54 protein-coding genes and 9 tRNA genes (2 of these 63 cut by a window edge) are annotated in these 55,987 nt (G+C 42.6%); 42 read left to right on the top strand and 21 right to left on the bottom strand.

Annotated features, from left to right (window positions below; genetic code table 11):
- Positions 1-1,180, top strand: partial view of an ABC transporter permease gene (locus ACZ5NL_RS03945; protein WP_464843307.1) — the 3' portion only. It extends 446 nt beyond the left edge of the window; only the last 1,180 of its 1,626 coding nucleotides appear in the window; its start codon lies beyond the left edge, outside the window; its stop codon occupies positions 1,178-1,180.
- A complete protein-coding gene (locus ACZ5NL_RS03940) occupies positions 1,174-2,187 on the top strand; it encodes an ABC transporter ATP-binding protein (RefSeq protein ID WP_464843032.1) in 1,014 nt (337 codons plus the stop codon). The genes ACZ5NL_RS03945 and ACZ5NL_RS03940 overlap by 7 nt, the downstream gene beginning before the upstream one ends.
- Here ACZ5NL_RS03940 and ACZ5NL_RS03935 read toward each other — a convergent pair.
- Positions 2,176-3,243: a thiamine ABC transporter substrate-binding protein gene (locus tag ACZ5NL_RS03935; protein ID WP_464843030.1), complete on the bottom strand. Its 1,068-nt coding sequence runs from the start codon at positions 3,241-3,243 to the stop codon at positions 2,176-2,178. The genes ACZ5NL_RS03940 and ACZ5NL_RS03935 overlap by 12 nt on opposite strands.
- Before the next feature lie 128 nt (positions 3,244-3,371).
- On the opposite strand from ACZ5NL_RS03935, the gene ACZ5NL_RS03930 reads away from it, so the two are divergent.
- Together ACZ5NL_RS03930 and ACZ5NL_RS03925 are read left to right on the top strand one after the other, a co-directional pair.
- Positions 3,372-3,449, top strand: a tRNA-Gly gene (locus ACZ5NL_RS03930).
- Between the two features lie 66 nt (positions 3,450-3,515).
- Positions 3,516-3,671: a hypothetical protein gene (locus ACZ5NL_RS03925; protein ID WP_464843029.1), complete on the top strand. Its 156-nt coding sequence runs from the start codon at positions 3,516-3,518 to the stop codon at positions 3,669-3,671.
- Here ACZ5NL_RS03925 and ACZ5NL_RS03920 read toward each other — a convergent pair.
- On the bottom strand, positions 3,668-5,857 hold the full coding sequence (locus tag ACZ5NL_RS03920) for a hypothetical protein (RefSeq protein ID WP_464843027.1): 2,190 nt from the start codon (positions 5,855-5,857) through the stop codon (positions 3,668-3,670). The genes ACZ5NL_RS03925 and ACZ5NL_RS03920 overlap by 4 nt on opposite strands.
- A gap of 239 nt (positions 5,858-6,096) precedes the next feature.
- Positions 6,097-6,879, bottom strand: a complete 783-nt coding sequence (locus tag ACZ5NL_RS03915; RefSeq protein ID WP_464843026.1) for a BtpA/SgcQ family protein — start codon at positions 6,877-6,879, stop codon at positions 6,097-6,099.
- A 322-nt stretch (positions 6,880-7,201) separates the two neighbouring features.
- Between ACZ5NL_RS03915 and ACZ5NL_RS03910 the strand changes: the two genes are divergently transcribed.
- The 3 genes from ACZ5NL_RS03910 to ACZ5NL_RS03900 all read left to right on the top strand — a co-directional run bounded on the left by ACZ5NL_RS03910 (position 7,202) and on the right by ACZ5NL_RS03900 (position 14,224).
- A complete protein-coding gene (locus ACZ5NL_RS03910) occupies positions 7,202-10,129 on the top strand; it encodes a PKD domain-containing protein (RefSeq protein ID WP_464843025.1) in 2,928 nt (975 codons plus the stop codon).
- A 346-nt stretch (positions 10,130-10,475) separates the two neighbouring features.
- The gene (locus ACZ5NL_RS03905; RefSeq protein ID WP_464843023.1) at positions 10,476-13,571 is read left to right on the top strand and encodes a PKD domain-containing protein; all 3,096 of its coding nucleotides are present in this window, start codon (positions 10,476-10,478) and stop codon (positions 13,569-13,571) included.
- Positions 13,572-13,651: 80 nt separating this feature from the next.
- A complete protein-coding gene (locus tag ACZ5NL_RS03900; protein WP_464843022.1) occupies positions 13,652-14,224 on the top strand; it encodes a PH domain-containing protein in 573 nt (190 codons plus the stop codon).
- A gap of 11 nt (positions 14,225-14,235) precedes the next feature.
- Here the strand turns inward: ACZ5NL_RS03900 and ACZ5NL_RS03895 are convergent, their stop codons facing one another.
- Positions 14,236-14,688: an N-acetyltransferase family protein gene (locus ACZ5NL_RS03895; protein ID WP_464843021.1), complete on the bottom strand. Its 453-nt coding sequence runs from the start codon at positions 14,686-14,688 to the stop codon at positions 14,236-14,238.
- A gap of 72 nt (positions 14,689-14,760) precedes the next feature.
- On the opposite strand from ACZ5NL_RS03895, the gene ACZ5NL_RS03890 reads away from it, so the two are divergent.
- Positions 14,761-14,940 (top strand): hypothetical protein, encoded by a 180-nt coding sequence (locus tag ACZ5NL_RS03890; RefSeq protein WP_464843020.1) that lies wholly within the window; start codon positions 14,761-14,763, stop codon positions 14,938-14,940.
- Here the strand turns inward: ACZ5NL_RS03890 and ACZ5NL_RS03885 are convergent.
- Positions 14,937-15,524, bottom strand: a complete 588-nt coding sequence (locus tag ACZ5NL_RS03885) for an RNA ligase partner protein (RefSeq protein WP_464843306.1) — start codon at positions 15,522-15,524, stop codon at positions 14,937-14,939. The genes ACZ5NL_RS03890 and ACZ5NL_RS03885 overlap by 4 nt on opposite strands.
- An 85-nt stretch (positions 15,525-15,609) precedes the next feature.
- Here ACZ5NL_RS03885 and ACZ5NL_RS03880 point away from each other — a divergent pair, with 85 nt between their 5' ends.
- The 3 genes from ACZ5NL_RS03880 (at position 15,610) to ACZ5NL_RS03870 (ending at position 17,206) form a co-directional block, all read left to right on the top strand.
- Complete coding sequence (locus ACZ5NL_RS03880) at positions 15,610-16,806, top strand: hypothetical protein (protein WP_464843019.1); 1,197 nt, start codon at positions 15,610-15,612, stop codon at positions 16,804-16,806.
- A gap of 63 nt (positions 16,807-16,869) precedes the next feature.
- Positions 16,870-17,019: a hypothetical protein gene (locus tag ACZ5NL_RS03875; protein WP_464843018.1), complete on the top strand. Its 150-nt coding sequence runs from the start codon at positions 16,870-16,872 to the stop codon at positions 17,017-17,019.
- Between the two features lie 4 nt (positions 17,020-17,023).
- Entirely contained in the window at positions 17,024-17,206 is a 183-nt protein-coding gene (locus tag ACZ5NL_RS03870; protein ID WP_464843017.1) for a hypothetical protein, read from the top strand.
- Here the strand turns inward: ACZ5NL_RS03870 and ACZ5NL_RS03865 are convergent.
- The 3 genes from ACZ5NL_RS03865 to ACZ5NL_RS03855 are packed head-to-tail and all read right to left on the bottom strand — an operon-like array spanning position 17,196 to position 20,936.
- Positions 17,196-19,496 carry a TRAP transporter permease gene (locus ACZ5NL_RS03865; RefSeq protein ID WP_464843016.1) on the bottom strand — a complete coding sequence of 767 codons (2,301 nt, stop codon included), beginning with the start codon at positions 19,494-19,496 and terminating at the stop codon, positions 17,196-17,198. The two genes, ACZ5NL_RS03870 and ACZ5NL_RS03865, sit on opposite strands and share 11 nt — an antisense overlap.
- Position 19,497: 1 nt before the next feature.
- Complete coding sequence (locus ACZ5NL_RS03860) at positions 19,498-19,947, bottom strand: DUF1850 domain-containing protein (RefSeq protein WP_464843014.1); 450 nt, start codon at positions 19,945-19,947, stop codon at positions 19,498-19,500.
- Positions 19,944-20,936, bottom strand: coding sequence for a TAXI family TRAP transporter solute-binding subunit (locus tag ACZ5NL_RS03855; protein ID WP_464843013.1), 993 nt, complete (start codon positions 20,934-20,936; stop codon positions 19,944-19,946). Before ACZ5NL_RS03855 ends, ACZ5NL_RS03860 begins: the two co-directional genes overlap by 4 nt.
- 313 nt (positions 20,937-21,249) lie before the next feature.
- Here ACZ5NL_RS03855 and ACZ5NL_RS03850 point away from each other — a divergent pair, with 313 nt between their 5' ends.
- The 8 genes from ACZ5NL_RS03850 (at position 21,250) to rpl12p (ending at position 26,736) form a co-directional block, all read left to right on the top strand.
- A complete protein-coding gene (locus ACZ5NL_RS03850) occupies positions 21,250-22,068 on the top strand; it encodes a D-aminoacyl-tRNA deacylase (RefSeq protein ID WP_464843012.1) in 819 nt (272 codons plus the stop codon).
- A 132-nt stretch (positions 22,069-22,200) separates the two neighbouring features.
- Entirely contained in the window at positions 22,201-23,322 is a 1,122-nt protein-coding gene (gene ftsZ, locus ACZ5NL_RS03845) for a cell division protein FtsZ (RefSeq protein ID WP_464843011.1), read from the top strand.
- A 124-nt stretch (positions 23,323-23,446) separates the two neighbouring features.
- Complete coding sequence (locus ACZ5NL_RS03840; protein ID WP_464843010.1) at positions 23,447-23,638, top strand: protein translocase SEC61 complex subunit gamma; 192 nt, start codon at positions 23,447-23,449, stop codon at positions 23,636-23,638.
- Positions 23,639-23,655: 17 nt separating this feature from the next.
- The gene (locus ACZ5NL_RS03835) at positions 23,656-24,111 is read left to right on the top strand and encodes a transcription elongation factor Spt5 (RefSeq protein ID WP_004066285.1); all 456 of its coding nucleotides are present in this window, start codon (positions 23,656-23,658) and stop codon (positions 24,109-24,111) included.
- A 13-nt stretch (positions 24,112-24,124) separates the two neighbouring features.
- Positions 24,125-24,616: a 50S ribosomal protein L11 gene (locus tag ACZ5NL_RS03830; RefSeq protein WP_464843008.1), complete on the top strand. Its 492-nt coding sequence runs from the start codon at positions 24,125-24,127 to the stop codon at positions 24,614-24,616.
- 82 nt (positions 24,617-24,698) lie between these two features.
- The gene (locus ACZ5NL_RS03825; protein WP_464843006.1) at positions 24,699-25,349 is read left to right on the top strand and encodes a 50S ribosomal protein L1; all 651 of its coding nucleotides are present in this window, start codon (positions 24,699-24,701) and stop codon (positions 25,347-25,349) included.
- 5 nt (positions 25,350-25,354) lie between these two features.
- On the top strand, positions 25,355-26,374 hold the full coding sequence (locus ACZ5NL_RS03820) for a 50S ribosomal protein L10 (protein ID WP_464843004.1): 1,020 nt from the start codon (positions 25,355-25,357) through the stop codon (positions 26,372-26,374).
- 47 nt (positions 26,375-26,421) lie between these two features.
- A complete protein-coding gene (gene rpl12p, locus ACZ5NL_RS03815; protein WP_004066279.1) occupies positions 26,422-26,736 on the top strand; it encodes a 50S ribosomal protein P1 in 315 nt (104 codons plus the stop codon).
- An 81-nt stretch (positions 26,737-26,817) separates the two neighbouring features.
- Here rpl12p and dcd read toward each other — a convergent pair whose 3' ends face one another.
- On the bottom strand, positions 26,818-27,291 hold the full coding sequence (gene dcd, locus ACZ5NL_RS03810; RefSeq protein WP_464843003.1) for a dCTP deaminase: 474 nt from the start codon (positions 27,289-27,291) through the stop codon (positions 26,818-26,820).
- 46 nt (positions 27,292-27,337) lie between these two features.
- Between dcd and ACZ5NL_RS03805 the strand changes: the two genes are divergently transcribed.
- Together ACZ5NL_RS03805 and ACZ5NL_RS03800 are read left to right on the top strand one after the other, a co-directional pair.
- Positions 27,338-27,413: transfer RNA gene (locus ACZ5NL_RS03805), tRNA-Arg, on the top strand.
- A 24-nt stretch (positions 27,414-27,437) separates the two neighbouring features.
- A complete protein-coding gene (locus ACZ5NL_RS03800) occupies positions 27,438-28,058 on the top strand; it encodes an HXXEE domain-containing protein (protein WP_464843001.1) in 621 nt (206 codons plus the stop codon).
- Positions 28,059-28,165: 107 nt separating this feature from the next.
- On the opposite strand, the gene ACZ5NL_RS03795 is transcribed toward ACZ5NL_RS03800, so the two are convergent.
- Both ACZ5NL_RS03795 and ACZ5NL_RS03790 read right to left on the bottom strand, forming a co-directional pair.
- Positions 28,166-28,243, bottom strand: a tRNA-Ile gene (locus tag ACZ5NL_RS03795).
- Positions 28,244-28,251: 8 nt separating this feature from the next.
- Positions 28,252-28,327: transfer RNA gene (locus tag ACZ5NL_RS03790), tRNA-Asn, on the bottom strand.
- 97 nt (positions 28,328-28,424) lie between these two features.
- On the opposite strand from ACZ5NL_RS03790, the gene ACZ5NL_RS03785 reads away from it, so the two are divergent.
- From ACZ5NL_RS03785 to ACZ5NL_RS03740, 10 genes are all read left to right on the top strand, one after another.
- A tRNA-Thr gene (locus ACZ5NL_RS03785) sits at positions 28,425-28,501 on the top strand.
- A 7-nt stretch (positions 28,502-28,508) separates the two neighbouring features.
- Positions 28,509-28,586: transfer RNA gene (locus tag ACZ5NL_RS03780), tRNA-Pro, on the top strand.
- Positions 28,587-28,768: 182 nt separating this feature from the next.
- The gene (locus tag ACZ5NL_RS03775) at positions 28,769-29,017 is read left to right on the top strand and encodes a DNA-directed RNA polymerase subunit H (protein WP_004068069.1); all 249 of its coding nucleotides are present in this window, start codon (positions 28,769-28,771) and stop codon (positions 29,015-29,017) included.
- An 18-nt stretch (positions 29,018-29,035) separates the two neighbouring features.
- A complete protein-coding gene (locus tag ACZ5NL_RS03770) occupies positions 29,036-32,392 on the top strand; it encodes a DNA-directed RNA polymerase subunit B (protein WP_464842999.1) in 3,357 nt (1,118 codons plus the stop codon).
- Between the two features lie 4 nt (positions 32,393-32,396).
- The gene (locus ACZ5NL_RS03765; RefSeq protein WP_464842998.1) at positions 32,397-35,114 is read left to right on the top strand and encodes a DNA-directed RNA polymerase subunit A'; all 2,718 of its coding nucleotides are present in this window, start codon (positions 32,397-32,399) and stop codon (positions 35,112-35,114) included.
- Positions 35,115-35,120: 6 nt separating this feature from the next.
- The gene (gene rpoA2, locus ACZ5NL_RS03760; RefSeq protein WP_087036732.1) at positions 35,121-36,305 is read left to right on the top strand and encodes a DNA-directed RNA polymerase subunit A''; all 1,185 of its coding nucleotides are present in this window, start codon (positions 35,121-35,123) and stop codon (positions 36,303-36,305) included.
- 13 nt (positions 36,306-36,318) lie between these two features.
- Positions 36,319-36,621: a 50S ribosomal protein L30e gene (locus ACZ5NL_RS03755; RefSeq protein ID WP_004068065.1), complete on the top strand. Its 303-nt coding sequence runs from the start codon at positions 36,319-36,321 to the stop codon at positions 36,619-36,621.
- A gap of 2 nt (positions 36,622-36,623) precedes the next feature.
- Positions 36,624-37,061 carry a NusA-like transcription termination signal-binding factor gene (locus ACZ5NL_RS03750; RefSeq protein WP_087036730.1) on the top strand — a complete coding sequence of 146 codons (438 nt, stop codon included), beginning with the start codon at positions 36,624-36,626 and terminating at the stop codon, positions 37,059-37,061.
- Positions 37,062-37,071: 10 nt separating this feature from the next.
- A complete protein-coding gene (locus ACZ5NL_RS03745; protein ID WP_004068063.1) occupies positions 37,072-37,515 on the top strand; it encodes a 30S ribosomal protein S12 in 444 nt (147 codons plus the stop codon).
- 5 nt (positions 37,516-37,520) lie between these two features.
- Positions 37,521-38,168, top strand: a complete 648-nt coding sequence (locus ACZ5NL_RS03740) for a 30S ribosomal protein S7 (RefSeq protein WP_464842997.1) — start codon at positions 37,521-37,523, stop codon at positions 38,166-38,168.
- Positions 38,169-38,174: 6 nt separating this feature from the next.
- On the opposite strand, the gene ACZ5NL_RS03735 is transcribed toward ACZ5NL_RS03740, so the two are convergent.
- The 5 genes from ACZ5NL_RS03735 to ACZ5NL_RS03715 form a co-directional block, all read right to left on the bottom strand.
- On the bottom strand, positions 38,175-38,720 hold the full coding sequence (locus ACZ5NL_RS03735) for a hypothetical protein (RefSeq protein WP_464842996.1): 546 nt from the start codon (positions 38,718-38,720) through the stop codon (positions 38,175-38,177).
- A gap of 67 nt (positions 38,721-38,787) precedes the next feature.
- On the bottom strand, positions 38,788-40,065 hold the full coding sequence (locus tag ACZ5NL_RS03730; protein ID WP_464842995.1) for an FAD-dependent oxidoreductase: 1,278 nt from the start codon (positions 40,063-40,065) through the stop codon (positions 38,788-38,790).
- Positions 40,066-40,215: 150 nt separating this feature from the next.
- A complete protein-coding gene (locus ACZ5NL_RS03725; protein WP_464842994.1) occupies positions 40,216-41,337 on the bottom strand; it encodes an alkaline phosphatase family protein in 1,122 nt (373 codons plus the stop codon).
- Positions 41,338-41,406: 69 nt separating this feature from the next.
- Positions 41,407-42,261, bottom strand: coding sequence for a DUF835 domain-containing protein (locus ACZ5NL_RS03720; RefSeq protein ID WP_464842993.1), 855 nt, complete (start codon positions 42,259-42,261; stop codon positions 41,407-41,409).
- Between the two features lie 64 nt (positions 42,262-42,325).
- The gene (locus ACZ5NL_RS03715) at positions 42,326-43,555 is read right to left on the bottom strand and encodes an Nre family DNA repair protein (protein WP_464842992.1); all 1,230 of its coding nucleotides are present in this window, start codon (positions 43,553-43,555) and stop codon (positions 42,326-42,328) included.
- A gap of 89 nt (positions 43,556-43,644) precedes the next feature.
- On the opposite strand from ACZ5NL_RS03715, the gene ACZ5NL_RS03710 reads away from it, so the two are divergent.
- The 6 genes from ACZ5NL_RS03710 to ACZ5NL_RS03685 all read left to right on the top strand — a co-directional run bounded on the left by ACZ5NL_RS03710 (position 43,645) and on the right by ACZ5NL_RS03685 (position 49,000).
- Positions 43,645-44,121 (top strand): DUF6884 domain-containing protein, encoded by a 477-nt coding sequence (locus ACZ5NL_RS03710; protein ID WP_464842991.1) that lies wholly within the window; start codon positions 43,645-43,647, stop codon positions 44,119-44,121.
- On the top strand, positions 44,051-45,841 hold the full coding sequence (locus ACZ5NL_RS03705; RefSeq protein ID WP_464842990.1) for a DNA double-strand break repair nuclease NurA: 1,791 nt from the start codon (positions 44,051-44,053) through the stop codon (positions 45,839-45,841). Before ACZ5NL_RS03710 ends, ACZ5NL_RS03705 begins: the two co-directional genes overlap by 71 nt.
- 6 nt (positions 45,842-45,847) lie before the next feature.
- Positions 45,848-47,725, top strand: coding sequence for an ATP-binding protein (locus ACZ5NL_RS03700; protein ID WP_464842989.1), 1,878 nt, complete (start codon positions 45,848-45,850; stop codon positions 47,723-47,725).
- A 110-nt stretch (positions 47,726-47,835) separates the two neighbouring features.
- Positions 47,836-48,729 carry a hypothetical protein gene (locus ACZ5NL_RS03695; protein WP_464842988.1) on the top strand — a complete coding sequence of 298 codons (894 nt, stop codon included), beginning with the start codon at positions 47,836-47,838 and terminating at the stop codon, positions 48,727-48,729.
- A gap of 87 nt (positions 48,730-48,816) precedes the next feature.
- Positions 48,817-48,903 (top strand) — tRNA-Ser (locus ACZ5NL_RS03690).
- A 22-nt stretch (positions 48,904-48,925) separates the two neighbouring features.
- Positions 48,926-49,000, top strand: a tRNA-Cys gene (locus tag ACZ5NL_RS03685).
- Here ACZ5NL_RS03685 and ACZ5NL_RS03680 read toward each other — a convergent pair.
- Positions 49,001-50,047, bottom strand: a complete 1,047-nt coding sequence (locus tag ACZ5NL_RS03680) for a pyridoxal-phosphate dependent enzyme (RefSeq protein ID WP_464842987.1) — start codon at positions 50,045-50,047, stop codon at positions 49,001-49,003.
- A 69-nt stretch (positions 50,048-50,116) separates the two neighbouring features.
- Between ACZ5NL_RS03680 and udp the strand changes: the two genes are divergently transcribed.
- Positions 50,117-50,950: a uridine phosphorylase gene (gene udp, locus ACZ5NL_RS03675; RefSeq protein ID WP_464842986.1), complete on the top strand. Its 834-nt coding sequence runs from the start codon at positions 50,117-50,119 to the stop codon at positions 50,948-50,950.
- On the opposite strand, the gene ACZ5NL_RS03670 is transcribed toward udp, so the two are convergent.
- Positions 50,947-51,648, bottom strand: a complete 702-nt coding sequence (locus ACZ5NL_RS03670) for a DUF257 family protein (RefSeq protein ID WP_464842985.1) — start codon at positions 51,646-51,648, stop codon at positions 50,947-50,949. The two genes, udp and ACZ5NL_RS03670, sit on opposite strands and share 4 nt — an antisense overlap.
- A gap of 313 nt (positions 51,649-51,961) precedes the next feature.
- On the opposite strand from ACZ5NL_RS03670, the gene ACZ5NL_RS03665 reads away from it, so the two are divergent.
- Positions 51,962-52,648, top strand: a complete 687-nt coding sequence (locus ACZ5NL_RS03665; RefSeq protein WP_464842984.1) for a DUF257 family protein — start codon at positions 51,962-51,964, stop codon at positions 52,646-52,648.
- Between the two features lie 82 nt (positions 52,649-52,730).
- On the opposite strand, the gene ACZ5NL_RS03660 is transcribed toward ACZ5NL_RS03665, so the two are convergent.
- Positions 52,731-52,818: transfer RNA gene (locus ACZ5NL_RS03660), tRNA-Leu, on the bottom strand.
- Between the two features lie 112 nt (positions 52,819-52,930).
- Here ACZ5NL_RS03660 and ACZ5NL_RS03655 point away from each other — a divergent pair.
- Positions 52,931-53,089: a 50S ribosomal protein L40e gene (locus ACZ5NL_RS03655; protein WP_004068056.1), complete on the top strand. Its 159-nt coding sequence runs from the start codon at positions 52,931-52,933 to the stop codon at positions 53,087-53,089.
- Between the two features lie 2 nt (positions 53,090-53,091).
- Here the strand turns inward: ACZ5NL_RS03655 and ACZ5NL_RS03650 are convergent, their stop codons facing one another.
- Positions 53,092-53,415: a PadR family transcriptional regulator gene (locus tag ACZ5NL_RS03650; protein ID WP_464842983.1), complete on the bottom strand. Its 324-nt coding sequence runs from the start codon at positions 53,413-53,415 to the stop codon at positions 53,092-53,094.
- A 246-nt stretch (positions 53,416-53,661) separates the two neighbouring features.
- Here ACZ5NL_RS03650 and ACZ5NL_RS03645 point away from each other — a divergent pair, with 246 nt between their 5' ends.
- Positions 53,662-53,961: an FUN14 domain-containing protein gene (locus ACZ5NL_RS03645; RefSeq protein ID WP_252742579.1), complete on the top strand. Its 300-nt coding sequence runs from the start codon at positions 53,662-53,664 to the stop codon at positions 53,959-53,961.
- 25 nt (positions 53,962-53,986) lie between these two features.
- Positions 53,987-55,309 (top strand): lipopolysaccharide biosynthesis protein, encoded by a 1,323-nt coding sequence (locus tag ACZ5NL_RS03640; protein WP_464842982.1) that lies wholly within the window; start codon positions 53,987-53,989, stop codon positions 55,307-55,309.
- Here the strand turns inward: ACZ5NL_RS03640 and ACZ5NL_RS03635 are convergent.
- Positions 55,281-55,987 carry the 3' portion of a metallophosphoesterase family protein gene (locus ACZ5NL_RS03635; protein ID WP_464842981.1) on the bottom strand. The gene runs 49 nt beyond the window's last position, so only the last 707 of its 756 coding nucleotides appear in the window; the start codon falls outside the window, past its right edge; it ends in the stop codon at positions 55,281-55,283. The two genes, ACZ5NL_RS03640 and ACZ5NL_RS03635, sit on opposite strands and share 29 nt — an antisense overlap.

Genomic DNA, 55,987 nt, shown 5'->3' with positions numbered 1-55,987 from the left:
GAGAATGGTATCTTCGCTATGGCAACGCATAAACCCCCATTACGAAGAAGCAGCTTTGAGTTTAGGAGCAAAGGGATTCACGCTCTTTAGGAAAGTCACCTTACCGATGCTCATGCCGGCTATATTTGCCTCCTCAATGCTCACTTTTGTCTTCTGCTTTCTGAGCTTTTCAATTCCATTAATTCTAGGTGGGTATCAGTATGCAACTATAGAAGTCGATATTTTCACGGCAATAATGACCCTCTTAGACTTCAAGACTGGAGCAGCTTTAGCTATAATCCAAATCTCTTTGAGCTTTGTTTTCATGTACTTCTACATAAAAAGCCTCGACCTTTATGTAAAAGCGGAGGAGCAGAGAATATTTAGAAAACCAGTCCCATTAACGCCAAGAGAGCTTTTAAGTGTGAATGGAGTCCTTATATCCATCTATTCTGGCGTAGTCTTCATCTTTATTTTATCCCCGTTGATAGCGGTTGTTTACCACTCTTTTACCTATGGGGGCAAGTTTACCATTGAATGGTACAGAAGGGTTTTCTCTCCAGAATACAACCCCATATTTGGTGCAAACAGCATAACGGCGGTTAGAAATTCCCTTTTCTTTGGGTTTTCTACAGTGCTTATTTCGACTCTTCTAGCTTTGAGCATAGCTTACATAATGTACAGATGGGAATTCAAGGGTAAAAACGTCTTTGATGCACTTGTGATGCTACCCTTGGCGTCTTCTGCAATAACCCTTGGCTTAGGATACATAAGAGCTTTTCATAAACCTCCTCTGAACCTTTTGGGCACTTGGTATCTGATAGTCTTTGCACACACGATTATTGCCTATCCCTTTGTTCTGAGAGCTATCTCTACAGTGCTAAAGAAGATAAAGCCCAGTCTAAAGGAAGCTGCTATGAGTTTAGGGGCTAACGAGTTCAAAGCATTCTTGAAAGTTGAGCTTCCTCTGGCTTTTGGAGGAATAATAGTGGGGGCAATATTTGCCTTTGCAATGAGCATAGCTGAGCTTGGAGCTACCTACATGATATACAAGCCCGAGTACACGACAATAACTATTGCTATCTACCGCTTTTTGGGTTCGCGACAATTTGGACCAGCTTCAGCAATGTCGGTAATTTTAATGCTGGTGAGCACTGTGGCGTTCATAATAATTGAAAGAACGGGGGAGGAAATATGGTAAGGTTAAGGCTCAAGAACATAGAGTTCAGACAAGAGGATTTTGAGCTCATAATTCCATACTTAGAGGCAAAACCAGGAGAATTTTTAACTCTACTTGGCCCCAGTGGGTGTGGAAAAACAACAACACTTAGAATAATAGCTGGTTTCGAAAAGCCAGACAGGGGAGAGATATACTTTGATGACACCATTATGAATGATGTCCCCCCATATGAAAGAAACATAGGCATTGTGTTTCAAGACTATGCTCTTTTTCCACATATGACGGTTTATGACAACATTTCCTTTGGTTTAAAGCTCAGAAAGCTCCCTAAGGGAGAGATTAGAAGACGAGTCTTATGGGCCCTAGAGCTTGTAGGCTTGAAGGGATTTGAAGACCGTTATCCTGAGCAACTGAGTGGCGGTCAGCAACAGAGAGTGGCGTTGGCAAGGGCTTTGGTAATAGAGCCTCAACTTTTGCTTTTGGATGAGCCTCTTTCCAATCTCGATGCAAAAATAAGAGAAAGGCTTAGGGGGGAAATAAAAAGAATCCAAAAAGAACTTGGGATAACGACAATTTATGTAACGCACGATCAGGAAGAAGCCATGGCGATAAGCGATAGAATAGCTGTTATGAGTGTTGGGAAGATAGAACAAGTTGGAGATCCATTGGATCTCTATTACAATCCAAAAAATGAATTTGTAGCTCAGTTTTTGGGCCTTTCCAACATCTTGGAGGTTAATGCAGAAGACGGCAAGGCATGCATTGGAAGTCTTTGCTTTGAAGTTAAAAAAGAAGGAAGGGTAAAAATATTTTTCAGACCAGAGAGTGTTTATGTTGGGGAAGGGGATACTGGAGAAATAGTGGACTACGAACTGCTACCAGGTAGGATAAGACTCAAGATTGATGTAGAGGGTAGGATTATAATTGCAGAACGATTCTTAGATGAGATCCCATTTTCTATTGAAAAAGTACCAAAAAAAGTTGGGGTAAGGGTAAAAAGCTTTTCAATAATTGATTCATCCCCTTGAAGCTATAATTTCTTCTGGACTCTTTCCTTCTACCATTAGAGCTGTCCATTCTTTAATCCAACGTTCAAAGTTCTCCTTTACGTATTCTGGATCAAGGGTTACTGGCTTTATTTCTTCTGGCTGAATGGCATACTTAAACACCTCTGGGAGCTTGACGTTTGGATTCACTGGGTACATCCATTGGTTTGTTGGAATTGCACTCTGGAAGTCTTCGGTAAGCATGAACTCTATGAACTTCTTTGCTAGCTCTTTGTTCTTTGCTCCTTTTATTATTCCTGCTCCCTCTATCTGCATATAGTTGCCCTCTTCGAAGGCTATGGCCTTAACGTAGGTTATGTTATCGTAGTATACTGTTGCAGCTGGGGAGGTGGCGTAGCTGAGCACCAGAGGAAATTCGCCGTTCATAAAAGCTGTCCAAGCTTCTGTCCATCCTTTAACTATGTGGACGTCGTTTTCCTTAAGCTTCTCCCAGTAGTAGAGGTATCCGTCGTCTCCATATACTGCTATTGTCCACAATAAAAATGCAGCTCCTGGAGAAGATGTCCTGGGATCTTCAATAACAAGCTTTCCTTTCCATTCTGGTTTTGTAAGATCCTCGAGACTCTTTGGAGGATTTTGCACCATATCCTCTCTGTAGTTTATTGCGATATACCCGTAATCATAGGGAGTTAGATGAAATGTTGGATCAAATATAAGGTCCTGCGGAATAAGGTTTATGTTTTCTGGTTTGTAAGGCTCTAGTACCCCAGCTTCGATTGCCTTTGCTAAAAGGCTGTTGTCAATACCTATAACTAGGTCGGCTCTTGGATTATCCTTCTCTAAAATAAGTCTGTTGAGTACTTCTCCTGCATCCCCGATAAGCTGAAGTTCGACTTTTACTCCGTATTTCTCTTCAAACTTTGGAATCACTTCACTTGCTAAATATTCAAAGCTATCGTAGGAATAAATCACGAGCTTCTGTTCTTGTACTTGCGTTGTTGTTTGGGGTTGCTGTCCTATGCACCCGAAGGTGAGTGCTAAAAGCACGATTCCTAATATAACCCCGAGTCTTCTCATTTTCATCACCTAAAACTCGTTTTTGCTTTTCCACAACTGTGTTCTATAGGATGTTTAAAAAGCTTCCTTATCGCAAACTTTATAAATCCAAATCCACTCATGTTAAAACAGCCAATGTTCGGTGAGATGCGGTGGTAGTCTAGCCTGGTCTAGGACACCGGCCTTCCAAGCCGGTGACCCGGGTTCAAATCCCGGCCACCGCACCACAAATAGTTTCTTTCTCCATTAGATTCTTAAACACTAACAGTTTCATTTTCTTATGGGTGGTGCTAATGTGCAATCTCACTAAAGAAAAACTTGTTAGGCTTTTAAAGGAAACTGAGAAGTCTCATGCTGAATATGAGAAAAAACTTGGAAAGAGAGATGAAAACTGGCCTGAATGGTATGCGGAGTATATAATCAAAAAACTTGAAAAAGAAAAAGATTAACCAACAATATCTCCAATAATCTCCACAAATCTATAGATTCTCATGATGATCTTTGCACCAAGGATCTTCAGTGAGTTCTGAAATCCAACACCGCTGTATTTTATCTCTCCCATTTTTAGTGCATAAATCCCAGTTTTTGTTGGGTTTTCTGAGTCTATAATCCTTCTCGCAACATCTTCTGTAGTCCACACTCTCATTGTGGGCTCTGAAATTCTTCCCTTTGAAAATTCAGATATATGTCCGTCTTCAGTTACGATGCCTATATTGAGCTTGCTCTTATTTTCTAGGGTTATCTCGAGGTCTATACGCTCGTTTCCAGCTATTCTTTTAATCGTTCCAGGTAATTTTCCTGCATTCTCGTTGTAAGTTGGAACGTAGTCCTTTAAAATCTCGAAGAGTGTTCTCTCTTTTTCCTCCTCAACCCCCTCAAACTCAGCCTCCAGCTGGTTTATGGCTCCCGTGCTTATCGTCAGTCCTATTATGCGGTACTTTATGAATTCCTCCGGGTTTCCTCCCCAGCCAACCTCGATAAGGTTTTCCGATCCGAGCATATCTTCCTCCACGGAGAAAACGAGCTCAAAAGCATCCAAATCCGGGTCAGTGTCGTAGGCGACTGTTGGCTCCACGAGTGTAAGTTCCAATTGGTTCTTGTTTACATAGAGTTCAACGTTTCTAAGGAGTCTCTCCAACTGCTCCTGAATCTCTGGAGTGGCCTCAATAAGTACGCTCACGTAGGGCTGATTGTCGGGGTCAAGCTGCATTGTCCGCAAAAATTCCTCATCCAGATCCCATGAAACCTGTTCTGGCCTTTTTGCAGTCTTCTTTGGAGGAATCGGTGTTTTTACGGGGTCAATAATTTCATTCAACACGGTTAGCTCTAACCTCTCCCTATTCCCGTGGTCAGAGACCCAGAATATAAGCTGCTCATCCTTGTTCATTTTTTTGCTTACGTTGACTATCGCCTCGTAGAGGGCTTTTTTGGTTCCGGGTCCATCAACGTAGCCCGGCGCATTGCCCCCTCCAGGCATCGTCTTTCCATTACCTGCCAGGACGATTATGTCCGTATCGGTGAACCCCTGCTTTCTAAGCGCATTGTATGCCCTGTTGAGGTCGTTCCAGTGTCTCTTCGCGTTCGGGTTGCCTGCGAATAAGATTGCATGCTTGCTTCTGACGTCGGAGCCGTCAGCTTTCTTTCCTATTTTTATTTTGTCTCCATTTCCAATTGATGTGTACTGGGGTGTTTCTTTGAATTTAAGTCCATAGGGACCACGTGGATCCTGTTGCTCCGCTCTCTTTGCCATTTCTTTCATCGTCGGTGCATCTTTTCCCGTTTTTTCCAGCTCTTCTCCAATCTCCTTTGCATAGTAGTCCTCAGGTCGGGTGTATCCCCTTTTCTTCATCTCTACCCATCTGTTGGGGTCGTAGTTATCGCCAAGTCCCCACGACGACTCACTATGCTTTGACGCGCCAAGAAATGCTGCATCTCCTGTCCCCTTTAGCTTTTCTTTGAGATCATCAATCATGCCTCCGGCAAAGCACTGGTTAAAGATGAACACCATGTTTGCGTAGCCCGTTCTGTTGGCTATCCACATGTTCATCATGTTCGCCAGCTGCCAGTCGTAGACGTAGCCTCCGGAACTTGTAACTATACTGCTGGCGTAGCCGGCTGGCTGATCTTCGAAGTAAGAGCACTCTCCTGCGGCAATTGGTGTTTTTGTCACGCTTACCTCTATTAGGGCCCTGCCTTTGCCGGCTTTTACCATGTACGTCCCCGGTTTTGCCACTTTTATGGAACCCGAACCTATCTTACCGTTTGCAAATACGCTGTTGTACTCCTCTAAGTTGAACTCTACCGTCACTTCGTTCATTGGGGTGCACTCTCTGTGGGAGTACAGAAGCCGCTTTTTGATGTATCCTATTCCCCCGTTGAGGGTATCCCAGTCGTAGTATATAATCCCTAAATCCCCTGTCTGGCTCTCGTGATTGCTATGGGAGACTTTGTATGTTCCCGTTATGTCAGTGAAGCCGTTCCATCCATCGTCCATGTCCTCCGTGACTGAAACTCCCACTAGCCACACAGTGATCATTATTGCGGGAGGGGCTGGCGGATCAAAGTGGGCAGCGGTAGAAGAGAGCATTAGGCTTGAAGTGAGGATTAGACTTAGCAGTGCTAAACCTTTTTTCATCAATCAACACCTCCCTTGAGGGAATGTACTAAAAGTTAGAAAATTGAAAAGCTCTACATTGACATTGGTTATAGTAAGTTTAGGATATTATTCCCTAATAAGTAATGTCTCATTACCTCTTTGAGCCTATTTAGTAGAACAAAATTTCATATGTGATTCGTTTATAATGCTTCACTGCCTTGAGAAAATCAGGGATTGGGTAGATTTTAATGGACTATAACGGGATAATGAAGTGGCTCCTAACCTTTTTTCCGTAGTTTGTTTGCCAGTTCAGTGAGTTTCTTTGCTCGTCTTGAATCGATTTCGTTTTCAACCCTCCCTTCTTTTTTGATCCATGTTCCAATTATAAATCCATCAGCATACTTCCACAGTTTTGGTAAATTATCATAAGTGGTTCCAGAACCTACCAGAACAGGAACTTTTGAAAGCTCTTTGGCTTTTTTGAGCTTTTCTAAATCTACTTCACTTCCAGTTCTCTTTCCACTTATTATCACGCCGTCAGCAAGTCCCCGCTCAATCGTATCAATCAGTGCCTCTTCAAAATCTCCGAAGTGATAGGCGTGTTTAACATGAACATCTGCAAAGACTTTGATCTTTGAGGGAAGTAATTTTCGAAGTTTAGCTAGTTCATTGCCCACTCCTTCAATGATCCCCTGGTCGGTGTAAGCTACTCCGCTAAGAACGTTAACCCTTATAAATTCTGCTCCAACAGCATACGCTATTGAATACGCTGCCACTGCATCGTTTCTGAGAACGTTTATGCCAAGAGGAAGGGAAATCTCGTCCTTAATGGCCTTTGCAATGATGCTCATGGAGGCCACAGTTATAGGTTCAACGGTTTTTGAAAAAGGCATGTCGTTGAAGTTTTCAATCATTATTGCGTCGAAACCTGCTTTTTCAAGCTTTTTTGCCTCGCTTATAGCATGTTCAGCGATTTCTTCAAAATTTCCGTCATAAAGGTAAGAACCTGGCAAGGGCTTAAGATGAACCATTCCAATCAGCACTTTTTGTTCGAAGTTCATATGAGTCACCTGAAATATAAAAGCATGTCTTAGGTAATAAATTTTCCTCACTGGGGCTTTTGCTATTTGGGGATATTCGTTTGAGTGTATTATTGAAGAATTTTATGGATTTTCAAAGCAGGGTTTTTGCCTCTCGTTTCTATTTGGAAATTTATTATGGTGATTTTTTGATTAAGTATAATGGCTCTTTGCTATATTATGACATTTCTATAACCAAAAATTATAAATATTTCAAGTTACTATTTTAGTTTAACAAATAATATTAAGTTAAATATAAATGCTTGCTCTTTTGGCGAGCATTTTTGATCGGGAGGCGAAAAATATGAGGGTTTGGAAAAGTTTTTTCATAGGTTTAGTGGTTTTAGTCTTTTTTACTTCTTTTCTTTCAGGAGTCCAAGCACGGGAAGCTAATCTTATACAGGGGATATCTGGAACTCTCATAAAAGACGACGAAATACTGCTTGGTGACAGAGGAGACAAGATCGTTATCTATGAAAATGAGGTTGGAGCTTTTCTTAGTGAATTCGAGAGAAATTATGAGCAGTGGGACGAAATGGCAGCGGGAGATGTGAATGGAGACGGCAAGGATGAAATTATTCATGGGGACAGAAGTAGCGACGATATCTACATATTCACAAAAACCGGGGAGCTACTTGGGAAAAAAGATGTAAATTTTGAGGCAGGAGATGACATTGCAGTAGGGGACTTGAATGGAGATGGAAAGGAAGAAATTGTGTTTGCAGATAGAGGAGACATTCTAAAAGTATATGACGGGACATTTAAAGAACTGAGTAAATTTACGATAGATTTTTCAAATGAAGACAGCATCGCAGTTGGGGATGTAGATGGGGACGGAAAAGCAGAAATAATATTTGGGGATCACAGCAAAAATGTTGTTACACTATACGACATGTATGGGAATCACGTAATGAGCTTTTTGACGGATGAGTACTTTGACCTTACGGGTAGAGATGAGATTGTTGCTGGTGACGTGAACTTGGATGGACTCGATGAGATTATCATAGCAACAAGGGACAATGATAACGGGGGTCTTTCTAAGGGAATACATGTTTTTAGCATTAGAAAGGAAGGAGGTAATTACCTCCAATACGAGATAAGCTATTTTGGGATCGAGTATGAGAAAGGGGATAGGATTGCAGTTGGAGACGTTAACCGGGATGGCGTCAACGAGATAGTCTGGGGAAGTCAAAATGGAAGAATAAAAGTTTACAACTACATCGGGGAGCTTTTAAATGCTCCAAATGGCTTCGAGGCTAAATTTGAGTATGGCAGTGGTTTAGCTGTAGGAGACATCGATGGGAATTCGATCATCGTTGGACCTCCAGTACAAAGCAGAATGAGTATTACAAACAGGGTTATCGCTATAGTAAATGCACCACCAGTTGATTTTGACGTTATAAACGCGCCTGGCCTGTTTTATGCCACCTACCAAATGGGGAACACCAGAATAGTCTCGGTTTCTGTGAAAGCAGTTTCGGACGCTTCGTTTACATACGGCATCACGACTAAGACCAATTATCTAGTGATGAACAAGGTAGAGGAGTCATTGAAGACAAAAACAAGGAGGGAGCTTGAAGCCAGTGGTGAATCTCATACCACCTCTGAGGTATACAATATAAGAGCTGATATGGCAGATGCAGTCCTTTACGTTAGCACAGAATATGATGTCTATGAATTTCCAATAGTAGGTCCCGCTGAGCTTGCTGTTATAGACGGCGAGCAACAGTACGTTATGGTCACAGTCCCAAAAGGAAAGCCAAATGTCCATTTGGGTAACTATAAGTCTGAAGTCCATGAGATTGGAGATATAAACACTTATCCTGTACATCTTGAGGAATTGCCCGGATACGAGGCAAAAAATGAGCTTTTCAAGTACACAATTGAGGCCGGAGAAGTTGAGGGTGGCGGTGGATTCTACATGCGTGATTTCTATTGGGAGAAAAGCGAAAACTCTTACTCTGTATTTGCTTCAGCAGATAGTAAATATAATTTCCCATTGGGGCCGTTTGGAAGCATGGACTTAAGCACCCACGGATATTATGGTGAGAGCAAAATAACCACCCATGAAGTTTCAGTCTCTAATGAAACGCAGGTTTATATAGACTACAAAGCAAGGATAGAAGATCCTGAAAAGTGGTACAACACAACAGCGGTTGTTTATTTGGACAAGGAGTATGGTCACCTTGTACTTGATTTCATCGTTCCCAGCAAGGGTTCCTATTATCAAGAAAGAGACGTAAGTCCCTTGGGATTTAGTTACAGAGAGGCAACTCTCTCTAGGCTATATGAACCGGTTTGTGAGATGAACATCATTTCTTCTTCAAACAAAGTCCCTGCTGATGTTAGTGTAAGTATCTTTGCATCAAGTAAGGGTGGCATCAAAAACTGGACACTGGACTTTGGAGATGGCATTCTCCTGAAAAATACAGGAAACGTAAGCGCGACGGTTTCCCATAGGTACATTTATCCCGGAACTTACACAATACTTTTTGAAGCCGAGAATCTGTGGGGGCGGAAGGTGAATTGTACTCAAACAGTTAGAATAGTCCAAAACGATTTGCCCAAAGTTTCTTTCACCCCCTCTCGGGATAGGGCAAAAGAGGGGGAGGAGATTCACTTTACAAGTGCTGTGGCGGATGAAGATGGGACGATAGCAAGAGTAGAGTGGGATTTTGGTGATGGTACGGTATCCAGAGAACCCAATCCCACTCACTCTTATTCAGCCCCGGGTGTTTATACAATAAAACTCACTGTAGAGGACAATGAAAGTATGAGAAACACGTACCTGAAAACTATAGTTATTGAACCGCTGAACTATCCCCCCACTGCTGAGTTTAGTTTTCTTCCACATGAGCCCAAATCAGGAGAGCAGGTGAGCTTCGCAGATGAGTCTTACGATAAAGACGGAAGCATTGTGAGCTGGGAGTGGGACTTCGGTGATGGGAGCACTTCTACGGAGGTAGAGCCGAGCCATATCTACACAAGTGAGGGGAATTACACGGTTACTCTAACTGTTAGAGATGACAAAGGAGCGGAGGATGCTAAAAGGCTTACGATCATGGTAGGAGGAACTCAAGCTTCCCCACCCATGGAAACAACGACTACTCAGGAAACTTCAAGCACTTTACCAACACAAACTCAAACCTCAAGTGCAACTGGAGGGATATGTGGTTTGGGGATGCTGACAATCTTATCCCTTGCTCCTCTACTTTTAAGAAGGAAAAAATAATCCTTTCTTTTATATTTTTGCAATGTTTATAAGTGAAAAGTGAAAGGGCTTCGTCGAAACCTGCTTTTTCAAGCTTTTTTACCTCGCTTATAGTATGTTCAACGATTTCTTCAAAATCTTTGGTGTAAAGATAAGAACCAGATAAAGCAGGGCTTTTTCACCATTAGGGTGTTTGTTTGTCTAAATATACTGTATATATGTAATACTTTATTGGGAACATATTAAAATATCAGACAAAAAATTTTATATATTTTTAAAGCATAATTTGGATATAGTCTTCATTGAGTTTGCTGTTCTGGTAAACTCGTGAAGGCTTGTTTCATATTAATAAAGGGGGAGAAATACCATGAAAAAATGGAATATCTACGCCCTTTTTTTGTTTTTCTTCTTATTTAACGTATTCATTTTTCCTGTGAATGCTCAAGGAGTTGATTTTCTCGACAACCAGGGCGGCACGATGATACCGAATAACGAGATCATCATCGGTGATAGGGGGGACTACATCTGGGGCTACGAGAACGAGAGCGGCGGCTACGTGGTGCAGTTCCACACCGGTTACGAGAAGTGGGACGAGCTTATAGCCTGCGACATTAACGGGGACGGGAAGGACGAGATAATCCAAGGCGACAGGAGCACGGACAAGATTTACGCCTACGACATGTACGGGAACGAGCTTTTCAAGAAGGACGTGGACTTTGAGGCAGGGGACGATTTGGCATGTATGCGAACGGGGAGTTCCCACACGCTAGTCTTTGCGGATAGGAGCGACGACAGTATTGCCCTTATATGGATAGGTGTGGCATACATTCAGCCCCTGGGCAAGGCTGAGCTGGAGGGGGCTAGTGACTTCGAGTATGGAGACAGTATCGTGACCATTGACGTCGATGACGAGACCGATCTCCAAGAGATCATACTGGCCGACCACGACGAGAACAAGCTCCACATCATAGACTGGGATCTCTCAACCCCTGCCAGAGCCCTCACCTACAGGACGTCCCTCGACGTCAGCGAGTACTTTGACCTCACGGACAGGGACGAGGTGAGTGCAGGCGATGTGAACTTCGACGGCAGGGAGGAGCTGGTCATAGCCACGCAGGACAACGACAACGGCGGGGCGAAGGGGGGAATCCACGTCTTCAGCATAGACTACAGGAACAACGCCTACTCCCTCAGGGAGCTCAGCTACTTCCCGATAAACTTCCGCAAGGGCGACAGGATGGTGGTTGGCGACGTCAACGGCGACGGCCTCGACGAGATAGTGTGGGCCTCCCAGGATGGCAGGGTCAGGGTTTACAACATGATAGGCGACCTTCTAAACGGCCCCAACGGCCTCAAGACAGAGTTCACCTACGGGGCGGGTTTAGCGGTTGGAGACGTTAACGGCGACTCCATAGTCCTCGGCCCGCCCAACAAGGCCACACTCCATGTGGTGAACCAGGTTCTGGCGGTTATAAACGCCCCGCCCGTTGACTACGACGCCATGAACGAGAGCGGAACATTTTACGCGGAGTACACGAGCAAGCAGACCCAGAAGACCACCGCCTCAATCAAAGCCACCTCGGACATGAAGATGACCGCGGAGCTCGAGTTCGTGCAGAACGTACCGGGAATCGTCAAGTACAAGATTGGCCTGAAGACCATGATCGGCCAGAAGCTCCAGCGCGAGACCGGCCAGAGCTACGAAACCGCGATAACCCAGAAGATGCTCGCGGACATGGCGGACGGGGCCATTTACGTGAGCACGGACTACGACGTCTACGAATTCCCCATAATATCGCCGCCCGAGCTCGCTGTGGTGAACGGCAAACAGCAGTACGTCCTTGTCTCAATACCCAAGGGGCCGCCCAACGTCCACTTCCAGAACTACGATTCAGACCTCCACGAGATAGGTGATATCAACACCTATCCGACCAGGATAACGGACCTCAAGAACTACGACGCAAGCAGGCTCCTCGGTATCTTCACCATCGAGGCGGGCAACGTCCAGAGCTCCTACGAGCAGTACATGAAGCAGCTCAACTGGGAAAAGAAGGCCAACACGTTCTCCGTCGGGGTGTCTCTCTCCTTCAGCGGCACGCTGGGAAGCAAGGTCCTCACGGGGTTTGAGGGCTCCGTCCAGGGCGACTACAGCTACGAGAAGCTGACGACCCACGAGGTCACGTTCTCGAACGAGACCTCCGTGCTGGTCGCCTACGAGGGTAGGATAGACGACAGGAGCAAGTGGTACAACGCCACCGGCGTCATCTACACCGACAGCGAAGATGGCCATCTCGTCCTCGACTTCTACGTCCCGAGCAAGGGGTCATACTACGAGACGAGGGAGCAGAGCCCGATTTTCATAAACCTTGGAATCTTCCAGCTCAACCTCAACGCCATCATAGCCATGAACAAACCGCCTGAGTGCTCCATAAGCGCAACACCGAGCATCGGCAAGATGCCCCTTGAGGTCCGCTTTGGTTTAAACTTCAACGACCCCGAGAATGGTTCAATGCGGTGGGAATTTGACTTCGGCGATGGCTCAACCCTCGAGGGCAACTACACCGAGCTGAGGCACGTTTATACTGAAGTGGGCACTTACAAACCGTCTCTGACGGTCTACGACCCGTGGAATGCTAACTCGACGTGCACAGCGACAATTAACGTACAACACAATGAAAAACCGAACGCCCTCTTCAGCTACTCGCCATCTGAGATAAAGGTTGACGATGAAGTGAATTTCATAGACAGCTCTAGTGATCCAGATGGAAGTGTTGTGAGCTGGATCTGGAACTTCGGGGATGGAAGCTTCTCGAATGAGAAGAACCCAAGGCATGCCTACTCAACTCCTGGCACTTACACGGTGATGCTGACTGTTGAGGATGAAAGTGGACTCAAGGGTAGCTATACAAAGGAGATTGTAGTAGGGCCAAAGAACTATCTTCCCACAGCAGATTTCACTTTCCTTCCAAAGGATCCGAAGGCTGGGGAAGAGGTGAGCTTTGCGGATAAATCCACAGATAGGGATGGAAGCATCGTGAGCTGGAGCTGGGATTTTGGGGACGGCTCCACCTCAAGCGAGGCCGAACCCACTCATGTATTCTCCACTGCCGGCAACTACACGGTGACGCTGACGGTAAGGGACAACAGTGGGGGCGAGGACGTCAGGAGGATCACGATAACCGTGGTCGAGGTCACTCCAACCCCCACAACGACTACTGAGACTCATACACAGACCCAAACAGAAACACCAACTGAAACATCTTCTACAAGTTCAACAACGACAGCACAAACTACAACAACTACAGAAGAAACTCAACCAGAACCTTCTACCTCATCAACTCAAACTCAAGAAGCATCCTCAAGTTCAGGAACCCCGAGTTCAACAGCTCAAGGAGGCACCTGTGGAGTGGGTATACTTTTGGCTTTTGTTCTTGTTCCATTGCTATTGAGAAGGAAAAAGTGAATTTTTCTCTTATTCTATTTTTTCTGTTTTTAATGGAAAGGTTATATACCTTCTAAGTTAAATCTAAAGAGGTGAATTGTATGAAGGAAGAGCTCCCTAAGGGTATTTTGGAAAATCTTTTTCCCAATGAAGAAGTCCTTTATGCAATAAGGAAAAAGTTCAGCCTTGAAGCAAAGCCAAAGTGGCTTGTAGTGACGGATAGGAGAATTATGTATATTGATGAGAAGATTTTGGGAAGATACGATTTGACTGCAATTCCCTACGAAAAGCTCGAGCAGGTGTATGTTAAAGTAGGAAAACTGTATTCTGAGTTTCTGATTAAAAAGGAAGATGGGAGTGAAATTAGGTTGCAGAGGATGGATAAAGAGGAAGCAAGGAAAGCTATAGAATCGATAAGGGATGCACTAAACGAGATAGCAGTTGAACCAGTTTCTATAGAGAGGAAGAAGCATTTGATGAGTGAGGAGTGGATTATTCACAAGCCGAGGGAAGTTGTGAGTAGAGGTATACGGATGGAAAGGGGCATTGGAATCTCTAAGCCTGAAGAAGATCCTCTCGAAAAACTCAAAAAACTTAAAGAGCTTTATGATATGGGAGTTCTTTCCCAGGAGGAGTACGAGGAAAAGAGGAAAAAACTTTTGGAGCAGATTTGAGCTTTTCCTTTTCACTCCAACTCCATCTCTAATAAACTTCCAATTTCTTCAAACCCCATGCTTTTGTAAAACTCTCTTGCCTTGAAGTTGTTAATCTCTGTGCTTACCTCAACTTCAGTACACCCCAATTCTCTACACAGTTCTACAGCAGCCTCTACTAGTTTACTTCCTATTCCATGGCCTCTGTGCTCGGTAGATACAACGAGCTCATCAATTAATCCAGAGGGAGCAGGATGAAGAATTGTCTTGCGGATGTTTAAGTGAAGGGCTCCTACTATTTTTCCGTTTAATTCTGCGACTAATAGATGTGAAAGAGGGGCCTTTAGAATTTCCTTGCAGTTCTCAAAGATGCTATCCTCCTCTATGCCCTCTTTGTTCTGGAGACTTTCAATGAGTTCCAGCATGAGGGTTTTGATTTGGTATAAATCCGACTCTTGAGCTTTCCTGATAATGAGATTATTCATTTTCCCACCTAAAGAAAGTTTTTCTATCGCCTATAAAAACCTTCATATACTTATGAAAGCTAATATTAAAGCATGAACGAAAGGCAAAAGAAAGTATTGGTACTTATCATGCTTCTTATCCTCACGGGCCCTTTTGCTTTTTTATGGCTAGCTTTAATGGGTCATCAGGAGGAGCCTAAAGTTGAGATTGAACAAGCCGAAGAGGAAGAAGAAAATGAATTTGAGTGGAGAAGTATTTGGGAAGACGACTAAGCGATCTTCTCCACGAGTTCATCCAGAACTTCTTTAAACCTTGCAGCATCTATCCATTTTATTCCCATCTTCTGGGCCCACGTTAAAATTCCAACGTCTGCAGAAACAATTGTTGCATCGAGTTCTTTAGCTAGGAGAATAAGCTCGAAATCTTCTTTACTATCCACGATCCCCTCTCGTAGAGCTCTCCTGTAGTTCCTCCTGAGTCTCTGGATTATTGCGTCCACATTCTGTGTGTCGATTACACTCTCTCTCACGGCCTTTTCGGCAACCCTAAGGCCTTTATCTATCCTTCTTCTAATATCATCAATGAGTTCATAAACGACAAAAGCCGGTATTTTAATGTCATGTACGTTGGGAGGCTTTTTGATTATATAAAGCTCAATATCAGGAGAAACCTCTTCGAGTTCAACAAAGTGAGTTACCTCTTTGTAGATACCCGGAGGCATGTAGAATTCAACTCTCCCAAAAAGCCTCTCCGCATACTCTAAAAACTTTTTCATAGCCTCAGTAGGGTTTTCTCCGAACTTATTTCTAATATCTGGATTAACAAAGATGCTCGTGTCAAGTACAAAGCGGATCATCTTTACCACAATTTATTATTGTCCCTTGGCTTTAAAACGGTAACCTTAAATTTCAGTGTCTTTAACCATTATTGGAGGTTGTAAGATGAAAGTGGGAGTAGCCTTTGGAATTAGTGAACTGGCAAATCCAAAAGCCTTTGAAAAGAAAGCTTCTGAATTTTTGATGAAGCTTGCTAATGAATTTGAAATTGAGGGAGGAGCGTTTGTATCCTCAAAGTCAGAAACAAGAGAGGTAGACTTCAAGGATGTCGATGTTATAGTTCTGTATCCCCTAACCGGAGGTACTGAGAATCCCCTCAAGGAATTTGCATACTACAGAAAACCGGTGATTCTCTATGGGGATCCATTTAACAACTCAATTGCCGCGGCAATAGAGCTTAGAGAATACTTTAGAGATAGGTTAATTCCAGCAACATTGGTGAAAAGCTTTGAGGAACTTAAAGCTGCTATTCTGGGTTATGAAGATATGGAAGATATGTTGAGTAAGTTCCTAAACCTCAGACTGGGGCTGATTGGAAGAACATCTGTATGGCTTATAAACGAAAAGTTTGAAGTCCCTTATGTGCATATAAGCCTGAAGAAGTTCTATGAGTATTATGACTCAACGACAGAAGCTGAAGGATGGAAAGCTATCGAAGAAATAATCGCAAAAGCTAAGGAGATCAAGGAACCTCAGCGGGAAGACCTTGTAAAAGCGGGTAGGATATATGTGGCTCTCAGGAGGATAATTGACGACTATAATTTGGATGGATTTGCAATAGGATGTTTTGAAATGCTGAACAAGCTTAAAGCTACTCCATGCTTGGCTTTGGCAATGTTCAACGCTGAAGGAATTCCCGCTGCGTGTGAAGGAGAACTAAACTCCCTACTAGGAATGGTATTAGTAAGGAAATTCTTCGACAAACCTGCTTTTATGGGCAATATAGCGGACTATGGAGAAAATCACATAATATTAGCACACTGCACAGCACCATTGATAAGCGATTACATTCTTAGATCTCACTTTGAGAGCGGAAAGGGAGTTGGAGTAGCCGTAAGTCTTCCTCGGGGAAAGGCATCTCTTCTGAAAATTAGGGGTAGAAAGGCCGTGGTGGCAGGTGTTGAAGTTGTAGAACAGGAAAAGAGCGAACACAGGTGTAGGACTCAAATGAAGCTCAAACTTGTGGAGGCAAAAGACTTCATCGATGGAACCCTTGGAAATCACCATCTTCTTGTGTATGTAGACAGCGAAGAACTTGCTGACCTGCTAAGTGAACTTGGCTTTGAAGTCATGCTCTATTAACTCTTTATTTTTTACCTAAAGGTTTATTAATTCTTCATGCATTATTTTAAAAGCGGTGATTATATGGAATTCGATGAAAAAGAGAAGAAGATACTCATATATATCTTAGACAAGATAGTTGAGTTTGTGATAATAACCTCTGCAGTCGCAATTGGCTTTATAATAGCCTCAGGTTTTGTTGCTAAGCAGATAGCCCAAGCTCTCGGAGGATGAAATAATGAAAAGGAATGCTCAGGCAGCTATAGAGTACTTGATGATGATAGCCATTGTTATCGTTATAATCTTCATTGTGGTTCAACTCATTAGAAGAACAGTCTTAAATGCTGCTCAGAACATTCAAAACCTCACTCAATCAATAATTGAGGAACTGCAAAAAACAAAAGAAGAAGTCAGCCCATAAGCTTTTTCCCAAAAAGCTTAAGTCCTATGACAGTTACCACCCCAATTGCAACCGGGATTATATGGAGACTTGCTGCAGCAATGCCTATTACTCCAATAACCGCTCTTATCTCTTTTCTAAGGTTTTTCTGGAACCAGCCGGTAAGTGATATCGCCAACAGGTACATGACTAAAAGGGTAGCCCCAAAATCGTAAAGTACTTGGAGAGCTGTCGTTGCCGTCCACTTCTCTACAGTTATTAAGAACATTTCTGGGTGGTTGAAATAGATGTATGGGCCGATATATCCAGCCAAGGCATATTTCACGGCATTCATTGCTGTCTTCCAAAAGTCCCCTCCCGCTAAAGCTGAGCCTGCATAAGAGGCTAGAGCTACTGGTGGAGTAACATCGGCGAGTATCCCAAAGTAGAATACAAAGAAATGTGCTGCTAACAATGCTATTGGGGTTGTAAATCCAGGGACTGAAGAGCTGTAGGGTTGTAAGCCCAATACTGCATTGTATATTGCTGGAGCAGCCACAAGAGATGTTATGATATAGTTTGCTGTTGTCGGCACTCCCATTCCTAAGATTAGGCTGAACACCATTGTTAATACGAGTAAAAGCCAAAGGTTTCCTGCCGTTAAGTCGATTAACTTGTATCCCAAACTTGTCACTAATCCCGTCATTGTAAGTACACCTTGAATGAGTCCAGCACTTGCTGCTGCCAGCATTACACTTGTGCTTGTTTTCCCAGCATCGATCATGGATTCGTAGGTGGCTGAATACATTTTCTTGCCATCCTCGCTTTTTGAGATATATCCCACTATTAGTGAGAAAACTATTCCCATGACACCGCTCATCAGTAATATTTGCTCTTTTCTCATTCCTAGGTACTTAGTTAGGGCTATAAACAGAATGAAGAGCAAGCTTATGTACAGTTTTTCGTTGAATTCCAGCAGTTTGGTTGAAAAGGAAAGTGCTATTAAAGACAATGCGAGCAGAATAAGGACTAGTGTCACAGGGGATGCTATCTCTCTGCCAGTAAACATAAGTATCGTGGTTATTATAACTGAAGCTACGTAAATCCCTTCGTGTCCTTTGATGTTGTCCTTTGATATCCAAGCAACCCAGATTGCTATCCCCAGAGAGGAAATTGCAGAGATATGCGGGGGAATTCCCCAAACTAATGCCACTGTAATAACGGCTATTGGAAGTAGTATGTAGAGCTTTCTAATGAAATAACTAAGAGGCGCAAATTTCTCTCTTGGCATTCCTTTTAATCCAAGTCTCTTTGTCTCTAGGTCTATGAATAAATAGACACCCGAATAATAAACCAAAGCGGGGAGCACAGCCGCTATGATTAACTTGTTATAAGGGATTCCAAGAAATTCAGCCATAATAAAAGCAGCTGCACCCATTATAGGAGGCATTAACTGTCCACCAGTGGAGGCAACGGGCTCAACGGCTCCGGCAACCTCTGGTGGATAACCCGCTTTTTTCATTAGGGGTATGGTGAAAGTTCCTGTAGTTAAAACGTTGGCAACACTTGAGCCGCTTACGGTTCCCATTAGCCCACTTGAGACAACTGCAGATTTAGCCGGTCCTCCCGGACGGGAGCCAAAGAGCGATATCATGAACTCCGTTATGTAGTCACTTATTCCAATTTTTAGTAAAAATGCTCCAAAGAATACAAAAGCGAAGACATATATTGTCATAACAAAGAATGGAATTCCAAAGATCCCCTCGTCAAAATACAGCTGCTGGGTAAACCTGATCCAGTTAAATCCTATGTTGTTTATTCCATAAAGCAAAAACACAACTACAACAAGCGGAAGAACCCATCCAAGTACTCTTCTTGTGGCTTCCAGCACCAATATTATTGCCATTACACCAAAAACGACATCTGTCATGTATACTTCTGCGTATGTAGCATACCTTTGATACACAAAGAACAGGTACATTGAAGAAATAACCCCAAGGGCTGCTAGAATATAGTCATACCATGGGACTTTTTTGAGGTATTGCTCCTTCTTCTTTATTGGGTAGAGAAGGTATGTTATTAAGAGAATCATTGCCAGGACAAAGGCTTCTCCTTGCTTTGTCTGGAAGGTTATCCTTAGTGGGGAAATGCTTATCCCCATTTTCGAGAAGAGATCATAGAGGGTATAGTTGAAGTTAAATATGAAGAGGATTTCGTAGATGCCTATTAAGATTGCGGCTATTTTTATCACATTCTCAAGTTTTGGGGGAAGGGTTCTTGTTTTTTCTAGCACTATCTCTTCTGCCTTTTCAAATTTTTCTTCGATTTCCATATCAGCACCTCCTCATTATTACAAGTATAAGTGGACATTTCTTCACATTAAAATTCACAAGGGTCTCTTTGGTTGGAGACAATATAACCTCTTCGTTCACGCTAATTTTTGCATGATTCAATTGAATAAACCAAAAGCTGAGGCTCTTCCCAAGGGGGATATTGACTTTTTTAACATAATACCCATCTTCCGAGTATTGGATATCCTCTGGAAGACCTGCTCCGAAGTCCTTCCACCACATTCCAGTGACATAGAGACCAGTTTTGTTGACTTTAAGCTCTTCTATGATTTCACTTCTTTGAACACTGTGGATGTAGGTAATCTTTATGTCCTTCTCACCAAGAAGGCTTACATAGGAGTGAGTCCCATCACTTATTACAAGAACATTCGCGGGAAAAAGGAAGATTATAAGAAAAGGAAGCAAAAAAAGAAACCTCTTCAAAAGATTCACCCTTTAAGCTCTTCTGGAATGCTCAGGCCTTTTTCTTCATAGTACTTTATTGCTCCGGGGTGGAGTGGTATGCTCATACCATCAAGTGCTGTTTCTAAGCTTATGAGTTGGGCTTTCTGGTGGACTGCTCTAAGTTGATCGACGTTCTCAAATAGTATTTTAGTCATCTTATAGACTGTATCTTCTGAAAGATCGGCACTTACGGCGAGCATTGCTTTAACAGCTAGAGTTGGGGTGTCCTCTTCAATACCATTGTATGTTCCTTTTGGAACGACCTGTCTAACGTAGAATATGTACCCCTGTTGCTTAAGCTTGTTAAGGATGTCATCTGGAATTGGAAGGACTCTAACCGGTGTCTGGACGGCTATTTGGTTAACCGATGGTGTTGGAATTCCTGAGACTATAACGGCTGCATCGACCTGACCTAACTTAAGGCTTTGTGAAGCTTCGCTGAACTTTTGGTTCACTTTTTCAATGCTGTCCCATACACCAGCTGCCCTAAGTACCTGTTCTGCAGCAACAGCAGTTCCACTTCCGGGGGCACCTATAGCCACTTTCTTTCCGGCCAAATCTTGAAGTGTCTTAATATCACTGTCAGCTCTAACAATAAATTGAACTGTTTCTGGATAAAGTGCTGCAACTCCTCTAATGTTCTTTATTGCTTGTCCTTCAAACATGTATAGGCCATTGTAGGCATAGTAAGCTACGTCGTTCTGGAGAATCGCTGCTTGGGCAGTTCCATCCCCAATTGCCTTTGCGTTTGCTACACTTGCACCGCTTGTAACGGCCTTAGCTGGGACACCGTTTTTAGTTAGGATCTCGGCATACTTAGAACCGAGAGGGAAGTAAACTCCTCCGGTTCCCCCAGTATAAATAGTTATTTCTTGGGCTTGGGTTGTTGTCTGAGTTTGTGTTGCTTTTTGTGTACAGCCCGAAACAATCAAACCAAGGGCCAAAACCAATACCAAACCAATTGCTTTCCACTTCATTTTTCACATCTCCTTTTTTGTACATCCAAATAATTTCATATACATTACAGTATTTGTTTTGTATTTATGTCTCGTTATATACTTTACGGTCGTAAACTTTTACTTGTTCGTAAATCATTAGTTTTTGATTATTTTGGGCTATAATTGAAAATTTTCCGGAAATATATTTATCTAAATCAAGCTAACACACTGGAGAGAGACTACCTTTGAAAGAATTTACATTTTTTTCCATGTCATATGTAGAGCCGAATGATTTTGATACTAAAACGCTAAGATTTTTATGCTAAAACTCAATGCCTCATAGGGGATAAGGATGAAGGTTGTAATGACAACCAGTGTTGATTTAGCGTCCATGAACATTAAGCATAAGTTGATTGAACATTTTGGGTTCAAGGAGACAGAGCAAGAATTCGACAAAAATCAGGTTTATCGTTGGAGGGATACCCTTCTATTGACAACAAATAGGGAAATGATATACTACGATAACCTAGACAGGGAGATAGCAAAACAGCTCAACATAACTCCGGAGATAATAATCTTCGCATCTAGGCATTCAAGTCAGCAGAAGCTCCCGGCTTTAACGACCCATGTTACTGGAAACTGGGGAAAGGCTATGTACGGAGGAAAAGATGAGAGCTTAGCTATCGCAGAACCTAGGGCAATGAAGCTTGCACTTCTGAAGTTACATGAATTAAATACCTTAAACTGGATAGTATGTTATGAGGCAACTCATCACGGTCCAAGTGAGCTTGAAGTGCCTTCTCTTTTTATAGAGATTGGCTCCAGCGAAGAGGAATGGAAAAACGACAAAGCTGGAGAAATAGTTGCGGAGACAATTGTATATGTGGTGGAAAATTACCAAAAAAGTAAATTCAAAACTGCAATTGGGATTGGTGGGGGTCACTATGCTCCTAAACAAACAAAAACAGCATTGAGTTCGGATATTGCTTTTTCCCATATAGCCGCAAAATACGCACATCCTCTGTCCAAGGAAATGCTTGTTAAAGCCATAAAAAGAACATCAGGGGAAGTTAATGCAATTTATGTTGACTGGAAAGGGAGTAAGGGGGAAACAAGGCAAATTGCAAGGAATCTGGCTGAGGAACTGGACTTGGAATTTATCAAAGACTAACAAAAGAAGCGAAATGCTTAAAGCTTTAAAAGTACACATTTAAATATCGGCTGAACTAATTTGGCTAAGGTTTATATATGTAGAGAATGTGAAAAAACATTTAGAACTGTTATCGATTGGGAGGGTGAAAAGATGTTGAAACTAATTGAAAACGCGATAGAAAGAACCTCCACTGAGGCAAATGTTCCAGTTGAGGTACAAGCCCCATCTTCTGACATTGATGAGGAGCTTAAGAGAATACTAGAGCAAGTGCAGGCTAAGATATATGTCATTGGTGTCGGTGGTGCGGGCTGTAACACCGTTAATAGAATGATGGAAGTTGGGATTCAAGGTGCCAAGATAATTGCTGTTAACACTGATGCTCAAGATCTTTTAAAGATAAAAGCTCACAAGAAGATACTCATTGGTAAAGAGCTTACAAGAGGGCTTGGAGCTGGAAACAATCCAAAAGTTGGTGAAGAAGCTGCAAAGGAAAGTGAGAGGGATATTAGGGATGCTCTTGAAGGGGCGGACATGGTCTTCATAACCTGTGGTCTTGGAGGAGGAACTGGAACCGGTGCTGCTCCAATAGTCGCAGAGCTAGCGAAGAAAATGGGTGCTCTAACAGTTTCTGTAGTAACGCTTCCATTTACTGTTGAGGGAATAAGAAGAATTAAAAACGCTGAATACGGTCTTGAGAGGCTTAGAAAGAACAGCGACACTGTTATCGTTATTCCAAATGATAAGCTTATGGAAGTTGCACCTAATTTGCCAATTCACATGGCATTCAAAGTTGCGGATGAGATTCTTGTGCAGGCCGTTAAGGGCATTACAGAACTAATTACAAAGCCAGGCCTAATTAACCTTGACTTTGCAGATGTGAAGGCGGTGATGAAAGACGGTGGCGTTGCAATGATTGGTATCGGAGAGAGCGATAGTGAAAAGAGGGCTTTGGAAGCAGCAACACAAGCATTAAACAGCCCATTGCTTGATGTTGACATAAGTGGTGCTAAAGGGGCTTTAATAAGCATTGCAGGAAGTGATGTTAAACTTGAAGAGGCACAGCAAATAATTGAACTCGTTACAAGTAAGCTTGACCCAGAGGCTCAGGTGATATGGGGAATACAGCTTGATCCAGATCTCGAAAAGACCATTAGAGTAATGGTCGTTGTGACCGGAGTTAGCTCTCCGTATGCAGTGGTTGAAGAATCCGAGATCTCATATTCCCCGGAGGAAGAAAAGAAAGTTATTAAGCTCGACTTAACTGAGCTTTAATTTTGTTTTAACTTCTCTAGCCTTTTGTTCTCCCTTAACTTTATAAATAAACTGGAAGGATATAAGCATAACTTTTAAATAGTCGGGGAATAGTCAAGTCTGAGAGTCGTAAGGGGTGTTAAAAATGGCAGAGAGCTACACAGAAAAATTTAAAAACTTCATATCTGAGTCGAAGAGAGTTTTCCTTGTGACCAAAAAGCCAAGCTGGAAAGAATATAAGCTTGCTGCTAAGATAACGGGCATTGGAATTATTTTAATAGGCCTTATCGGCATGCTTATCCATATTATTGGCGCATTAATGGAAGGTGGAGCATAATCCCTTTGGTGGTAGAGATGGAGTCGAAGATATTTGCAGTAAGGGTGACAGTTGGACAGGAAGAGAACACTGCCAAGCTCATTTACAGTAAGGCAAAGACCTACAACCTGCCTATTAGGGCAATTTTAGCTCCTTCTAAGGTTAGGGGATATATCTTTGTTGAGGCTGCAGAGAAAGCGGCAGTAGATGAAGCAATCAGGGGCATCAGGCATGCAAAAGGGACTCTACCAGGTGAGATAGCCTTTAGTGAGATAGAGCACTTCCTTGAAGAGAAACCCGCAGTCAGTGGATTCGAACCAGGAGACATTGTCGAGCTTATTGCCGGTCCATTTAAGGGAGAAAAGGCCAAGGTTGTCAGAGTTGATGAGGCGAAGGATGAGATTGTTGTTGAGCTCATCGGGGCTATAGTGCCAATCCCCGTTACAGTTAGGGGGGAATACGTTAGGCTTATAAGCAAACGCTCAGAGGAGTAGAGGGGTGAAGAGAATGGCAAAAAAGCAAATTGTTGAGGTTTTGGTTGAAGGTGGTAAAGCTACTCCCGGTCCTCCATTAGGTCCAGCAATTGGTCCTTTGGGATTAAATGTCAAGCAAGTGGTTGACAGAATAAACGAGGCAACAAAGGATTTTGCGGGAATGCAGGTTCCAGTTAAGATCATTGTAGACCCAGTGACGAGACAATTTGAAATTGAGGTTGGTACTCCTCCAGTAAGCCAGCTTATAAAAAAGGAGCTTGGCCTTGAGAAAGGCTCAAGTGAACCAACAAGGAACATCGTAGGAGACTTGACAATGGAACAGGTTATTAAGATAGCAAAGGCAAAGAAGCAGCAAATGCTTGCAGCTGATCTAAAAGCCGCCGCCAAAGAAGTTATAGGAACAGCACTAAGCATGGGAGTTACCGTGGAAGGTAAAGATCCAAGAGAAGTGCAGAGGGAAATAGACGAAGGAGTTTATGATGAAGTATTTGCAAAGGCGGAGTGAGGGAAAAGTTTAAAAATCTCTCCTTTTACGAACTTTTGATTTTTCCTTCCGGCTTAAATAAAAAAAGAGGGAGGTCAGAAAAATGGCCTTTAACAGGCAAAAAATCGTGGAAGCGGTGAAGGAGGCTAAAGCCCGGGCTAAGCCGCGCAACTTCACACAGACCGTCGAAGTGGCAGTGAACCTCAAGGATATTGACCTTAAAAAACCTGAGAACAGGTTTAAGCTTGAGGTTGTTCTGCCACACGGTCGCGGGAAGGAGCCAAAAATCGCGGTCATCGCTGATGGTGCCGTTGCCGAGGCGGCTAAAAAGCTCGGGCTTGATGTGATTAGTGGTGAGGAATTGGAGGAATTGGGGAGCAACCCAAGGGCTGCGAGAAAAATAGCTAAAAAGTATGACTTTTTCATAGCAGCTGCTCCGCTAATGCCAAAGATTGGTAGATACCTTGGTAGATACTTAGGTCCAAGAAACAAGATGCCCGTGGTAGTTCCACCCACAGTAACCGATCTTACGCCGTTTGTTGAAAGGCTTAAAAAGACTGTGAGGATACAGCTCAAGAACAATCCAGTGGTACATGCTCCAGTTGGCACGGAGGACATGGATGATGAAAAGCTTGCGGAGAACATTGAGACAGTGATCAATGCAATAATAGGAAAGCTCGAAAGGGGAGAGAACCAAGTTAAGTCAGCATACGTCAAAACAACAATGGGCCCAGCTGTAAAAATAGAGGGGTGATATAGATGGCTCATGTTGCTGAGTGGAAGAAAAAGGAAGTTGAAGAACTCGCCAAGCTTATCAAGAGCTATCCAGTGGTTGCACTTGTGGATGTTGCAGATGTCCCAGCTTATCCCCTATCAAAAATGAGAGAAAGCCTTAGGGGCAAGGCTGTGCTTAGAGTTTCAAGGAATACCTTAATCGAGCTTGCAATTAAAAAGGCTGCTCAGGAGCTCAATAATCCAGACCTTGAAAAGCTCATCGATCATATTCAAGGTGGCGCAGGTATTCTTGTTACAGAGATGAACCCATTTAAGCTTTACAAATTCCTAGAAGAGAGTAAAAAGCCAGCTCCAGCTAAGCCTGGAGTTCCAGCTCCAAGAGACGTTGTAGTCCCAGCGGGACCGACGCCGCTCTCACCAGGACCTCTCGTGGGTGAGATGCAAGCTTTGGGGATTCCTGCAAGAATTGAGAAAGGTAAAGTTTCAATTCAAAAAGACACTGTAGTGCTTAAAGCTGGCGAGATTATAACTCCTCAACTCGCTAACATCCTCAACCAGTTGGGAATTGAACCTCTTGAAGTAGGTCTCAAACTACTAGCCGCTTATGAAGATGGAATTGTCTACACCCCAGAAGTACTTGCAATTGATGAAGAGCAATATATCAGCATGATCCAACAAGCTTATATGCATGCATTCAACTTGTCGGTTAACGTAGCATATCCAACAAAACAAACAATTGAGGCAATCATCCAAAAGGCATTCCTTGGTGCAAAGAATGTTGCTGTGGAAGCAGGGTACATTACCAAAGAAACTGCAGGGGACATACTTGGCAAGGCATTCAGAGTTGCACTGCTCATAGCTCAGGAGTTACCAGAGGAGTTACTTGATGAGAAGACCAAAGAACTTTTAAACCAACAAGCACAAGTTATAGCGACTCAGCCTCAGCCGGCTGAAAAGGCTGAGGAGAAGGTTGAGGAAGAGGAAGAAGAAGAGGAGAAAGAAGAAGAGGAAGCTCTCGCTGGATTGGGAGCTTTGTTTGGTTGATGCGCATCAAATAACAAAAAATAAAGATAACTCGGAGGTGTAAGGAAATGGAGTATGTATATGCTGCTTTATTGTTACACGCCGCTGGTAAGGAAATAACCGAAGAGAACATAAAGGCCGTACTCCAAGCTGCTGGAGTAGAGGTTGATGAGGCAAGAGTAAAGGCTCTCGTCGCAGCCCTTGAGGGAGTCAACATTGATGAGGTCATAGAGAAGGCTGCAATGCCAGTTGCAGTTGCAGCTGCCCCAGCTGCAGCTCCAGCTGCTGAGGCTCCTGCAGAGGAAGCTCCAGCAGAAGAGGAAGAGGAAGAAGAGGAGAAGGAAGAAGAGGCTCTCGCTGGACTTGGAGCCCTCTTTGGCTGAACTCTCTTCATTTCTTTATATTTCGTTTTCCTGAATCGATGTACAAATCTGTTTTTGCTGTGGAAGATAAAAGAAAAGGAACTACTTCTTGGATTTTCTCTTGGATAAAACTAAATGCTGGCTTCCTTGATAGCTACCTCTGTAGGGGTTGCTTGATGGTTCTTCAAGACGGTGAAAAGCTATCTGTACGAACCTTTCCCCGTAGTGAAGGACTACTTCTTCTTCAGAACTGTTGAACAATGCTAACGTAAGATTCCCATCCCATCCAGGGTCAACCCATGCAAAACTCCCCAAGAGGCCTTCTCTTGCAAAAGTGCTCCTCAATCTCATATCCCCCATGACATCGTCGGGAAGCTTTATTCTCTCTAGGGTCAGGATCAAGGCATGTCCTTTAGGAGGAATGACTACTTTTCCTTCTCTTTCAACGTCTATAAATCTTCCATTCACCATGGCTTCTTTTCCGACCCTTAGATCATAGCCCGCTGGTTGAAGGGATTTTTCGTTAAACGGTTCTATTAGTATCTCCTTTCTAATTTTATGGTCCGGCAGTATCATTTTATCACCGCAACTTTTATGTATGCATGCATTATAACTCTTTTGAGGGCCCGTGGCCTAGGGGATTGGGCGTCGGCCTTCGGAGCCGAAGGTCCCGGGTTCGAATCCCGGCGGGCCCGCCACATACCTAGGATGGTTGAGAGAAAATGAAGCCTGCTCAATATTATGAATGGTTGAAAAGGGAATGGGCAAAAGTAGGTTTAATTCTTTCTATTTACCTTTTTGTTTTCTTATTTGTGTTTGTGCGTAATTATGATTTTGTGGTGTTCCTTATCCTATTACAAACACCTCTCTACATGCTCCACCAGACAGAAGAGTATGTTTTTCCAGGAGGGTTTGATAAGTTTTTCAATACAAAAATATTCAAGATAGAGGCAAAAAATGGCCCTTTAAACCCTACCTTCATTTTCTTTTTAAACGTTGCCTTGATATGGATAGCTTTACCATTGTTTGGTTTGTTGTCAACTATTAATTATAAATTTGGTCTCTGGATTCCGTATTTCTCACTATTTGCCGGGATAGCTCATATTTTATTGCCACTCAGAGCTAGAAAGGTATATAACCCGGGGCTGTTTGTAAGTTTATCCTTGAACATTCCTGTAAGTTTGTGGTCAATTATTCTCCTAATAAATCTTGGTGTTCTGGATAGCTTCTTGAACTTCTACTTGGTAATAGGACTTGCTATAAATGCCTCACTTCCAATTATGGCAGTAATCCTACTTAGAAACTATAGAAAAAGCAAAAATCTGACCTCCTCTCGGTCCTAAAGAGCGAGGTTCTTAGAAGAAATCAGTCTTTTTATCAGTTACTGGACTGGGATTCTAGAATTTAAAGGACCCATTGTATGGTTTTTCTGTTAGGTTAGTAAGAGAAGTGGTGGGCCCGGGGGGCTTTGAACCCCCGACCACGCGGTTATGAGCCGCGCGCTCTGACCAGGCTGAGCTACGGGCCCACAAAGACTGGCGCCGCCGGCCCGACTTGAACGGGCGACCACCGGATTAACAGTCCGGCGCTCTACCGACTAAGCTACGGCGGCACGAACCCAATCATAGGGAGTATGAGTGAATTTATAAAGCTTACGGTGGCTCTGGGCGAAAAGTTTATATACTAACTTAAGCCTTTCTTCATTCGGTGCCCCGGTAGCCTAGCCTGGTGGGGCGGCGGACTTGTAATCCGCAGGCCGCGGGTTCAAATCCCGCCCGGGGCTCCATTGCAATGGGGCCGTGGGGTAGCTTGGTCTATCCTGCGGGCTTTGGGAGCCCGTGACCCGAGTTCAAATCTCGGCGGCCCCACCATAATAATGATCACATAGGTACATCAATGAAATGTTAAGGCGTTCAGAAGAGTTCTTAAACTTTACGCAAACAATATAAACCCTCTTTCAGACTAAACTCACGAAAAGCTTATATACTCCAATTGAAAGCTGGAGGTAGTGAGAGGGTGTACCTTCTAAAAATTTTAAAGGGGGCAATTCTCTGTGACGGCGAAAAAAACCTTTACAATATTTGATCATGTATTAGTTCCTGAGCATAGAATCCTCAGCGAAGAGGAAAAAGAAGAACTGCTTAAGAAGTACAGGATTAAGCTTTCTCAGTTACCCCAAATCAAAGCAAGCGATCCAGCAGTTCAGGCTCTTGGAGCCAAGCCTGGAGATGTTATAGAAATAAAGAGGAAAAGCCCTACTGCGGGGGTTTATTACTATTATAGGATTGTTGTGGAAGATTGAAGTTTTTGAGGTGAGAAAATGAGAGGTCCTACTGTTGTTGAGGTTACTCCGGATGATCTTTGGGAAGTTATGAAAAGCTACTGGGACGAAAAGGGACTTGTAAGGCAGCATCTCGATTCTTACAACGCTTTCATTGATCATGGAATGCAAGAAGTAGTTAACGAGTTCGGTGGAGTCAAGCCAGACATTCCAGACTTTGAGGTCAAATTCGGAAGGATAAGGCTGGGTGAGCCTGAATTCCAAGAAGCCCATGGGCAAAGAAAACCCCTATTTCCGATGGATGCAAGGATTAGAAACCTTACCTACTCAGCGCCGATTTTCTTGGAGATGATACCCGTTGTCAAAGGAATTGAGCAAGAGCCTGTTGAGGTCAGAATTGGAGAACTGCCGGTAATGCTCAAATCCAAGGTATGCCGCCTTTACGGGCTAAGCGATGAAGAGCTGATTGCCCATGGAGAAGACCCCAAAGACCCGGGAGGATACTTCATAATCAATGGTTCTGAAAGGGTTATTGTATCTATCGAGGATTTAGCACCAAACAGAACACTTGTGGAGATTGACGAAAGGCAGAACAGATATATAGCGAAGTGTTTCTCTTACAGGCATGGATATAGAGCTTTGATAACGGTGGAAAGAAGAAAAGATGGCTTGCTTTATGTTTCTATTCCAAACGTGCCCGGTGTTGTAAAGTTCGTTCATGTCATGAGGGCCCTTGGACTTGAGAGTGACAAAGAGATTGTGGACGCTGTGAGCAACAATCCTGAGATCCAGCAGGTTCTCTTTGATAATTTGGAGGATGCGAGCGATATACAGACTCAAGAAGAAGCATTGGATTACATAGGAAAGAAGGCCATGCCAGGACAGCCAAAGGAGTATAGACTAAGAAGGGCTCAATCAATAATTGACAACAATCTTCTCCCCCATATGGGCGTCTCTCCGGAAGACAGAATAAGGAAAGCCTATTACCTTGGGATGATGGCTCTTAAGGTTATTGAGCTCTCTCTTGGGCTTAGAGGAGAAGACGATAAAGATCACTATGCAAACAAGAGGCTCAAACTTGCCGGTGACCTGCTAAGAGATCTCTTTAGAGTTGCCTTTGGCCAGCTTGTTAAGGATATGCAGTATCAACTTACCAAAACCTATCAGAGAAAAGGTGAGAAATACACCTTCCAAGATATCCAGAGGTTTGTGAGGAATTCTGTGAGGCCGGATGTACTAACGGAGAGAATTGAACATGCTTTAGCAACTGGAGCTTGGCCAGGTGGAAGAACCGGTGTCAGCCAGCTCTTAGATAGAACTAACTTTATGTCAACTCTCTCTCACTTAAGAAGGGTTACTTCTCCATTAAGCAGAGAGCAGCCCCACTTTGAGGCGAGAGATCTTCACGGTACCCACTGGGGAAGAATTTGTCCAACAGAAACCCCTGAGGGTCCTAACTGTGGTCTGGTCAAGAATCTTGCATTGATGTCTCAAATAACAACTGCAATCCCTGAGGAGGAAGTTTTAGAGTATCTAGAAAGCCTTGGCATAGTGCACATTGAGGAGAAAAGACCAGAGCCAGAGGACTGGAGAATATATCTAAACGGTGTTCTTATTGGGACGTACAAAGATGGCATTGCTTTGGTAAACAAGATAAAAAGCGACAGAAGAGCGGGAAGGATAAGTGATGTAATAAACGTTGCTTATTATGAAGATGTTAGGGAAGTATACATCAACAGCGATGATGGTAGAGTTAGGAGGCCTCTCATCATTGTTGAAAACGGCGTTCCAAAGCTTACAAGAGAGCATGTTGAGGCAATAAAGAAAGGGGCTATCAAATGGAGTGATCTTGTGAGAATGGGGATAATTGAGTACCTTGATGCTGAGGAAGAGGAAAATGCCTACGTGGCAACTTGGCCATGGGAAGTTACCGAAGAACACACTCACCTTGAGATAATGCCTGCTGCAATCCTTGGTTTGCCAGCATCGCTCGTTCCCTATCCAGAGCACAACGCTGCTCCAAGAAACACTTATGGAGCAGGTATGGCCAAGCAGAGCCTTGGTTTGGGCTGGGCGAACTTTAGAATAAGAGTAGATACAAGAGGCCACTTAATGCACTATCCGCAAATTCCCCTCGTTAATTCGAGGATCATGGAGGCAGTAGGTTTTGAGCAGAGACCGGCAGGTCAAAACTTTGTGGTTGCTGTTCTCAGTTATGGCGGATATAACATGGAAGATGCAGTTATCATGAACAAGGCTTCTATCGAGAGAGGGTTAGCCAGATCAACGTTCTTTAGAACTTATGAGGCTGAAGAAAAGAAATACATGGGCGGACAGACGGATAAGTTCGAAATTCCTGATCCAACTGTTAGGGGATTCCTTGGTGAAAAATACTACAGACACCTTGACGAAGATGGTATAATCTTCCCAGAATCAAAGGTGGAAGGAAAGGATGTTCTAGTTGCGAGAACTTCCCCACCGAGGTTCCTTGAAGAGCAGGCCGGATTGGGAGCTGGTATACTTCAAGGAAGGAGAGAAACGAGCATAACTATGAGACCTGGGGAAAAGGGAATAGTCGATAAGGTCATATTAACCGAAACAGGGGATGGAACAAAACTTGTTAAAGTGACGGTTAGAGACCTCAGAATTCCAGAATTTGGTGATAAATTTGCTTCAAGGCATGGACAGAAGGGCGTTATTGGTCTTATAGTTCCTCAAGAGGACATGCCATGGACAGAAAGCGGAATAGTTCCCGACTTAATAGTCAATCCACACGGTATCCCAAGCCGTATGACCGTTGGACAGCTTATCGAGGCAATAGGTGGAAAAGTTGCCTCACTCAAGGGAAGGAGAATAGATGGAACAGCTTTTATTGGAGAGCCAGAAGAGAAGCTTAGAAAAGAGCTTGAGGAGCTTGGTTTCAGACACAATGGAAGAGAAGTCATGTACGATGGAATCACCGGAAGAAAGCTTGAGGCAGACATATTTGTTGGCGTTATCTACTACCAGAGACTCCACCACATGGTTGCCGATAAACTACACGCACGTTCAAGAGGCCCGGTGCAGGTTCTTACCAAGCAACCAACCGAGGGTAGAGCAAGAGAGGGTGGCCTCAGGTTCGGTGAGATGGAGCGTGACGTTCTCATTGGGCATGGTGCATCGATGCTCTTAGTGGAGAGGTTACTGGAAGAAAGTGATAAAACAGAGGTTTGGGTATGCGAGAGCTGTGGACATTTGGCAATTGAGGACAAGCGTAGGGATAAGGTTTACTGTCCAGTTTGTGGAGAAGAGGAGAAGATAAGCAAAGTAGAGATGAGCTATGCCTTTAAGTTGTTGTTGGATGAGATAAAGGCTATGGTTATTAGACCATCGTTAAAACTCAAGGAGAGGGTGTAGAGCTATGCACTCAATGAAAAAGGTTATCGGGAGCATTGAATTCGGTATATTATCTCCTCAAGAGATTAGGAAAATGAGTGCTGCGGAGATAACTGTGCCAGATACATACTCAGAGGACGGTTATCCAATTGACGGCGGATTAATGGATAGGAGACTTGGTGTTATAGATCCAAACCTTAGGTGTGAGACCTGCGGAGCAAATTACAAAGAATGTCCCGGGCATTTTGGCCATATAGAACTCGCAAGGCCCGTTATTCACGTAGGGTTTGCAAAGACAATATACAGAATCCTTGAAAGTACTTGTAGGGAATGTGGAAGAATCAGGCTAACAGATGAAGAAATAGAGGAATACATGGCAAAGTTCAGCGTAAATGAAGCTAGGAAGAGCGAGATAGATGCCCTGGTAACCGAGATATACAAGAAGGCAAGGGAAAGAATGGTCTGTCCACACTGTGGTGCTCCTCAATACCAGATAAAGTTCGAAAGACCCACAATATACTGGGAGATAAGAAGAGACGAGGAAGGGAATGAGTATAGGCATAGAATGATGCCAAGTGAAATTAGAGACAGACTGGAAAAGATTCCGGATAAAGATCTGCCTCTTCTTGGCCTTGATCCCGAAAAATCAAGACCGGAATGGATGGTTTTGACAGTTTTGCCTGTCCCTCCAGTTACGGTAAGGCCGTCAATTACACTTGAAAGCGGTATAAGAGCGGAGGATGACCTAACCCACAAGCTTGTTGACATAATAAGAATCAACGCTCGTTTGAAGCAGAATATCGAAGCTGGAGCTCCGCAGCTTATTATCGAAGATTTGTGGGATCTTCTTCAATATCACGTTACAACATACTTTGACAATGAAACTTCCGGCATTCCACCTGCAAAGCACAAGAGTGGAAGACCACTCAAGACGCTCGCCCAAAGACTTAAGGGAAAAGAGGGAAGATTCAGGAAGAACCTTAGCGGTAAGCGTGTTAATTTCTCTGCAAGAACCGTTATTAGTCCAGATCCAATGATAAGTATAAACGAAGTTGGTGTCCCTCTGGTAGTTGCGATGGAGCTCACCGTTCCAGAAAAGGTAACCGAGTTCAACATTGAAAAGCTTAGGAAGATGATCCTCAATGGCCCGGAGAAGTATCCAGGGGCTAATTATGTAATAGACCCACAGGGAAGGAGAATCCGCCTTATGGAAAGCAATAGGGAAACAATAGCCAACATGATTGACATCGGATGGACGGTGGAGAGGCACCTTCTCGATGGGGACATAGTCCTCTTCAACAGACAGCCATCTCTTCACAGAATGAGCATTATGGCCCATAGGGTCAGAGTAATGCCTTACAAAACATTTAGACTTAACTTGGCAGTATGTCCTCCATATAACGCTGATTTCGATGGGGATGAGATGAACCTCCACGTTCCACAAACGGAAGAAGCACAGGCAGAGGCTAAGATCCTTATGGAAGTACAAAATCATATTCTCTCGCCAAGATATGGAGGGCCAATAATAGGTGGAATTCAGGATCACATATCTGGAGGTTATCTGCTTACTAGGGAAGGAGCATATTTCACGAAATACGAAGTTGAGCAGATGTTGATGTTTGCAGGCGTTGACGTAAAGGAGCTTCCAAAACCAGATAAGGTAGAAAATGGCGTTGAATACTGGAGTGGGAAGACCATATTCTCCCTCTTATTGCCAGAAGATTTAACAATCTGGTACCGCAACAAGCTTTGTGATGACCCATCTCAATGTGAACCGATTGAAAAGCTCATCGAAGAAAAGCTGGTGCCTAGTGAAGAAGAGGTTAGAAAAGTTGCCACAGATGGATTTGTTTATATCCGCAACGGAAAACTGTTGAGCGGTGCAATAGACAAGAAGGCTTACGGCAGAGAGGATGGAAAGATCCTTGACATTATTGTTAGAGAATACGGAGTTGAGAGGGCTAGAGAATTCTTGGATCAGGTTACAAAGCTTGCTATATGGGTCATTACTCACAAAGGATTCACAACTGGGATAGATGACGAAGACCTCCCTGACGAGGCGAAGGCAAGGATTAGGGAGATAATAATGGAGGCAGAGGACAAGGTTCAAAGACTAATAGAAGCATACAAGAACGGCGAACTTGAGCCATTGCCCGGTAAAACTCTTGAAGAGACTCTCGAGAGCAAGATAATGGCCGTACTGTCAGAGGCCAGAGATAACGCAGGTAAGGTTGCCGAGAAGTATCTGGGTATGAACAACCATACTGTTATAATGGCCAAAACTGGAGCGAGAGGTAAGATTCTTAACATTACCCAGATGGCCGCTATGCTTGGACAGCAGTCGATTAGAGGTAAGAGACTTTATAGGGGTTATAGAAACAGGGTGTTAAGCCACTTCAAACCGGGAGATCTCGGAGCGAGGGCAAAGGGCTTCATTGTGAACTCTTACAAGAGCGGATTGACACCTCAAGAGTACTTCTTCCACGCAATGGGTGGTAGGGAAGGTCTTGTCGATACAGCTGTTAGAACAGCCCAAAGCGGTTACATGCAGCGCAGATTAATAAACGCCCTCCAAGACCTCAAGGTAGACTACGATGGAACGGTAAGAGATCCAACTGGAATTATAGTGCAATTCCGCTATGGTGAGGACGGAGTAGATCCAATGAAGAGCTGGGGCGGAAAAACAGTAGACGTTGATAGAGTGATAATGAGGACTTTAATAAAGCTCAGGGAAAAGGGGTGAGATGTTATGGTATCAAGCTCAACTATTAAAAAGCTTGTAGAGAGTAAAGCCTCCAATCTGCCGGAGAGACTTAAAGAAGAGCTTTTGGAGAAGCTCCTCACTTATAACGAGAAGTACAAGCTGAAGAAGGCAGAAATTGAGGCAATAATTGATGAAGTTGTGGGCGAATACGAAAAAGCTCTAATAGAGCCTGGAGAGGCTGTAGGAACTGTTACCGCCCAATCGATTGGAGAGCCCTCCACACAGATGACACTTAACACATTCCACTATGCAGGTGTTGCTGAGATTAACGTTACCCTTGGTCTCCCAAGAATCATTGAAATTGTTGATGCAAGAAAGAACCCATCAACTCCAATTATGACAGTTTATCTCGACGAGGAGCATAGATACGACTCAGAAAAGGCTCGTGAGGTTGCGAGGAGAATTGAGGGAACAACTCTCGAAAGCCTTGCCAGAAGCATGACGCTTGATATACTCAACATGGAATTCGTGGTTGATGTGGACCCAGAACGCCTTGAGAAAAGCGGTTTAACAATGGAGAAGATTCAAGCAAAGCTCGAACGCTCATTCAAGTCGGCGGAAATAGAGGTTGATGGAAACACATTGATAATCAGAATGAAAAAGGCTAAGGGTGTTTCAACATTAAGAAGACTCGCCGATAAAGTTAAAAAGCATCGTCTAAAAGGACTGTCAGGCGTAGGAAAAACAATTATCAGAAAAGAGGGAGATGAGTACGTCATCTACACAGAGGGATCAAACTTCAAACAGGTGCTCAAGGTTCCGGGCGTTGATCCAACAAGAACAAGGACGAACAATATCCATGAAATAGCTGAAGTACTTGGCATTGAGGCGGCAAGAAATGCTATTATTGAAGAAATAACAAGAACGATGCAGGAGCAGGGTCTTGAAGTAGATGTCAGGCATATCATGCTCGTCGCTGATATGATGACCCTTGATGGTATTGTGAGACCTATTGGAAGGCACGGTGTGGTTGGTACAAAAGCAAGTGTGCTCGCTAGAGCTGCATTCGAGATTACCGTTCAACACTTACTCCAAGCTGCCGAAAGGGGAGAGGTTGATCCCCTCAACGGTGTGGTCGAAAACGTATTAATCGGTCAGCCCGTTCCAGTTGGAACGGGAATCGTTAGGCTGGCAATGAAGTTACCGATTAAAAAATCCATAGAAGAGTAGGGAGGTGTAGGTAATGGATTTAGCATTTGAGCTTAGAAAAGCCCTTGAAACAGGAAAGGTTATCATTGGTTCAAACGAAACAGTTAGGCTTGCCAAGGTCGGGGGTGCAAAGCTCATTATCATAGCCAAAAACGCACCAAAAGAGCTTAAGGATGACATCAACTATTATGCAAAGCTCAGCAATATTCCAGTTTATGAGTTCGAGGGGACAAGCGTTGAGTTAGGCACAATGCTCGGTAAGCCCTTTGTAATCGCATCACTGGCAATAGTAGAGCCTGGAGAGAGCAAAATACTTGCACTGGCCGGAGGTAAGTGAGCATGCCACTCAAGCTAAATACTGACCAGATAAAGTATATAGCACTCTTTGAGAGCTTTACAGGAGCAACAGTGCTCGATTGCTTAATCGACTCACCAAGGAATCGCTTAATATTTGTCATCAAGAAGGGAGAAATGGGTTTGGCATTAGGCAAAAGGGGCAGCAACGTTAAAAGGATACAAGGGATGTTAGGAAAGGACATTGAGCTCATAGAACATTCAGAGAATCCAGAAGAATTCCTCAAGAACATTTATAAAACAATGGGCGTAAGGATTAAAAAAGTTCACATAACTGAAAAGAAAGATGGAAAAAAAGTTGCCCTCCTTGATGTGAATCAAAGGGATAAGCCTAGGGCGATAGGTAGAGGGGGGCAAAATATAAACCTCGTCAAAGAATTAATGGAGAGGCATCATGGGATTGAGGAAGTTGTGGTAATTTGAGGTGATGATCATGGCTGGAAAGAAGGCTCCTTACGGTGAATTTGCTGGAAGAAAGCTCAAGCTTAAGAGAAAGAAGTTTAGGTGGAGTGACATAACCTACAAGAGAAGGGTACTTAGGCTCAAGGAGAAGAGTGATCCACTTGAAGGTGCACCACAGGCGAGAGGAATCGTTCTTGAAAAGATTGCAGTTGAAGCTAAGCAGCCAAACTCAGGTATGAGAAAAGCAGTTAGGGTTCAGCTCATCAAGAACGGTAAAGTGGTTACCGCTTTCACCCCCGGTGACGGTGCTATCAAGCACATTGACGAACACGATGAGGTTATCATAGAGGGAATTGGCGGTCCAAAAGGTGGATCCATGGGTGACATTCCAGGAATTAGATACAAGGTTGTCATCGTTAACAGAACTTCTCTTAAAGAGATAGTTAAGGGTAGAAAGGAAAAGCCAAGAAGGTGATGCTCATGGCCAAACCACTAGAAGAGAGATTTTTTGTCCCAAAGGATCTCAAGGTTTTCGGGAGATGGAGTGTTGAGGAAGTAGTCGTTGAAGATCCATCGCTCAGACCTTACATTAATCTTGAACCAAGAATTCTTCCTCACAGCCACGGAAGGCATGCTAAGAAGCAGTTCGGTAAGGCAAACGTTCATGTGGTTGAGAGACTTATAAACAAGGTAATGAGAAGTGGTGCTTCAAGCTACAAGATCGGCGGTCACTTCATGAGAAGAGAGCACCGCTCATTGATGAGCAAGAAGATGAAGGCTTATGAGGTCGTAAAAGAGGCTTTCAAGATCATTGAACAGAGAACAAAGCAGAACCCAATCCAGGTTCTCGTTAAGGCAATCGAAAACTCCGCCCCGAGGGAAGACACCACAAACATCATGTTCGGTGGAGTTAGATACCACCTCGCAGTTGATATCTCTCCAATGAGAAGGCTTGATGTTGCCTTGAGAAACATCGCCCTCGGTGCATCAGCAAAGTGCTACCGCAACAAGATTAGTTATGCCGAGGCGTTGGCTGAAGAGATTATTGCAGCAGCAAACAAGGATACAAAGAGCTTCGCATACAGCAAGAAGGAAGAAATCGAGAGGATTGCACAGTCCTCAAGGTGAGCTCTTTTATTTCTTTTTCAGCGGCAAGACGATTGTGCTTTCCCCTTTGTACCTTTTAATTCCCTCAGAGAGCTCGAACTCGACTTTTACAGTAATTGAGATTGCATCTGCTTTTTCTGAAGGGATCAAAATAAAGTCTAACCTTGTGCTCCCTAATCCTTGAAAACCGAGATCAGGAACTTCTAGCTCAACAGAATTATCTTTATCCCTCTGGAATTTTATAGGGTTCCAAGGATACCCATCTGGAGTCTTTAAATAAACTTCTGCAGTCGCATTTGGGATTATCACAAGCTTTAAGCTCTTAAGCTTTCCACTTTCTCTGTGCCATATATGAACGCGAAAAGACATTAGGTTCTCTGGATAATAACCTCGCCTCATAAGGGAAACAGTTGCAATTCTTTCACCTTTTGAATCATAAAAGAGGGAATGAACTTCATCACTCTCTACTATATTTTCACTTCTGAGGTCTTCAGCTGAAAGGGCTTTAACGCCCAACGTGCAAATAGCAAGTAGCAAAATCAGAGGTATCAGCACTCTAACAGCTCTGTTCATAATCCCCCTTAAGCCTTATGTTTTTGGAGTATTTATGCTTTTTCTTCTGCTTCAAATCCTAAAAAGGTCAGTGCGACAGAGCTTTCCCAAGCCACTTGGCAAGTGCAACTATTGTCAAAATAGGTGGTAATCCAGGTGCGTTTGGTAAGACACTCGCATCGCAGACGTAGAGGTTCCTTATTTTTGTTTCAAGATTCTCATCCACTACGCTTCCAATAGAGGCAACCCCTCCAACGTGCGCTCCTTGAGGCTTTGAAACAAATATGGACTTTGGATCCGCCCCCATTTTTTCTAATATTTCTCTTGCTATGGCAGAACCTTCGTTTATCCTTTTCCAATCATTCTTTGTTACACCTTTTGAAACACTCCCATCTGGGTAGACTCTCCCCGATGCATCATCCGCAATCTTCACCATTATCCCTACAAGCTTATCTGTGGGCATTCTAAATCCCTTCAGGCCTGCTTCCATGAATCTAACTGTTCTGTTGGCATTTATATGGGGGGATAGTATGAAGCCTTTCTCCTCGTGGAATTCATGGTCAACAAGTGCCATAAGAGGTTCACGAACTTGGTGTAATCCTTTTGCTTTGCCATACACATTTAAGAGGATATCAATGAACAAGTTCTCTCCTGCCTCAGATATTCCCGAATTTTGAAGAATGATTGGAGTGCTTAGGGCACCTGCGGCTAATATGACATTATCTCCTTTAATTTCTACATATCCGTTCTTCCCTTTTCCTTTAATGCCTTTGACCTTCCCGTTTTCGGATATTACCTCTCTAACTTTAGTTTCATACATGACTTCAGCTCCATGGGTGATAGCATCGTCCAGATAATCCAAGGCCGTCCACTTCGCACTCTGAATACACCCAAAAGTGCAGCTCCCACATCTCACACATTTATCGAAGTCCAAAAATTTCGGCATCGGCTCCATCTTGTAGCCCAATTCCTCTGCTGCTTCTCTCATTTTAATTGATGCCTCTGATAGCAGATTTTCAGGTGTTGGGCCAATTTTCATTTCTTTCTCTGCTTCTCTAAACTCTTCTTCTAACTCTATTCCAAAATCCTTAAACTCTTCTTGAAGGCATCTAGTTCCGTTTCCACATGAGACAACCGTTGAGCCGCCTGCCATTATGGTTCTCCATAGAATCACGCCTTCTTTTGATGTCCTTGGGGTTTTATATCCAGTTGTTTCAAAATATCTGAGGGCATCTTTGAAAGTACCCATCTTTTCCTCGTATTTTCCCGCTTCTATGATAAGAACATTCTTCCCTCTTTTGGCAAGCTCTCTCGCGACTGTGGCCCCTCCGGCCCCAGAACCCACTACTAGATGGTCATATTCCACAAAATCACCTCCTTTTTGCAGATGATTAGAAAAGATTACAAGAACCGCTGCCTTGTAACTGATGATTTATGTTTGATGATGGAATCTTCATGTATATACGCTTTTGGGTTTAGAAGAGAAAGAGTTTGGTTCTAGTTCACAAGGTTTGTACTATCGTAGTAAGCTCTTTCCTATCATGTCCTCGGGCTTTTCAACACCAAAGAACTTCAGGATAGTGGGGGCTATATCATAAAGGCTGGCATTATCAATGTCTGCACTCTCAAATCCCCACAGAATTAGTGGAACTTTCATTACTGGCTCGTTCATCGAGCCGTGCATTCCTTTTACCCAGTAGCTTGACCCTTTGATCCAATCACATACCCTGTGGGAGCAGAACCAATAACCAGGCTTTGCAGAGACTATGATCTCTCCACTGTTTGGAGTGTTTAGATGGGGCAAATCCTCTCTGAAAAAGACGTACCTTACGCCCGGAGCTCTCTTTAATAGTGAATACGCTTCCTCAGCTTCTGTAGGGTTTTTTAGATAAACGTGCACCCCTCCACCAGATGAAACCCTTAGTGTTGCAATGCCGTGTTTTTTGAGATAATTCCTCAGGTTCACCCATGTGTGCACATTTTCTTGCCCGTGATCGGCAAAAATTATAAATGCGTACTCCTCTCTAAGCCTCTCCCACAAAACGTTTAATGCAGTATCTACAGTTTCAACAGCTTTCATAGCTTCGTCGCTTAAAGGCCCGTAATCGTGCTGCATTCCATCTATTGAGCAGAAGTGAACCAAAAGTAAATCGGGTTTGCACTCTTCATAGAGATACAAAGCTGAATTCAAGACCCAGCGGTCTTTTCTCCAGTCTCTCCCGTGCTCTCTATAAAGTTTATCGTCGCTGAAAAACGGAGGAAAGATTCTAACATGCGTTCCGCTGAAGGGAGGCATTGTATAGCCACTAACAGAAGCACTCCTTATCCCCTTTTCTCTGAGGATGTCAACTACCGTTCTTGCCTTTATGGCTTTGTGCGGATTAAAAGCAATTTCGTAGTCGTAAAAATTCACTTTCCTATCGGTTATTCTGTCATAGTAACCGTTTTCTACAACCCCATGCATCCGTGGAGGGACTCCGGTAACTACAGTCGTATGGACTAAATCCGTAAGTGTAGGGAATATCGACTCCACTACTTCAAAGAACCCTTCATCCGCTAGCTCACTTAAAAACGGCATGTGTTTTAAATTGTAGGCCCCGTTGCCATCGATGCTTATAAGTGCAAGTTTTTTCCTCATAGATTAAGCTACGGAAAGTTGGTTAAAAAGTTTAAGTTTAGAATTCTAATTGGAGAGAGCTTACTATTACTATCCCTCATCTTTTTCTTTTGGTACCTCTGTCTCTTCTAGTTTTTGGAACTCTCTTAGAAGTAGTGCATACTGTCTTTTCTCAAGAGCTTCTTTCATTATGGGTACTACTATGACCGTATTTGTGAGGACAGCGTGATCTTTTAGAGACGTAAGGAACTTGAAGACAGAGTCAAATCCGTTCTCTACAACGAGGTATTCAAAACCATCGATTACAATACTTTTTGGTTCTTTTTCGGATCTCATGAATGTAATAAGTTCATGGGCGAGGCGTTCAAGGTTTCGCGGATGAACTGTTCCGGGTTTGTCAATCTTTGCAAGCCACAAGATCGGAACACTTGATCCTACCTTAGCCTTTAGCTCTTCTGGATTTTGTCTTGTTATTATTATGACTTTTCTTCCCTGTAAGAGAGGTTTACATTTCTCGCAGACTCCCCTCAAAGGCTCCTCTATATATAATCCTGGAGGAAGACTTTTGGCAACCTCACCTGGAATTGTTGGAATGACGGGAATTAACCTGTACCTCTGGGTTAGAGTCCTAAACAGCTTTATCCATGCATATACCAAAAGAACACCGAAGATGTTTATTAAAAAGTTGGCAAGGCCGTTGAGTGTCTTGGCGGTACTATTATCTATATCGATGAAGCCTGCTCTATCTAGGTTTAAGGGCAAGAAAAATATCTTTGATATAGCGTAAAAGACAAAACTAATCACAAGAAGATCATAAAACTTTAAAATTGACATAGGTGTTTCTCTTCTTTTTAACTCCTTTCGCACTAGAATAGCCAAGATAACCACTACAAAACGGAGAACTAAATTTGCAACCGCATTGACCGCACCTATCCAGTCCGGCATATGGTTTCCCCAGGATGTGAAAAACTCCATATATTTTAGGCAATTGCATTATATAAAAGTTACCTTATGGTAATTTAAAGTAATAATCGAGTGTTCTCTGCTTTTTCATCCCCAAGATCCAGCTTTTTTCTAGATATTTCTCAAGCTTTAGCTCAAGGAATTTCCTAAGTTCATTAAGGGCTTCTTGGAGTGTGTTAAATCTCCCTACAGGGTTTTCCAAGGCCTTCTTTACTCCAACTCTTATCTGCCACACACCTACGGGAGCATAGTACTTCGGGGTAACTTCCCTGAATACTATTATTCTCGCCTGCCTTTTTCTTCTCCTGAGACTCTCAAGAACGCTCAAACGGGCGGCATAGTACGCTCCGGTGGTCTCTTCAGCGTAGCCCTTAATCCCACGAAAGTCTTCATAGTCATGAATTACCTCGGGTTCATCGCTTCCAAACAGAGAACCCTTAAGCCAAACCTCTAAGAGCTCAAAGGCATAAGTTTCTGGCATTAAAATAACAGCATATCTGTTACCTAAGAACTCGTAAAAGTAGAGCTCAAACTCGTTTATGGGCCCATAATGCAGGATTTCTCTCCTTAGTCTTTTACCTATTGTATCCTGCACAGCTGTGATGCTCCACCTTGTTGGAACGAGCTTCCTGTTGATCCCCAGAAGTCCGGCTGAAAGCAGCCTTATTATGTAGTACTCATCAAAGCCCCAGCTGTAGAGCCGCATTATTGCCTGTTCAGCTTTTAGTTCATCGCTAACCACGTAATCCGTTTTCCTCGGAATTTTTGGATTTTCTGTGAGCTCAAAGTCAAGAAGTTCTGCCTTTGGCCCTATTGGAGGGGCAAATTCACTTGGAAGAACTTTTAGAACTGGTCTTCTCTTGAGAAGAATCTCGCTGTCCACGGGCTTTACTGACATTGCCAGCTCTTGGACTTCTCCAAGAATTCTTCCGCTTTTTCTTACGTTAACATCTGCTTTCATCTCCCCCATTACAAGAAGAGAGCGGTAGTAGAGGATATCCCTTATCGTTTTGTTCTCCCACTTCAGAGGATTGTCCAGATGAGAGGTGTTTCCTTCTATAGGCGGCACAAGAGGTCCGATGCGAACCTTTGGATAGCCGTACTCACCAACGAAGATGCTGGGTGGTGAAGAGCCAAAGATATCTCTTCTGTCTATCTTTTTCTCAATGCTCCTGGCTACTCTAAATCTCTCGAGAATGGGACATGTGGGTCTGCCGCAGAGCAGCTTTCTACCTTTGCACAGGGCGCACAGTCTGGAGTTAAATAATTCCATCATTGTTGGATAGCTAGCGAGGTATTTATATCTTTGTCTTGCACTTATAGACTACGGAAAAGTTAAATATAATTAGCAGTGTATTTTTATTGATGGTATTTAGTAATATTGTTCTCATAACTGCATGTGGAAATAAAAAGGAGAGTACTCCTCAGCCAGCGGGTAAGTTATATAAATCTTCCAGAATCCGACATTTATATCATCGATCAAAGGAACTTGGAGTGCAGTTTTACATCCTAAGTGCGAAATATGGGTTAATTAACGCTGATACAGTAATTGAGCCTTATGACCAAATAATGACAAAAGAAAGAGCGAAAGAACTTTTGCCACAAGTTAAAGAGGTTCTCAGAGGTTTTGATGTCGTGATATTCTACCGAGGTGGAGCTAGAAAAGAGTATAGAGAACTAATTGAAAGAGCTTGCAAGGAAATTGGTGTTAAACTTGTTGTTTTTGGATACGGAAATATGGGAGATATTGGGAAGTTAGAGGTGATATTAAATGGGTTCGTTTCCAAATCATCAAGCGAGGCTCATATTGGATCCAGGTATGAGAAAAGCATTTCAAAATGAATTTTTAATACTTCCTCAAGAGATCCGAGAAAAACAGGAACTTCTTACTACTATCTTACAATTCATATGGGACATTCTTCCGGAGATTATAAAAAGCAATTTTCCCTTGGAGATAATGGGATATGACAACCAACGCATTTCTCCATATGAATTGGAAATTAGAAGTTTCAAAAAGAACTCTCAAAAGTTCTTTATGTCAAGAGAGGAACTTATTAAAAATCTTGACCTTGATACTATGGCACGACTTCTTCAACATCCAAAACTTGAGATCATTGGAATAGACGAATCCAAAGTAGAAATACCCTTTCAGGGAAGTACATACGCCTATTTAAAAAGTGTGGCGTTTAGAATATACAAAACAGACAATGGGCAAAAAGAAGCTGTAGGCCCCATTGTAAGGGATCTCAAGATTTCATTCAGAGATGATCCATTTTTTGAAAAGGAGGCTCAGTTCTGGGGATACCTCAGGAACTTATTTATTGCAATAGTTGCAATTGAGGAATCTATCAAAAGTGGGTATCATCCAGTGGTATTCTTACATGGACCCCTTGTAAGAGCCATTGGGGGATTTACTGATATTTTTCTAACAAAGGAAGATGCTGAACGTGTTTTGAGCCTAGAGATAATAACAAAAGAAGGTGTTCTTGGGCCAGATAGTGATGAAGGTAGAATCACTCAGAAGAACATAGGGGGAGAGAGTTGGCTTCGAGAACTTCACGAAGAAGAAACAAGCTTAATAGACAATCCTGAAGGGCCCGGTAAAGTCTATGCAGCTCAAATTATTTATTCAGAAATCTTGAAAAAGATAGAAAAAGGCATAGATTTTCAGAACAGAGATAAATGGGAAAATGCAATACCCTATGATGTATCTAAACGACGTCCTATCTCATTTGAAGAAAGAAAATATTATTCTGGTATAACGTTATATTTTTGGTTGTTGAGAAAGCTCTACAATATATGCAAAGAACACAATGTTCCATTGATAGCAGTTGTTGAGAATATTGAGCGATCTACTGAGTTTGTACAATATGTTCTCCCTCCGTTATTTTTAAGGATTTATACAAATCCAAACTCCCTAGATAGAATCCCCGCGGAGATTATATCACTATTTGGAAAGGGAGATCGGTATCATCCCTCATTTGACAACGTGTTAAAAGATCTAAAACAAGGATTATACACTGCGAGAAAAGATTTCTATTGGCATATCTTCAAACTAATTAAAGCAATCAACATAACAGATTCTGTTATTGTAACAAATATCCTTACTGAAGGAGATTACACAACTCCAATCCAAACTCATAGATACGAAACAAGAGATTTTTTTGAGTCTCATTTGGGTCACGCAGAGTATGGAATAAAGAATGATTACGGGCCAATATTAGAATACTACTTCAGTTCCTCAAAATACAGAGTTGTATTCTCTTACCTACGATCAACTCCCCTGAGAGAACCTATTAGAGTTGAATTTTTTGATATTTATGAGAATTATCATGAGATTTTGGGTGCAACATATCTTTTAGCGTTACTCTATCCAAATTATGGACTTCCAATTGTTCTATACTATACAGATAAAGTTGCAAGAACTCACAGTAATTACTTCAAAAAGGCGTTGGAATACGTTCTAGTTGAAATTTTAAAAGAAGGCTGGAATGTTAAAGCCGAGAAGCTGTTTAGATTGTTTAAAAATGAACTCTTTACGCGGAATTTTTGGTCGAGGTGATATAAGATGGAAAAAATAGGGATTATTGTCGAAGCTACCTCCACTTTGAACTTTAAGTTCGTCATAACAGATGAAAGTGCAGAGAAAGAAAATCTGGTCTTCAGTTATGTAGAAGTCCCCTTGAACGGGAACGAGAAAATAATTGGTAGAATTCTTGATGTGAAGAAAGAAAATCCCCTACTAAGCATTGAACAGGCGGGAGCACTAGCCAAAGAACTAATTGAAGGCATAGGTTTGTCTTTTCCTCCAGAAAGATACACTTATGCTATAGCAGAATGTGAAGTTGTTGGATTATTGAAAGAGGAGAAACTTAGACAAAATCGTAAACCCGTACCTCCAGGAAGAGAAGTGTACCCCCTAGGTAGAGAAAGCCTGAAAGTTCTGTTTTATGATAACTCCCCTGAATACATCCCAATAGGAAAAATTGAGAGCTTTGGATCAACCAGCGAGATTCCAGTCACAATTGATGGCAATGAGCTTGTAACAAAACATTTTGCAGTCTTTGGAATGACAGGCTCTGGGAAAACTAACACCTCCGCGAAAATAATAGAAGAACTTGCAATGAGAGGGTACAGAATCATTATTTTTGATCCTCACGGAGATTACTTCTCTTCCGTCGATCCTAGAAGGAGTATAGTTAACTTTGATGGAATTTTTATCAACTCAAACGGGGAAAATCTAAAGCCAAGAATATTGGCCCAACTGAATGAAGAGGGCGTTGACATTCCCGAAAATAGTCTGTTACCACTCCTACAAACACTAGCCATTCTCAAAAATGAACCGATATGGAGCTTTTTTGAGTATGAAGACAATAAACCTACTAGACTACGTGAAGATATCGTTAAGATACTTAAAGATTCCAAGTGGCGCGAAAAACTCGTGGATAGTCCCCTCTTCAAATTCCAAAAAGAACTGACTACTAAAATTAAGCGGCATAATATATTCCCAGAATTAAAATACTATGGTAGAGGCTTTGATGGATATACCCTCCGCCTTATTGAGGGATTTCTTGGAGAGGAGTTCACTTCTGCCCAAAAACGACATCTCTTCAAATTAATAAAAGTTCCTGGAAAAGGTAATACATATATAGACGCGATTATAAATAAACTCCAAACATTGCCTTCAAATGAGATACGATATGACACAAGACAGGCATTAGAAGGCAAATTCAAAGTTCTTAAGCTAATTTACAATGATTTACAAAGGATGGCAACTCCTGCAGAGATTGACAAAATCTGCCAAGATATCTTTCTGAAGTCTGGAAGCGACAAGAACATCCATGTGTTCTCCTTATATGAGCTACCAGAAAATATGAGAAAAGTAACTGTCTATGCAATAATTGAATATATCTTTAGGGCGTATAAGTTTGGGATTTATAATGAAACCGAGAAGATAACAACAAGAATTCCAGAATCCAAAAGATATCCATTGTTGTTTATTTTAGAAGAAGCTAGAAGCTTAATTCCGGCACATGCTGCACAAAATAAAGACTATGCAGGTTGGTTAGCAGTTTCTGCACTTAGAGACCTAGCTTATGAAGGAAGAAAATTCAAATTATCCTACGGTATTATCTCACAAAAGCCCGCTACTGTCGATGCAGAAGTGGTATCTCAATGCAACACCCTGATACTTCATCAATTAAAAAACCCAGATGATCAAGATTATGTTAAAAAAGTTACAGAAGGGTTAACAAAGGTTGAGATTGAGATGCTAAAGAACATTGGAACTGGAAAAGCTGTTATAACAGGAACTGCGACCAAGTCCACAATATTAGTAGAGGTATTTAAGAGATACAGCCTAGAGGGAGTTATAAAGCCCACACCACTAAAGGATGCCCTCGAAGAATTTAAAATCGATGAGTTAAAAAACCAACTTAGTTTATAACTTTCTTGGTGGCTTGAATCATGATCCCTTTTTTTGTTTTAGATAGACAAGCAAGTCTTGAAATACTCAAAGGGTTATTCTTTAAATTCCCTAATTTGCAATTTGGATTAATGACGCATGCTAACGTTTCCCCCAAGTTTATTGAGAAATATAGGGCATTTCCTTACAAAACACCTCTCAAATATTTTGATGGAAATGTTAATCAGAAAAAACTGAACAGGATAATAAGGCAAAACATCATAAAAATCTCGGATAGTGGAATTTTCCAAAAAAATGGTACTAGTCTTTCGTATGAAGAACTTTTTGAGCGATATATTGAACTAAAAGTCGAGTTTGGAATAATGAAGGATGTTTTGCATAATATGGAAGAGACTATAAAAAGTGCTGAAGAAGCGCTTAATGTTTATCATGATAACGGATTCAGTAAGAAATTCAAATTAATAGGGGTTGCTCAAGGAAAAAACATAGAGGAGTATGTTAAATGTTATGGTGAACTTCTAAATATGGGATACAAATACATTGCAATTGGTGGATTATTGAAACGAAATGGTACTAGCAATTATGTGAAAGTAAGAAGTGAAGATTTATTAGAACAGGTAATAACATCAATTAAGGAAGAATATTCACCAGAGTGGCTTTTTGTTTTGGGAGTTTACCATCCAAAACGTCATAAAACTTTGGAAGAGTTAGGAGTTTGGGGATCCGACTACAAGGGATGGCTCTTTCATTATGATGAATACTACAAGAGTGCAATTGCCCAATTGGAAGAATCTGGTAAAATAACACCTAAAATCAGGCAGGCATACTACTATTTCTTGAAATGTAAGAGGCAGTACCTAAAAGACAGAACCGACAAAAATCGTGAAAAGTACTGGAAAGCAAGAAAAAGACTTGATAATGCATTAAAAGAAATTGGAACTTCTCTTCAAGAGCTTAGATTTCGTGAGGTTAGAGAAACCATTGAGAAGGAAGTTGTTTCTCAAATGTTGGTCAAAATACAGTGAATTCTGAGTTATGTTCTGATCAAAAGTATTCGTATTGCCAGTTGCGAAAGATTTAAATACCCTCCCAAACTCCTTAATGTTGGACGTGCCGCGGTAGCCTAGCCTGGTAGGGCGCCGGCCTGCTAAGCCGGTGGGCGCTGTCCCTCCGGGGTTCAAATCCCCGCCGCGGCGCCAAAATATCTTCTTCGGGTAAAATGCCGGGATAGCCTAGAGGTGAGGCGGCGGACTGCAGATCCGCTTTACGGGGGTTCGAATCCCCCTCCCGGCTCCATCAAATGTTCTTCAGACCAGAACCTGTGAGGGGAATGAGCACTTTTACACCTTTTTCAAAGTATCCCTCTTCTAAGAGCAACTTAAATGCGGCATAGGCTGTTGCTGACGTTGGCTCTACCAAAAAGCCCATAGAAATAAGGTCTTTTGTAGCCTTTGTTATCTCTTCATCCCCCACGGAAACGCAGGCTCCGTTGCTCTCTTTTAAGGCTTTGAGCATCTGCTCCCTTCTGGGAGGTTCTGGAATAGCTATCCCTTCTGCAAGTCTGCTTCTTTCTTTACTCCTCTTACACAGACTTTCATATCCTCTTCCTTGAACCGCAATCATCCTAGGAATTTGGGTTTTTTCAAGCTCATTCAGCTCGCTAAAGCCCTTATAGAGACCCAAGAATAAGCTTCCACTGCCCGTGGGAATTAAGGAATAATCAACCCCTCCAATCTGCTCATATACCTCATAAGCTGCTGTTTTTGTTCCTTCGAGGAAATAGGGGTTGTACCAGTGGGAGATATAAACCCCCTTCCGAAAGCCCTTTGCCTTTTCGTGCACTTCCATTCGTGATCCTTCCACCTCATGAACCTCTACTCCTAATAACTTTAGAAGTCTCTTTTTTCCTTCACTTGTGTGTTTTGGGATGAAGATGTGAGCCTTTATTCCTTCACTTTTTGCAAAGAGCGCTAAGCTTAACGCCGCATTTCCTGAGGAGTCGAGTGTTACTTCCCTTATACCTTCTTCTTTCAGCTTTGCAAGGGTTACGTAAGTGCCCCTGTCCTTAAAGGAACCGCTGGGCATTAGGTATTCAAGCTTGAAGAGAACGTTAACTCCTTCAATCTTTCTCTCAACTACTGGAGTTATTGGAAGTGCTAATCTTGGTGAGAACTCCTCTTTTATTGGCAAAAAATTAAAATACCTCCTTACGTCTAGGAATTCCCTTTTCAGCAACTCCTCAAAACTACCTTTCTTTTCCCTAATGTATTCGAGAGTTCCGCCACATTCACACATAATTTTAAAGCCTTCGTAAGTCCTTCCGCATCTCAGACATTTTAACATCTTCTCACCCTTTGCAGTAGGGATTTCATTTATATATCCCTTTTCCAAAATTCATGTGGGGTGAGAGAAATGAAAAAGTTTATGCCCGCTGATAGACCTCAAACGGAAGAGGGATACCAATATCACATAGCCTGCAAGCCCGGTGATGTGGCTAGGTACGTTCTTCTCCCGGGTGATCCTGAGAGAGTTCCTAAGATAAGTTCCCTCTGGGATGAAGCGAAAGAGATAGCCTTCCATAGGGAGTATAGAACCCACACGGGCAAGTATAAGGGTGTTCCCATAAGCGTAACCTCAACGGGAATAGGAGGCCCTTCAACGGCAATTGCAATTGAAGAGTTAGCAGCTATAGGTGCTGACACTTTCATTAGAGTGGGCTCTACGGGAGCAATTCAACCCGGGATAGAGATCGGTGACTTAATAATAGCAAAAGCAGCAGTTAGGCTTGAGGGGACATCAAAGCAGTATGTTAGGGTTGAATATCCAGCAAGTGCCGATATTGAGGTTACTTTGGCATTAATTGAAGCCGCAGAAACACTGGGAGTTAGATACCATGTTGGAATAACAGCTTCCACCGATAGTTTTTATGTAGGCCAAGCAAGGCCCGGATTAAACGGCTACTTCCCGAGCTTTGCGAAGCACCTCATAGATGATTTGAGGCAGGCAAAAGTTACGAATTTTGAGATGGAAGCTGCAACACTTTACACTTTAGCGAACATCTATGGCCTCAGGGCGGGATGTGTTTGTGCAGTCTTTGCCAACAGAGTAACGAACGAATTCGGAAAGGCCGGAGAGAAGGAAGCGGCATTAGTAGCAAGTGAAGCGGTCAAAATTCTGCACGAATGGGATGAGGAAAAGGAGAAAAGGGGCAAGAAGCATTGGTTTCCAGGTTTGAGGAAGCTTTAATCTCTTTTTAATTTAATTAAGGAATCCTGGAGCTCTTGAGCTTCGATGCTGAAGGTCTTCCCGTAGTCCTCGAAGTCAACAGACCTTATTACTTGGAAGTGTATTCTCTTTTCGGATAGCTGGACAAGGAAGCTTCTGCTGGAATGTTCTCTGAACTCCTGTAGAATTTCTTCGTTTAGGAGGGAGGTGTTAACCAACGTTACCAGCACTCTTTTCCCATCTCCAAGGAAAGGCCGTATTATTGTTCCGAAAAACGTTTCCAATGTTCGGGGATCATCTTCATAGAGTTTTATAAGTTTCTCCACCCCTACAACGATTCTTATAGCAAATTCGTTCTCCTCTTCTCTTTGAAACTCTTTGAGAGCTTCCAGGTACTGCTCCTTCCATATAGATATCTCACTTTTTAGCTCTATCCTCTTAAGGATTTTGCCCGTTTTCATAATTCCACCAAATTTAATTACCGGGAGGGTTTCTACAAAAGACGAGTCAATACCTGCAAGCTCAAGATGAGCTTTTAATAGGTGGAGCTGGTCAAGTATATCCACCAGAAGCACCTTAGTATTGCTCTGCTTTGCATAGTTAATGGCGGTGCAAAATATAAGATGAATTGGTTCGGAAGAGGTATATTCCACCAAAACGTCCTCTCCCCTTCTTATTTTTCTAAGCTGATTGAAAACGTCTCTCTCAAAAGTTTCCATGTTTCCCACTCTCCTGTGGATTTTGTCATATGAACATTCCTAAAATTGAAAATTGAAATAATTCATCCTATATATGAGTAGCTATGGAAGTATAAAAAGCTTCTCACGAATATTTTTAGTTTGTATCTTGAACTTATTAAACTTTATCCTCTTTATACATTTTTATTTTGAAGTGCCAAACCTTTTTGTAAATTTATGGGATATCTATTTGGTTGTACGAAATTCAAACCTTTGAGGACTTATTTAGAAAATTTTTTAACCTTGAGTTACCTAAATTTCTTAATAGAACATAGGACTTGGATGGGTGATCTTGATGTCTGAAAAGTTTGAAGAGATGGTATTTGAATACAATAAAACAATCCAACGGGGAGAATTAGTTCTCGTTGAGTACACTTCAAACGAGCCCATTCATTTAGTAGTTTATCTCCTCTTGCGGTATCTAAAGAAGGAAAACGTTCCCTTCATTATAATAGACATAGCGGATCAACTGCACGTGGTCAAAGCCCATTTGAAATTTGCTGGAATAGACACCGAGCTGGTTGATGAAGCGCAAGTAATAAAACTTGGCGGAGCGATAACTACTGGAAAAGTTCTCGAGAGAATTTCCTTAACCTTAGAACCATCCGTTATGAAAAATGAGTTTATTAAAATACTAAAACACATGGAGGAGAATTATGACTACCTTGTTAGAATCACACTTGGAACTGAAAAGCTTATAAGACTTCTATCTGAAGACCCAGCAACGTTAGAGGCATTTTTTGGTGCCGTTGTTAGGCCGCTCTTGGGGTATGAGAAAAGCACGGGAGTTACGTTCCTGAACACAGGCATTCTCAGAGAAGATATTGTCCAAGAGGCAAGAGAGATCGCAAGCAGGGTTTTTGAAGTTAAACTAGAGGACGGAGAGATCACCTTTAGAGTTGTTAAGTCAATAAACTTCAATGAGCACGGGAAAGCACTCTCAATTAAAGCTCAGGAACTCCAAGAGTACTTCGCTAAGTGAGTCCATGATTTTTATTTATGTCGCCAAGCTGCCGTGTTTTGGGCTTAAAATTTCTTAAAAAATTCGCTTTTTCCAAAAATCGTGGTGCGGGGGACGGGATTCGAACCCGCGTAGCCCTACGGCACCGGATCTTAAGTCCGGCCCCTTTGGCCAGGCTCGGGCACCCCCGCTCATAAGTGAAAGAGCAAAGTTCGAATAAAAAGCTTTCGGTAATTCAAAAAAGGTAAAGCTTAAAAAGAAATGCTTGTAAGTGAACACAGTCAAGATCATGGAGGGATTAAAATGGCGAGGTTTCCTGAAGCTGAGGCAAGAATATTTAGGAAGTACATATGTATGAGATGTGGTGCTACTAACCCATGGAAAGCAGAGAAGTGCAGAAAGTGCGGATACAAGGGGCTAAGACCAAAAGCTAAAGAACCAAGAGGAGGAGCAGGACGTTAGGGCTACTTAAGCTTGTTTAGGGTTTCTTCTATAAATTTTATTCCATCTTCAAGGAGTTTTTCTCCCTTTTCTGTAAGCTTGTAGTATTTTCTTGAGGGCTTCCCAGTTTCGCTTTCCTGCCATTCTGAAGTAACGTATCCATCGTGTTCGAGCTTGTATAAAACAACGTAACTACTTACCGTAGCAGGCTCAAATCCAAATCTCTCTCTTATTTCATTTTTGAGTTCATATGCGTACATAGGTCTGTCTTTTAGCAATCTCAGTATGTAAATCCACAGAACTTCCTTCGTCATCTTCTCCTTAAGTCTCTCCATAGGAGTTGTCATATATATCACCCTCAATGATACATATTGTTCATCCTTAAAACTTTTATGCTTTATAAATATTGGGATTTCACACAATTTAAACATTTTGTCGCTATAAAATCCAAAAGCAAAAGGGTTTTAATTACATTTTTCTTCCGAAAGCCTCGCTCTTTAGAGTGAGATGCGATAATTAGAGGGCTATTGAAGGGCGGAACCCTTTTAAACTTTGGAGTGTATTAATAACTCAAAAACAAATGGTGAGCTACCATGAACCTTGACTTTGGTGGAATAATGGGTGATATGGGAATTGGAGCCGTTGTCGGCTTTATAACAGGTTATGCGCTTAAAAAGTTCATAAAAATAGTTCTTACCTTGATAGGTGCATACCTGTTGAGTCTCTTTTGGCTTCAGCAGAAGGGTGTCATAACAATAAACACCGATGCTCTCTTCAACCTTGCAGAGAGTGCAACCACTTCAACCTTAACTTTAGCCGACAAAGTAGTGGGGATTTTACCAGGGACGGGGGCATTTGTTGCAGGCTTTTATTTAGGGTTCCGCAAAGGTTAAATTCTGCTTTATTTATCTTTCTTTCATGAGCTATGAGAAGAAAGTCATATTACGGCATTCAATAGCCAGTATAGTGGCCCTTGCCCTCTTTGGCCTCAGCAGGCTTGTCTACAGCATAGTTATCTCAAGGAGATTTGGCGTCGAAGTTCTGGGAAAGGTGAATTCACTCATATCGCAAGCGTTCTTATTGGCCATTCCGTTAAGCTTTTTTGCAGTTGCTCTGGGAAAGTACACTTCCGAGTTTTTGGGGAGAGGAGAAGTAGGAAAAATAAAATCCATAGCTACGTTGGGGTTTTCTTTTCCCTTTATTGGCTTGGTTTTGATCCCTTTTAATTTTTATTTGGCTGTTCTGGCAGTTTTGAGGGCGCTCCAACTGACGTTTCGTAGCTTTATTTATGGTCTTCATCGGGGTGAGATTTATGCTTATGCAATGCTGGGGGCCTTTGTGCTGTTTATTGGTGGATTTCTGTCGGAAAACTACTACATGCCTTATATCGGCCTTCTTTCTGGTGTAGTGGTCTTTGGACTCGCATATCTCTTTAAAGAAAAGCTCTTTGGAAAACCTACTTCCGAAACTCTTAAAGTCCTTGTGAGATATTCCAGCTTTGCATTTCTCGGAACGATCTCTGGGGTTTTTCTTGTCCAGGCTCCGTATTTTCTAAGCGAGAAGCTTGCTTCTTCTAAAGTTGCCGGTGTTGTCTCGGCTTCTTTATCCGCTGCTTTTCTCTTAACTTATCTGCCCCAGGTGTTTCAATCGGCGATAATGCCTTTGTACTCGTATAAATACGGGAAAGATGAAATGGAGTACGTAAAGTGGCTTGCCGAAGAATCCACGAAGTTGCTGTCCCTTTTAGTGGCTTTGGTGGTCTTTCTTCTTCTACTTGTCGGCAGGGAGATTCTATCGCTCCTCTTTGGATTCAATTTAGGCAGTGAGTTCTACCTAGCTCTCATGGCAGTGGAGACATATATTGCCTATAACCCCAGCATAGTGGCATTGAATTCAACAAAGTACGTAAAAGAGGGGACTATCATTGCACTTTTAGGCGCTGTAGTTTCTCTCGTTGCTTGGTTGCTTTTGATAAGTCCCTTTGAAGAATATGGAACTGTCTCTGGGCTCTTTTTAGGATACCTCTCGATACTAATTGGCACATCAATCGTAGCAAACAAGAAGTTAGGGGTTTCGTTCACCTCTTATGCTCAATTTGTTGTGGCTGTTTTACTGCAGTTCACGGTATTCCTATCAAAAACTCTCTTGCTGTTGGCTTTTGTAGTATACGTTGGAATATTCAGAAAAGAAATAAAAATGGTGCTCAAGCTGTTTAAACCTTCCCGTGATAGAGGATCTTAATGAGCTCCTCTGGCAATCCTTCCGCTTTGATCTTGTCTTCTATGATCTTCTTGTCATACTCGACTTCTATGAATTTTGTGTGCAGGTTGTCAACATTTATGAGGGCAAAAGTTGCCTTATGTTCTTTCCCAGGGGGAAATCCAATGCTACCGGGGCATACTACTCTCCCATATCGTGTCATGGCATTAACGGGGAGTTTTGGTGATGCAACTAACAGAAGTTCGTAGTCTTTTACCGGCCTCATAACAGCTTCATAATACGTGGTAGGCTGTTCCGGAAGAACTTTGCCTTCGAAGGGGTTTAGTGGACTTCCATACACTCCGAAGATATCATTCTTGCCTATTTTGTCAACTAGATATATTGGGAGATCTCTTATAAACTCCCTTCCTTCATGGCCGAGCTTTTCCCATGTGTATTTCAATGCCTCTTTTGTGTATGGCTCAAGGGCAAGTTCATCGATATAGTCCGCACCTTCTGCATGTGGGTCGCTCATGGCTATTATCTGGTCGAATTCTCCACGAATTATCTTTACATGGTTGTCCTTCATCAGATCATCGAGAACATCAAGAACTTCCTTCGGATATGGGAACAACCCAACTATGTTTCCAAGGATATAATATTTCTCAATCTCATAACCCTCCTCTTTAAGCTCCTCGATTCTTCCAAGGGCTTTCATAA

It is taken from the genome of Thermococcus aegaeus (assembly GCF_055393685.1).
Note: the sequence above shows the minus strand (reverse complement) of the source record. Positions and strands in the feature narration are given on the sequence as shown.

Bases quoted from the DNA above. Each gene is read 5' to 3' on its own strand.
- rpoA2 (WP_087036732.1), top strand. From the start codon at position 35,121: ATGGTATCAAGCTCAACTATTAAAAAGCTTGTAGAGAGTAAAGCCTCC.
- ACZ5NL_RS03765 (WP_464842998.1), top strand. From the start codon at position 32,397: ATGCACTCAATGAAAAAGGTTATCGGGAGCATTGAATTCGGTATATTA.
- ACZ5NL_RS03910 (WP_464843025.1), top strand. From the start codon at position 7,202: ATGAGGGTTTGGAAAAGTTTTTTCATAGGTTTAGTGGTTTTAGTCTTT.
- ACZ5NL_RS03895 (WP_464843021.1), bottom strand. From the start codon at position 14,688: ATGAATAATCTCATTATCAGGAAAGCTCAAGAGTCGGATTTATACCAA.
- ACZ5NL_RS03920 (WP_464843027.1), bottom strand. From the start codon at position 5,857: ATGAAAAAAGGTTTAGCACTGCTAAGTCTAATCCTCACTTCAAGCCTA.
- ACZ5NL_RS03670 (WP_464842985.1), bottom strand. From the start codon at position 51,648: ATGGAAACTTTTGAGAGAGACGTTTTCAATCAGCTTAGAAAAATAAGA.
- ACZ5NL_RS03885 (WP_464843306.1), bottom strand. From the start codon at position 15,524: ATGATCCGCTTTGTACTTGACACGAGCATCTTTGTTAATCCAGATATT.
- ACZ5NL_RS03940 (WP_464843032.1), top strand. From the start codon at position 1,174: ATGGTAAGGTTAAGGCTCAAGAACATAGAGTTCAGACAAGAGGATTTT.
- ACZ5NL_RS03720 (WP_464842993.1), bottom strand. From the start codon at position 42,261: ATGCCGGACTGGATAGGTGCGGTCAATGCGGTTGCAAATTTAGTTCTC.
- ACZ5NL_RS03840 (WP_464843010.1), top strand. From the start codon at position 23,447: ATGGCAGAGAGCTACACAGAAAAATTTAAAAACTTCATATCTGAGTCG.
- ACZ5NL_RS03645 (WP_252742579.1), top strand. From the start codon at position 53,662: ATGAACCTTGACTTTGGTGGAATAATGGGTGATATGGGAATTGGAGCC.
- ACZ5NL_RS03740 (WP_464842997.1), top strand. From the start codon at position 37,521: ATGGCCAAACCACTAGAAGAGAGATTTTTTGTCCCAAAGGATCTCAAG.
- ACZ5NL_RS03735 (WP_464842996.1), bottom strand. From the start codon at position 38,720: ATGAACAGAGCTGTTAGAGTGCTGATACCTCTGATTTTGCTACTTGCT.
- ACZ5NL_RS03880 (WP_464843019.1), top strand. From the start codon at position 15,610: ATGAAAGTGGGAGTAGCCTTTGGAATTAGTGAACTGGCAAATCCAAAA.
- ACZ5NL_RS03835 (WP_004066285.1), top strand. From the start codon at position 23,656: ATGGAGTCGAAGATATTTGCAGTAAGGGTGACAGTTGGACAGGAAGAG.
- ACZ5NL_RS03905 (WP_464843023.1), top strand. From the start codon at position 10,476: ATGAAAAAATGGAATATCTACGCCCTTTTTTTGTTTTTCTTCTTATTT.
- ACZ5NL_RS03875 (WP_464843018.1), top strand. From the start codon at position 16,870: ATGGAATTCGATGAAAAAGAGAAGAAGATACTCATATATATCTTAGAC.
- ACZ5NL_RS03770 (WP_464842999.1), top strand. From the start codon at position 29,036: ATGAGAGGTCCTACTGTTGTTGAGGTTACTCCGGATGATCTTTGGGAA.
- ACZ5NL_RS03710 (WP_464842991.1), top strand. From the start codon at position 43,645: ATGGTATTTAGTAATATTGTTCTCATAACTGCATGTGGAAATAAAAAG.
- ACZ5NL_RS03750 (WP_087036730.1), top strand. From the start codon at position 36,624: ATGCCACTCAAGCTAAATACTGACCAGATAAAGTATATAGCACTCTTT.
- ACZ5NL_RS03695 (WP_464842988.1), top strand. From the start codon at position 47,836: ATGACGCATGCTAACGTTTCCCCCAAGTTTATTGAGAAATATAGGGCA.
- ACZ5NL_RS03650 (WP_464842983.1), bottom strand. From the start codon at position 53,415: ATGACAACTCCTATGGAGAGACTTAAGGAGAAGATGACGAAGGAAGTT.
- ACZ5NL_RS03850 (WP_464843012.1), top strand. From the start codon at position 21,250: ATGAAGGTTGTAATGACAACCAGTGTTGATTTAGCGTCCATGAACATT.
- udp (WP_464842986.1), top strand. From the start codon at position 50,117: ATGAAAAAGTTTATGCCCGCTGATAGACCTCAAACGGAAGAGGGATAC.
- ACZ5NL_RS03900 (WP_464843022.1), top strand. From the start codon at position 13,652: ATGAAGGAAGAGCTCCCTAAGGGTATTTTGGAAAATCTTTTTCCCAAT.
- ACZ5NL_RS03655 (WP_004068056.1), top strand. From the start codon at position 52,931: ATGGCGAGGTTTCCTGAAGCTGAGGCAAGAATATTTAGGAAGTACATA.
- ACZ5NL_RS03855 (WP_464843013.1), bottom strand. From the start codon at position 20,936: ATGAAGTGGAAAGCAATTGGTTTGGTATTGGTTTTGGCCCTTGGTTTG.
- ftsZ (WP_464843011.1), top strand. From the start codon at position 22,201: ATGTTGAAACTAATTGAAAACGCGATAGAAAGAACCTCCACTGAGGCA.
- dcd (WP_464843003.1), bottom strand. From the start codon at position 27,291: ATGATACTGCCGGACCATAAAATTAGAAAGGAGATACTAATAGAACCG.
- ACZ5NL_RS03870 (WP_464843017.1), top strand. From the start codon at position 17,024: ATGAAAAGGAATGCTCAGGCAGCTATAGAGTACTTGATGATGATAGCC.
- ACZ5NL_RS03830 (WP_464843008.1), top strand. From the start codon at position 24,125: ATGGCAAAAAAGCAAATTGTTGAGGTTTTGGTTGAAGGTGGTAAAGCT.
- ACZ5NL_RS03640 (WP_464842982.1), top strand. From the start codon at position 53,987: ATGAGCTATGAGAAGAAAGTCATATTACGGCATTCAATAGCCAGTATA.
- ACZ5NL_RS03665 (WP_464842984.1), top strand. From the start codon at position 51,962: ATGTCTGAAAAGTTTGAAGAGATGGTATTTGAATACAATAAAACAATC.
- ACZ5NL_RS03915 (WP_464843026.1), bottom strand. From the start codon at position 6,879: ATGAACTTCGAACAAAAAGTGCTGATTGGAATGGTTCATCTTAAGCCC.
- ACZ5NL_RS03890 (WP_464843020.1), top strand. From the start codon at position 14,761: ATGAACGAAAGGCAAAAGAAAGTATTGGTACTTATCATGCTTCTTATC.
- ACZ5NL_RS03705 (WP_464842990.1), top strand. From the start codon at position 44,051: ATGGGTTCGTTTCCAAATCATCAAGCGAGGCTCATATTGGATCCAGGT.
- ACZ5NL_RS03800 (WP_464843001.1), top strand. From the start codon at position 27,438: ATGAAGCCTGCTCAATATTATGAATGGTTGAAAAGGGAATGGGCAAAA.
- ACZ5NL_RS03755 (WP_004068065.1), top strand. From the start codon at position 36,319: ATGGATTTAGCATTTGAGCTTAGAAAAGCCCTTGAAACAGGAAAGGTT.
- ACZ5NL_RS03700 (WP_464842989.1), top strand. From the start codon at position 45,848: ATGGAAAAAATAGGGATTATTGTCGAAGCTACCTCCACTTTGAACTTT.
- ACZ5NL_RS03820 (WP_464843004.1), top strand. From the start codon at position 25,355: ATGGCTCATGTTGCTGAGTGGAAGAAAAAGGAAGTTGAAGAACTCGCC.
- ACZ5NL_RS03865 (WP_464843016.1), bottom strand. From the start codon at position 19,496: ATGGAAATCGAAGAAAAATTTGAAAAGGCAGAAGAGATAGTGCTAGAA.
- rpl12p (WP_004066279.1), top strand. From the start codon at position 26,422: ATGGAGTATGTATATGCTGCTTTATTGTTACACGCCGCTGGTAAGGAA.
- ACZ5NL_RS03715 (WP_464842992.1), bottom strand. From the start codon at position 43,555: ATGATGGAATTATTTAACTCCAGACTGTGCGCCCTGTGCAAAGGTAGA.
- ACZ5NL_RS03680 (WP_464842987.1), bottom strand. From the start codon at position 50,047: ATGTTAAAATGTCTGAGATGCGGAAGGACTTACGAAGGCTTTAAAATT.
- ACZ5NL_RS03825 (WP_464843006.1), top strand. From the start codon at position 24,699: ATGGCCTTTAACAGGCAAAAAATCGTGGAAGCGGTGAAGGAGGCTAAA.
- ACZ5NL_RS03745 (WP_004068063.1), top strand. From the start codon at position 37,072: ATGGCTGGAAAGAAGGCTCCTTACGGTGAATTTGCTGGAAGAAAGCTC.
- ACZ5NL_RS03725 (WP_464842994.1), bottom strand. From the start codon at position 41,337: ATGAGGAAAAAACTTGCACTTATAAGCATCGATGGCAACGGGGCCTAC.
- ACZ5NL_RS03935 (WP_464843030.1), bottom strand. From the start codon at position 3,243: ATGAGAAGACTCGGGGTTATATTAGGAATCGTGCTTTTAGCACTCACC.
- ACZ5NL_RS03925 (WP_464843029.1), top strand. From the start codon at position 3,516: ATGTGCAATCTCACTAAAGAAAAACTTGTTAGGCTTTTAAAGGAAACT.